We start from the raw sequence: 55,259 nt of genomic DNA on the forward strand, positions 1-55,259 counted from the left end.
ATGCCACCCGCCGAGCCCCACCCCGAGCCCCACCCCGAGCCGACCACCTACAGCGACGCCGACCGCGACGACATCGTGCGGCAGTTCTTCGCCGAAACCGACGCGAACGACGACCCGGATGCCCGGGAGTTGGCCCGCTACATCGTCGACCACGGCTGTGACGAGGACGCGGGCCGGCCGTTGCGGGTCGGCCCGCGGAAGTTCGCGATCATCGTCGGGGACATCGAGCACACACCGGATCTTCACGAGCTCATCGCGTCGCTGCCCGATGTGCTGACCCGGTGGGCCAGGTGGGCCGGGGCCAAATCCGGTCTGAGCGAGGCGGCCGTCGAGAGGCTTCTCGAAGCGGTCGAGGAAATCATCGAGGATCTCGACGAGCCCAGGTATGACGACTGGGATGACGACGAGTTCGACTTCGACGACGAGTTCGAGCCCCACGACGACGTTCCGATCGCGCTCCGCGGCAATGGGCCAAGATATGGCGGGTGACGGATCTTCGCAGGTATCTCCACTCGCTCGACGTCGAGACGCTGGCTGATCTTCTGCACGAACAGGCCGAGCGCGATCCCGAACTCCACACCAGACTCCTGCAGCGCGCGGGCGAAGCCGGCGGCGACCTGGCCGAGGTCAGCAGCCTTCTCGATGGAGCCGTCTCGGGCCGTTATCACGGAAGCTCCGGCGAAGCGGCGAAGATCGGCGCGGTGCTCGACACCCTGCAGCGCCTGCTCGATTCGGGCACCCAGGCGGACGTGGCGCCGCTGGCTCGCCGAGCCGTGGACCGGATCGGCAAGGCACTCGAGCACCTGGACGACTCGTCGGGCGTGGTCAGGGCCGAGTTGGGGCGGGCGGTCGTGCTCTACGCGCGTGCCTGCGCCGCCCACCCACCGCGACCCGAAGACCTCGCCGACTGGATACTCGGCGTCGAGTTCGGTGGAGGAGGATGGCCGAAGATCCCGCTCGCCGATTTCGCCGAGGCGCTCGGCACCGCCGGACTCGCCCGCATCCAGTCCAAAGTAGACGATGTGCTCGCGGAGACCCGGTCAGGTCTTCAGGCGCGCCGTACCGCCGAGCGGCTGAACGAGCAGTTGGCCGAGATCTCCGGGAACGTCGACGCGTTGCTGGAGATGCTTTCCGGGCAACTGCCACGGCTGGACGTGAGCCTCAAGATCGTGCGCGTGCTGCGTGCCGCCGGCCGGACCACCGAAGCGATCGCCCACGCCGCCAAGGCCCTCGCCCATGGCACGGGGCCAGCCCGCGGTCCGGTGGTCGACGCGCTGGCGGAAACCTTCGAGGAGACTGGTCAGCGTGACGAGCTACTCACCCTGCGCCGGGCCGAGTTCGAGCGCGCGCCGACCCTGCGGACCTACCTCGCGCTGCGCGAGGCCGCCGCTGATCCGGACCGGTGGGGCGCCGAGCGTGAGCAGGCGCTGGACGTGTTCCGCGAGCGCGCCGAAAACAACTCGTTCGCCGCCGATGAGCTGGCACGCGCTTTGCTTGCCGAGGAACAGCCGGAGGAAGCCTGGCAGGCAGCCGTACGGTACGCATGCTCGCTTCGGGTCCGGTTGGAACTCGCGGAGCTGCGGGAGGCAGGCCATCCGGAAGAAGCCATCAGCGTGTACCGGCGGCACATCGAAGAGCTGATCGAGCACAAGGACGCCGACCACTATCGCGAGGCGGCCAAGCGGCTGCGGAAGCTCAGGACGGTCTACCGGCGCGCGGGCCAGGCCGGCGAGTTCGGTGACTACCTGGCCGAGCTGGTGCGGACGCACAAACGCAAGGCGCGACTACTGGCCGAAATCCGCAATGCCCGGATAGCGCTGCCCAAGTCCTGACCAGGTCGTTCCGCCGAGCATGGTCCCGCGCGCACGGCTTCCTCGCACCGGTGCGAACATTGGCGCCATGACCGAGCTGCCGGAGCGGGTGTCCAGCGACCAGACCGAAACCGAGGCCGTGGACGGACTTCTCGAAGAGGTGCTGCGAGAGTTCGCCGAGCTGGGCACGGACGCCGATTCGCTGCGCGTCGAGCTCGTGACCTCCGAGATCCTGGGCGAGTGGTGGGACGCGGGCGACGACCTCGCCGCCGAGCTGATCGACTTCGCCGCCACCGCTCCCGCGCCGGGCCGTCTGGTGGCGCCGCTGGCCGCGCTGTGCGCGCTGGCCACCGGCGCCGATCAGCGTGAAGCCGCCCGTGTCGCGCTCGACAAGCTGGGGCTGGGCGAACCGGGCTGGGCCGCGAACCTCGGCAAGGTGACCGTCGGCGAGTGCTGGCGGACCGTCGACGTCTATGGCGACGAGAGCTCGGTGCTGTGCGTCTTCGACACGGGTGAATCCACGCATGGGCTGCTCGTGTCGGTCGATTACTCGGCGTTCGGCGGCTGGGCCGACGAAGCGGTGATCGTGGAGTCGCCCGACGAGGTCATCGCCGACATGCGGACGCAGGCCGCGGAAAGCGACAACCTGGTCGCCTGCGAGCAGATCACCCCCGGTCGCGCGCACCAGGTGCTCGCCGACGCGTTCGCCGCCACGGAGCGCCAGGACGATCCGGACGTCACCGACGACTACGTCCGCTTCCGGGCCCTCGCGCTGGCCCGCACCCGCGCGCTGCCGGAGCGGGAACAGTTGGCCCCGCCGCGCGAAATGTCGGCGGAAGAGCAGGCGCAGATCATCGACGATTTCTTCGCCAACGCCGAAGTCGAGGACACCGAGGCCGCCAGGGTCTGCGCTCTGCGACTCATCGAGTTCGGCCTTGAGCACGATCCGCGGCGGCCGCTGCGGGTCGGTCCGGGCAAGCTGGTGTGCTTTGTGGATGCCGCCGACGACGGCGAGGTCGAGCTGACCGACGAGCAGGACGAGGCGCTGGAAGCGGTGCTGCCGGCCTGGGCGCGGTGGGGAGCGCTCCGCGACGGCCTTTCGGAGGAAGCGATCGAGCCTCTGCTCGAAGCGGTCGAGGAGCGGTTCTACGACCGCGATCTGGACGAGTCCGGGTTCTACCTCGGCGATACCGACGAGCTCGACGAAGGCCAGATCGCGGATGTGCTGGCCCGCCGCCAGTTCGCGATCCCCTCGGTGCACACCGAAATCGGCGACGAAGAGGTCGAGCTGGACCCGTCCGAACCGGAACAGCGCCGCCTGCTGGTCCTCGGCGAGCACCCCGAGTTCCAGCACTCGCTGGGCGAAGGCGATATCGACGAGGAGACCTTCCTCGCCGTCGCCGCGTACACGGCCATCGCGGACCAGTTGTGGGACAACGAACCGCAAGAGGTCTGGCAGGCGGCTCAGCGGCTCACCGACAGCGGGCTGGAGCGTACCGAGGTGCTCGACACGCTGGCCCGGGTGCTGGAGGAGCGGCTCGAACCGGCAGAGGGCGAAGGCCTGGAGTTCGACGTCGACGACTACATCAGCGCCCTAGACGAGCTGGGCTAGCTTCTCCGCCGTCGGGCATCACCTCGCGGTGCTGCCTGGCCTGACGGTCGCTCTGCCGGTCGTGAAAATCGAGGACGAAGGCGCCGAACGCCATCGCCAGCAGTACCGCGATGCCCAGCACCGCCCCGATCCACGTGAGGACGATCTCGACCATCGGCGTGCCTCCTCCCTGGTGAGGACCTGTTTCCCAGTCACCAGGGTGCGGTTTACGGGGTCGTGACGGTATCGGCCAACCGGTTACTGCCCGAGCCTGCCCATCAGCCGTTCGGCTGACGCTGGCCTCTACAACTTGCGCAGCCGGACACGGTTGATCGAGTGATCGGCATCCTTTCGGAGGACCAGGGTGGCTCTGGGCCGGGTCGGCCGGATGTTCTCGACCAGGTTCTGTTGGTTGATGGTGCGCCACAGGTGCCGGGCCTCGGCGCGGGCCTCGTCGTCGGGGAGGCTGGCGAAGTGGTGGAAGTGCGAGGCCGGGTCGGCGAACGCGGTCTGCCGCAGCTTGAGGAACCGCTCGATGTACCAGCGCTCGATGTCCTCGGTGTGGGCGTCCACGTAGATGGAGAAGTCGAACAGGTCGGACACGGTCAGGCGCGGGCCCGGCTGCAGCACGTTCAGCCCCTCGATGATCAGGATGTCCGGCTGCCGGACGACCTGCTCCTGGCCGGGCACGATGTCGTAGGCCAGGTGCGAGTACACCGGGGCACTGACCTCTTCGGCGCCCGACTTGACCGCGGTGACGAACCGCAGCAGCGCGCGCCGGTCGTAGCTCTCCGGAAAACCCTTACGGTGCATGAGATTGCGGCGCACCAGTTCGTCCCTGGGGTAGAGGAACCCGTCGGTGGTCACCAGGTCGACCCGGGGATGGTCCGGCCAGCGGGCGAGCAGCGTGCGAAGCAGCCGGGCCGTGGTCGACTTGCCCACCGCGACGCTGCCGGCGATGCCGATGATGAACGGCACTTTCGTGCGGAGGCAGTCCTCGCCGAGGAAGGTGGTGGTCGCCTCGTAGAGCTGCTGCCTGGCGGCGACCTGCAGGTTGATCAGCCGGGAAAGCGGCAGGTAGACCTCGGCCACCTCGACCAGATCGACCTGCTCGCCGAGGCCACGCAGTTGAAGCAGTTCTTCCGCGGTGAGGGGCAACGGCGTGTTGCGCCGTAGTTCGCGCCATTGTTCTCGATACAGCTCGACGTAGGGGCTGACCTGGAGGACCCGTGGCATTCCCACTCTCCTTGCCCGTCGGCGGGCCGACGTCGATGTCTCCCTTAAACGGTAGGGCTTACCGGAGGTGAACGGGCTGTGACTTCCTACACTGCGCCATGGTGCGCGCCCGTCAGGTGTGTCTTCGCGTAACCGGTCGGAAGCTCCTCGACGTCGCCGGTGATCTTCACCAACTGCGCGGTCCTGCGAGGGGATCATGAGCTGGCGTGTCCTGGCCGCCGACCGGCGGACCACGGTTGAACTGCGTCTCAGGCAGGTGCCGAGCCATCCTGAGCCGCGCTTGGCGGGGTTCAGCGACCGGGCGGGCGGTCGAACACCTCGGTCCATGCCACCGCGACCTGGCGGGCGCAGGTTTCCGGGGCGACACTGCCCACTCCGGTCCCCAGTCCGGGCATCGCGATGGTGCCGATCACGCGCCGCAGTTCGACGCCGTGCTCGAGCCTGCCGTCTCGCCACAGCCGGAACACGGCGCGGGCCGCGAGGTAGGGGTGCACGGTGTCGGCGGGCAGGCGCTCGCCGGGTTCGCGCATGGTCGGCGCGCTGATCAGCCACACCGGGGACGGTTCTCCCGTGGGCACCACGAGCGCCTGGCCGATGGGCAGTTCCCCGCCGTGATAGGCGAGCACGGCGCTGCGCACGTTCTGCTCGACTCCCGGGAACGCTCGCGCGTACACCGCGTCGATCCCGCCGCGCATCCAGCCGTACGAATTCGCCGGGCTGACCACCGCGTCGGCGGCCACGTCGAGTACCGAACCGTGGTGAACCCGCAACGAGCCCTGCACGTTGTCCACTACGGACTGCCAGGCGCGGGCGAGCGGTTCGTCGACGGCGCACAACACCAGTACGGGGGAGTGCGGGAAGACCCGCCCCTCGGTTCCGTGACGGGCGAAGTGTGTGCCCGATTCGGCGGTCACGCCTACACCATGCCAAAAAAAGCCACCCGGCGTAACCGCTGTATCTACGCATTGCCTGAACAGAGCAGCGCCATTAAGTGAACAGCAGCGCGAAGCGCTTCCGTTGAGGGTGGTGGTGGGCTGGCGGGTGGGACCCGATCGTGTCCGACGAGCACGCGACGAACAGCGGCTAGGCTGGCCGGGTGTCACGGATCGCGTATTTCGGCCCCGAGGGGACCTTCACCGAGCAGGCCGCTCGCGCACTGGCGGGCGAGGACGAACTGAGTCCGGTTGAGACGATTCCCTTGGCTTTTTCGGCCGTGCGCAAGGGAGAAGCGGACGCCGCCTGCGTGCCGGTGGAGAACTCGGTGGAGGGCGCGGTGCCGGCGACCCTGGACGGGCTTGCCGAGCAGGAGCCGTTGGTGGCGGTCGCGGAGGCCCTGCTGCCGGTGCATTTCAGTGTGCTCACGCGGCCGGACACGGGTGAGATCCGGACGGTGGCGAGCCATCCCCACGCGCTGGCCCAGGTCCGACTCTGGCTCGAGACGAACCTGCCGGGCGCCCGCCCGGTCGCCACGTCGTCGACCGCGGCCGCGGCGGTGGCCGTGCGGGCGGGCGAGTTCGACGCGGCGGTGACCGCGCCGGTCGCCGTGGAGCACTACCCGTTGCGGGTGCTGGCCACGGAGGTGGCCGACGTTCGTGACGCGCGTACCCGCTTTCTGCTGGTCCGCAGGCCCGAACATCCGCTGCCCGAGCCGACCGGAGCGGACCGGACGTCGATCGTGGCGGCCGCCGCCAACCGCACCGGCGCACTCGCCGAGCTGCTGACCGAGTTGGCCGACCGGGGCATCAACCTGACCCGGCTGGACGCGCGTCCGGCCAGGGGCAACTTCGGTGAGTACCGGTTCTTCATCGACTTCGAGGGACATGTCGCCGAGCCGCGGATCGGTGACGCGCTGGCGGCCTTGCGCAGGCGGTGCCGGAACGTGCGGTTCCTTGGCTCGCATCCCCGTGCCGACGGCGTCCGCGCCACGATCGAGCCCTTCGCGGGCAACGACGATTTCGTCGAAGCCCAGGACTGGGTCGCGGATGTGCGTGCCGGCAGGACGGCATGAGGCTCTACCTGATCCGGCACGCCGAAAGCGAAGCGAACGTCCGCGGCATTCTGGACACCCGGCTGCCGGGACCGCCGCTGACCGAGTTGGGCCGGCAGCAGTCGCAAACGCTTGCGGAAGGACTTGGCCAGGAGTCGATCTCGGCCGTGTATGCCTCACATGCCACCCGCGCGCGGCAGACCGCGGAACCGCTCGCGGAGGCGTTGGCGGTGGACGTGCAGTCCCTCGAAGGTGTGCATGAGGTCAGCGTCGGGGTTCTCGAAGGTCGTGCCGACCAGGCTTCGGTCGAGGCGTACATGGGCGTTTTCCGGCAGTGGACGCGGGGGGACCTGAGCGTTCCGATGCCGGGCGGGGAGAGCGGCCAGCAGGTGCGGGCCCGCTACAGCACCGCCGTCGCCGAGCTGCGGGCCAAGCACGAGCCTGCCGATCCCGACGGCATCGTCGCGCTGGTCAGCCACGGTGGGGTGATCCGGTTGAGCGCCGAGTGGCTGGCCGGTAACGTCCGGCCCGAACTCGCCGACCGTGGCCTGATTCCCAACACCGGGATGGTCGTGCTGGAGACCTTGCCGGACGGCGGCTGGACCTGCCTGAGCTGGGCGGGCCTGCCGATGTGAAGGGGCCGCCCGCCGAAATTTCACCTGATCGCTTCGGGGCCGGTAACAAAATGGCGTAACCGCCACAACCACCGGTATGGGCCGCACGTCCTCCGGGTAGTGCTCAACCAGGAGGCGAAAATGATGGTGCGACAACGGATTTCCAAGATTGGACTGGCGTGCACCGCCGCGGCTCTCGTCGCCGTCGTGTCCGCCTGCGGGAGCGGCGCGAACAATGCCCAACCCCAGCCGAGCGGTTCGGCTACGCCGAGCGCGGCCGAGTCCGCGACGACCACGGCCCTTCCGCCTTCGATCGAGGCGCCCCCGCCTGCGGCCACCGGGAACGTCGTGCCGGCGGGCGACGGGCTCTGCAAGTCCTCCGATCTCAAGCTTTCCGTCGGCCGTGGCGACGCGGCCGCGGGCACGATGTACCGCCCGGTGGTCTTCACCAATACCAGCGACCACTCGTGCGTGATCCAGGGCTTCCCGGGGGTTTCCTACGTCGGCGGCGCGGACGGCCACCAGGTCGGTCCCGCCGCGTTCCGCGACGGCGGCAAGGGCGCCGCGATCACCCTCGCCAAGGGCGAGACCGCCTATGCCATGGTCGGGTTCGTCAACGTCGGCAACTACGACCCCGTGACCTGCCAGCCACAGCCCGTTCGCGGCCTGCGGGTCTACCCACCGCAGGAGACCGCGTCGCAGTTCGTCGACCTGCCGACCACCGGCTGCGGCAGCGACCAGATCCCCGGCAACCAGCTGACGGTCAAGACCATCGAGCGGGGCAGTGGCCAGTCCTAGGCCAGTCCCAGTCAGTCCCAGTCAGTCCCAGTCAGGCCCGGTCAGGCCCGGTCAGTCCCGGTCAGGCCCGGTCAGGCCCGGTCCCAGTCACGGCGCCGGTGCCGCCGCGAGGCTGAACCGGCGCAGTGCCACGATGGTGAACCCGGCCAGCGCCAGCTGCAGGATCCCGGACACCGCGAAGGTCGCCCCGGCGCCGCCGAAGGCGCGGGTGAGCGCGCCGCCGAGCACCGCGCCGACGGGGATCAAGCCCCAGGCCACGGTCCGTCGCGCGCCGAGCACGCGGCCGAGCAGCTCGCCGGGGACCAGCGCGTGCCGGGCGGTGGCGAGAACCACGCTCACCGCTACCGGATCTCCGTCGCCTGGAACTTGCTGTTGGCGCTTTCCAGCCGATCCGGCGCCGCGACGTCGGGGATCAGCGCGTTCGCCGCGTTCTCCGCGGCCGTTTCCGCGGTGCCGAGCAGGAGCGCCGCCACGTAACACCAGCCAGATCGACATGCCGCCGGTGTAGACGCCGGTCGCCGTCGAGAAGACCACCGCGGCCCGCCCGGCATTGGCCACGAGCATCGCCCGCCGCCGGTCGATCCGGTCCACAAGCGTCCCGGAGAACAGGCCGAACACCAGCCAGGGCACGAACTGGGTCGCCGACAGGGCCCCGATCTGGACCGGGTCACGGGTCAGCGTGGCGACCAGCAACGGGAACGCGGTCTTCGCGATCCCATCCACCAGGTTCGCGACCGCGCCGGCCGACAGCAGCCAGCCGAGCCGGTGGTCGTTGTGACCGAGCGCCCCCAAAAACGCACCCCATTGATAGCCCATGGTGATCTTTTCAAGACTAGGAGTGACAAGTTGAGGAAAATGGATGTGCCGAAAGGATTACGGGTGGCTACTCCACTCGGTCGCGAGTGGTCAGCCCCAGCCCAGTTCGTGGAGCCGCGCGTCGTCGATGCCGAAATGGTGTGCGATCTCGTGCACCACGGTGATCAGCACTTCCTCGACGACCTGCTCCTCGGTGTCGCAGAGGTTCAGGATGGGGCGCCGGTAGATGGAGATCCGGTCGGGCAGCACCCCGCCGTAGGACGACGTGCGCTCGGTCAGCGCGATGCCGTGGTACAGACCGAGAATTCGGGGTTCCTCGTCGTTCTGCTCCTCCACGAGCACCACGACGTTGTCCATCGCTTCGGCGAACTCGGCGGGCACCTCGTCGAGCGCTTCGGCGACGAGTTCCTCGAAGCGCGCCGTGGACATCTCCACGGGCATCGCTCAGCCACCCGGCTGAGTGGTGGGCTGGCCGCCTTCGGCCGGCGGCTGGCCACCCTGGGGCGGAGCGTCCTGTGCCGCCTGCTTGATGCTTCCGGTGATCGCCTGCAGCCCGCTGTCGTCCGGTAGTTTCGCGCCGACCATGCAGTTGACCAGGGTGGATCCGGCGTCCCAGCTCTCCTGCTCGCGGGTGTCCCAGGTCAGGATCAGCTTCTGGGCACCGAGATCGATGCCGCCGGCATAGGCCTGCACGTCGTTGTTGCATTCGGTGTCCAGCCAGGTCGACTGGTCCTTCTGGTTCGGGTAGCCGCCCTTGAACTGCTTCGTCAGGTCGACGGTCGCGACGATCTCGTAGGCATGCGGCTGGGCGCAGTCGATCGGGTTGCCGACCGTCTTCCCGGCCAGCGCGAGGCAGGTGCCCGTATCCCAGACCGCCGACTGGTTCTGGTCGGCGACCTTTCCCTTGATCGGCTGCAGCGCCCCGCCGGGGGCCGCCCACTGCAGGACGCACCGCATCTCCCGGTCGCCGGTCGCCCACTCGGAGTTCCCCGGCCGCAGCGCGCTGACGGTGAACCTGCCATAGGGATCCAACTGTTTGCCGAGGTACTTGTCGGTGTCGTTGGTGCAGCGCTCCAGGGCGATGTTGCGCCATTCTTCGACGCTCGGGAACGGCGCGCCCGGCGCGTACTTGTCGCCGATGTTCACCACGCCGGTCACCTCGTAGAGGTGCGGTTGATCGCAGGGCACGAGATGGATGTCCGAGACGTCCGGCTGCGCCCAGAACACGCAGTTGCCCTCCGCTGAGCGAAACGCCGTTTTCGCTTCGGATGACTCTTCGACCCGTCCGCCGCCGAGCACGCCGTCGCCCCACGAGAAAGCGACGGTCAGCGACAGGGCCAGGATGGCACCGGCGAAGGCACCCACCATGACCAGCCGGGTGCGCAGCGTGTTTCCTTCGACTTTGTCCACGAGCATCGGCACCAATAATGCCCGCGAACCCTCCGCATGACACCCCTCGGGTAGTTAGTGTTGGCGCTGATGGCAGAAGAACAACCGCCGGGGTTGCCGGCAGAGGAACCCAAGCGCGGCTCGATGCGGTTCCAGGACGCCGAGTCGACCGAGCCGCGCGAGCCCACGCTGGCCGAGCAGCGTGCCCGGCGCAAGGCGCTGGCGGACGAGGAAGAGCGCGAGAAGGCGCTGGCCGAGGCGGAGCGGAAGTCCGCTTCCCGGCGCAAGATCCTCATCGGCAGCGGGGTCACCGTCGGTCTGGTCGGGGTGGTCGCCGCCTGGTACCTGGTGGCCACGCCGAACGAGGTGGACGCGGTCTGCACGGATGACTCCGGCGTCGTCACGGCGGACGAGAACTGTGACGAAAACTTCGTTGCCAGCCACGGCGGCTACTACAACTCCGGCACCGGCTTCTGGATCCTGCCCTACCTGGGCGGCTACCGGCAGTACCGGTACAACTATGGCGGAACCGGTACGATCGGCACCCACGTCGCCGGCGGGACCTACACCGCGCCTTCGGCCCACACCACGGTCAAGACCAAGTCCGGCTCGACCGTGCAGCGCGGCGGGTTCGGCATCAGCGGCAAGAGCGGCAGCGGCGGCAAGAGCGGGGGATCCTGATCGGGCAGCGGGTGTCGAGGGTGGGCCGGAGGTCTGCCCGAGCGGCCGCTCAGGCGACGTTTCGGTCAATGGGCGGCTGTTGGGCCGCCCGATCGTGGAGGTGTGACTGACCAATGCGGCGCGGGACCAGCGAGCCCAGGCGGGACTGGCAGCGCATCGTCGAAGAACAGGGTTTGGTGTTCGGCACCCCGGCACGTTACGGATCCGGTCAGGACCGCCCGTACTGGGACGAGTCCGTGCACTACGTCCTGGAGATGGACGAAGTGCTCTCGCTCGAGGCCGACGTCGAACTGCTGCATTCGATGTGCCTGGAGGCGGTGGACAACGTCGTGCTGACCGAGCGGTACGCCGACTTCGGTATCCCGGAGTGGGTGTGGCCGCACATCGCCGAGTCGTGGAAACGCCGTGACCCGCACGTCTACGGCCGCTTCGACCTCCGGTACGACGGCAGTGGTCCAGCCAAGCTGCTGGAGTACAACGCGGACACCCCGACATCGCTGCTCGAGGCATCAGTGCTGCAGTGGCACTGGAAGACCACGGTGTTCCCCGACGACGACCAGTGGAACTCGGTCCACGAGAGGCTGGTCGAGCGGTGGCAGGAAATCCGCGGGATGCTTCCCGCGACCGAGGTGTACTTCACCTGGTCGAGTGCCGACCCGACCGGCGAGGACCACATCACCACGTCCTACCTCCAGGAGACCGCGGCGGAGGCCGGCCTGGACACGGTGGGGCTGGCGATCGAGGAAATCGGGTGGGATCCGCTGCTCAAGCGGTTCGTCGACCTCGAAGAGGCGCCGATGACCACCTTGGTCAAGCTCTACCCGTGGGAATGGGTGGTCGACGAGGAGTTCGGCCGCCATGCCGCCGAGTCGCTGCCTCGGACGCTGTGGATCGAACCACTGTGGAAGATGCTGCTGTCCAACAAGACGTTGCTGGCGGTCCTGTGGGAGAACTATCCCGGGCACCCGAACCTGCTGCCGGCGTTCGTGAACGAGCCCAGCGTGCTCACCGAATACGTGCGCAAGCCGAAGCTGGGCCGTGAGGGCGCGAACGTGCAGATCGTCGCGCCCGGCTACGAGACGGAGACGCCCGGGGTCTACGGCGCGGAGGGCTACGTCTACCAGGCTTTCGATCCGCTGCCCGAGTTCGATGGTTTCCGGCCCGCGCTGGGCGCGTGGATCGTCGGCGACAACGCGGCGGGGCTGGGCATCCGGGAGACCGCGGGGCTGGTCACGGACGACGGTGCGGCCTTCGTCCCACACCGCATTCCCCAATCGTGATAAACCACGCGCGGGAAAACCGCCCCACTAGCCACCGGGAGACCACGTGAGCACCATCGCGCTGTCCGACACCTTCGGCCACGATCTGCTGAGGGGGGTCGGCGCGATCCTGCTCTACGGCATCGTCGGGCTGTTGCTGATGTTCATCGGCTTCTACGCGATCGACTGGACGACGCCGGGCAAGCTGTCCAAACTCGTGCACGCCGGCCTGCCCAACGCGGTGATCATCACGGCGTCGGCGCTGCTGTCCATGGCGTTCATCGTCGTGGTGGCGATCTTCAACTCGGCCAGCGACCTCACCGAGGGGCTGATCACGTCCCTGGTCTACGGCCTGCTCGGGATCGTCGTCCAGGTGCTGGCGGTGCGGTTGCTGGAATGGGCCACCCGGATCGACGTCGGGCGGACCATCGAGCAGGAGGCGTTCCAGCCGGTCAGTGTGGTGGTCGCGGCCGCGCATCTCGCGCTGGGACTCGTCGTCGCGGTCGCGATCTCGTAGTGGCCGACGGGACGACGGTTCGCCGGCTGCCGCTCGTGTCGGCCGTCGCAGGTGTCGTGCTCGCGGTCGACCAGGGAACGAAGTTCTGGGCCGAGTCCGCGCTCACCGGTCGTGCGCCGATCCCGGTGCTGGGTGAGTTCCTCCAACTCCGGCTCCTGTACAACTCGGGCGCCGCGTTCTCCTTCGGCAGCCGCGCGACCTGGATCTTCACGCTCTTGGCCGCGGTGGCGGTGGTGGTGATCCTGCGCTTCGCCCGCGAGGCATCCTCCAGCGGCCGGGCGGTGGCGCTGGGGTTGCTGCTCGGCGGTGCGACGACCCATCTGCTCGACCGGTTGTTCCGTTCCCCCGGATTCGGGCGGGGGCAGGTCGTCGACTTCATCGACTACAACGGGTGGTTCGTCGGGAATGTCGCCGACATCGCGCTGACGGCCGGCGCCGCGCTGTTGATCATCTTGAGCCTTCTCGACGGGCGGCGTCGGGCCTAGGCTGGTCTCGTGCGGCTGCTCAGGACACCCGAAGACCGCTTCACCGGCCTGCCCGACTTCGACTTCCCCGTACACTACGCCGATCTCGACGACTCAGGGGGCGGCATCGTGCGTGTCGCCTATGTCGAGGCCGGTCCGCCCGACGGCCCGTTGGTGCTGCTCCTGCACGGCGAGCCGAGCTGGTCGTTTCTCTACCGCAAGCTGCTTCCCGTGCTCGCCGGCGCGGGGCTGCGCGCGATCGCGCCCGACCTGGTCGGCTTCGGCCGGTCCGACAAGCCCGTCGAGATCGCCGCCCACACCTACGCACGGCACGTCGAATGGATGCGCGCGCTCGCTTTCGATGCGCTGGACCTGCGCGAGGTCACCCTCGTCGGGCAGGACTGGGGCGGCCTGATCGGCTTGCGACTGGTCGCCGAGAACCCGGACCGGTTCGTCGGCGTAGTCGCCGCCAACACCGGCCTGCCGACCGGCGACGAGGGGATGCCGGCGGTCTGGTGGGCGTTCCACGACGCCGTGAGGAAGGCACAGGTGCTCGACATCGGGCGCTTCGTGCAGTCAGGCTGCCGGACCAGGCTGACCGACGAGGTCCGCGCCGCCTACGACGCGCCCTTCCCGAACGAGATGTACAAGGCGGGCCCGCGCGCCATGCCGGGCCTCGTGCCCGTCACCTCGGACGACCCGGCCACCGACGCGAACCGCCACGCCTGGGCCGTCTTGTCCGAACTGGACATACCGGCGCTGTGCGCGTTCTCCGACCGCGACCCGATCACCGGCCCGATGGCCGCGGTCCTGCAACGTTCCCTGCCGGGCGCCGCCGGACTGGCACACCCGACCATTGAAGGCGCGGGCCACTTCCTCCAGGAGGACGCGGGCGAAGAGCTGGGGAGGATCGTCGCCGGCTTCGTGCGCGGTTAGCTCGCGTCCCGCGTTCCCGTCCCGCGAATTCCCCATCCGTGTCGGTCTGGAGCTGGCATCTACGACGTGGTGCCGCCAGGGTTGATGACGGAGAAGCCGGTGTAGGTGACCAGGGCCTCGGGGATCCGGATCGAGCCGTCGGCCAGCTGGTTCTGCTCCAGGATCGCGACCAGGGTGCGGCCGATGGGGAGGCCGGAGGCGTTGAGCGCAGCGACCGCGCCGCGCCTGCCGTCCTTGGCCTTGCCGCGGATGCCGGCGCGCCGGGTCTGGAAGGTGCCGGTGTCCGAGGCACTGGAGATCTCGCGGTAGGTCCGCTGGCTCGGCATCCACACCTCGACGTCGTAGGTGATCTGCGCGGAGAAACCGATGTCGCCGGCCGGGAGCTTGATCACCCGGTAGGCGAGGCCGAGCTTCCGAAGCGGCGCTTCGGCGTGGGTCACGATCTCTTCCAGCGCTTCCCGGGAAGACCCGGCGTCCACGAACTGGACGAGTTCGACCTTCGAGAACTCGTGCTGCCGGATCAGGCCGCGGGTGTCCCGCCCGTACGAGCCGGCTTCCGAACGGAAACACGGCGTGTGGGCGGTGTAGCGCAGCGGCAACTCGTCGAGGTTCAGGATCTCCCCGGCGTGCAGGTTGACCAGCGGGACCTCGGCGGTCGGGATGAGGAACAGCTCGCGGTCGGCGACGCCGGTGCGGAACAGGTCCTCCTCGAACTTCGGCAGTTGGCCGGTGCCGGTCATGGTCTGCCGGGTCACCAGTGACGGCACCGCGAACTCGGTGTAACCGTGCTCGCGCGTGTGCACGTCGAGGAAGAACTGGGCAAGCGCCCGCTGCAGCCGTGCACCCGCGCCCTTGAACACCGCGAACCGCGGGCCGGACAGCTTGGTGGCGCGGGTCAGGTCGAGGATGCCGGCGCGCTCGCCGAGGTCCACGTGGTCCAGCGGCTCGAAGCCGAACTCGGGCGGTTCGCCCCAGGTGCGGACCTGCTCGGCGAACTCCTCGGTGGCGCCGTCGGGCAGCTCGTCGAGCGGCAGGTTCGGGATGCTCAGCAGCAGGTCGTTCAGCTCGGCCTCGACCTGGCGCTGCTCCTCCTCCAGCTCGCCGATGCGCGTCTTGAGCTGGCGAGCCTCCTCGCGCAGGCCGGTGATGTCCTCACCCCGGCGCGCGGCGGCCTGCACGTCGGCCGCGGTCTTCTTGGACCGCGCGCGTGCCTGGTCGCCCTCGCTGATGACCTCGGATCGCCTGCTGACCAGCTTGCCGAGGCGGTCGGTGTCCAGCACATACCCGCGTCGGCGCAGCTTTGCGGCGGCGTCGACCTCAGGGTCCAGCAACAGGCGAGGGTCATGCATATATCGAGGGTAGCCACCGGCTCCACGGGTTTTCCGACTGCCCGGGCGATTCCAGCGCGGCCCCAATGGTGCCCTGGTTGGTGTTCCGTCGAAAAAGCCGTCCGGGACACGCTAGGTTCGGCTTGCGAAAACAGCGGTCGCCTGGTGATACCGGGCGGAAAACCTGCGAGGGGTGCGTGTGAAGAGCCGATACGTCCTGGCGTTGGCCGCGGCGTCCCTGGTGGGCGGCTGCACCACGACCGTGACGGGCACCGCGCAGCCGGTGCCGGGCCGGTTCACCGTCGCGCCGGCCGCCGCGACGGACCCGTGCGCGCTGCTCACCGACGACGAGGCGGTGCGACTCGGGTTCGGCGCGCCGGGCACGCGAAAGGCGGCGCGGCCGGAGTCACTGATCCCGCCGAGCTGCACGTGGTCGACGCCGGATCCGAACGACTTCGACGATTCCCTCCAGGCGATCTACAGCACCGACCTGTCGATCGGGCGGTACTACTCGGCGCAGCCCACCGGCGAGGAGCAGTTCGGCGGGGTCACCTGGAAGAAGCATCCGAGCCCGATCGGGGACTTCATCTGCGATCTCGCGGTCGAGCTGTCCGCCAAGTCGTTCGTCGCCCTGTCGAGCCAGAACGTGGGGGACCCGTCGAAGGCGTGCGAACTCGCCGAGAAGGCCGCCCCGATCGTGGCTAGACACCTACCGAAGTAGCCACGTGCTTAGCGATCTTTAGGGCACTTGTCGCCGCCGGTGAGGGCGCGTTGAGCACGTGGACCTGGTTCGGTGCGGTCTCGATGAGGAAGTCGTCGACCAGGGACCCGTCCGGCCGCAACGCCTGTGCGCGGACGCCGGAGCCGTTCCGCACGATGTCGTCCGGGCCGACCGCGGGCACCAGGCGGGCGAGGCTGGCCGCGAACCGCCGCTTGGACAGTGATCGCAGGACCTCGTCGAGCCCGGTCGGGAAGGCGTACCGGCGGGCGAGCTTCCAGGTGCCGGGGAAGGCGGCCACCGCGGCCAGATCGGCGGGTGAAATGTCCCGCCACCGGTAGCCCTCGCGGCGCAGGGCGAGGACGGCGTTCGGCCCGGCATGCACGCTGCCGTCGAGCATCCTGGTCAGGTGCACGCCGAGAAAGGGCAGCGCGGGGTCGGGCACCGGGTAGATCAGGCCACGCACCAGGTGCCTGCGGTCGGACCGCAGCTCGTAGTACTCGCCCCGGAACGGCACGATCCGGGCGCGCGGCGAGATGCCGGCGAGCTGGGCGACGCGATCGGAGTGCAGTCCCGCGCAGTTCACCAGGGCGTCGGCACGCAGTACCTCGGTGCCGGTCGCGATCTCCACCCCGGTCTTCGCGCGGATGCCCAGCGCGGGAGTCCCGAGCCGCAGGTCCGCGCCCTTGTCGGTGAGCAGGCCGACCAGCGCCCGGCATACCCCGGGGAAGTCGATGACGCCGGTGGACTCCACGCGCAACGCGCGCACGCACGACACCTCGGGCTCGTACTCCCGCGCATCCTCACGGCTGATCAGCTTTGCCGGGACACCGTTGGCCTCGGCCCGCCGCGCCAGCTCGCCCAGCGCGGGCAGTTCGCTGTCCTCGGTCGCGACGACCAGCTTCCCGCACACCTCGACGCCGACGCCGTGCTCCCTGGCGAAGTCCACAATGGACCGGTTACCGGCCACGGACATGCGTGCCTTCGCCGAACCGGGCTTGTAGTAAAGCCCGGCGTGCACGACGTTGGAGTTGTGCCCGGTCTGGTGCGCGGCCCAGCGGTCCTCCTTTTCCAGCACGGTAACCGCGGCGCCACGCCTGGTCAGCTCCCAGGCGACGGCGAGACCGAGGATTCCGCCTCCGACAACGACAACTCGCTTCACATCACATCACCCTGCCACGGATGTCGTCCGGACCGCGCGAAACGTTGCGGTCGTTCGGCAACCTGTGAAACAGGGCCGTGGTGGGGGGAGCGAGTCGGACACGGTGAAGCACTTCTCGAAGATTCGCGCGGCTGAGCTCCAAACGAGAGGTTTAGCCCGGTTTCATCCGGTTTAGCCCACGGCGATCCGGATCAAGGGATCCGCCCGCGCCGGGTTGCCGACGACAACCACTCGTTCGGGCCGGTATCCCACCCGATGGGCCGCTGGACGGGCCTCCGCCGTCTTGTTTGTACTTTGGACAGGTGTTGGAACGAGGCGAAAGGACCGATCGTGCACGGTTGCGATGACGCGGCCGTCGTGCTGGGCGAGGGCGCCCGGCTGGTCGACGCGCTCAGCGGCCGGATCCTTGAAGGCAACGGCCTGGGCGCCGAGATCTCGCGCGAGGCCGAGGTACTCGCGGCGCTGCCACCGGGCGTGGTGTTCGCGCGCACCGGCCTGGACCTACCCAGCGTCCTGCGCTATCTCGGTGCGTTCCGGTCCGCCCGGCCGGTCGCGCTGATCGATCCGGCGATGCCGGTCTCGGCGCTGATTCGCCTGGTCGAGTGGCTCCGGCCGGCCGCGGTCACGCCCGCGCCCGACGGCGAGCCCCCGTTCGGTTACGTCGCGAAGGACGGCCACTGGGTGCGCACCGGCGGTGACGCGGCCGAAGTGCATCCCGATCTCGCCGTCCTGCTGCCCACCAGCGGCTCCAGCGGCAGGCCGCGGCTGGTCCGGCTGTCGCGGACCGCCATTCTGAGCAACGCGCGGGCGATCGCCGAGGTGTTGGGCGTTTCGTCCGGCGATGTCGCGCCGACCAGCCTGCCGTTGCACTACAGCTACGGGTTCTCCGTGCTCAACTCGCACCTCGTTCGCGGCGCGACCGTGGTCGTCGAGCCGTCGAGCGTGCTCGGCCACGGATTCTGGCGCACTGTCGCCGAATACGGCTGCACGAGCTTGGCCGCGGTGCCATACCACTACGAGGTGCTGGTCAGGCTCGAGTTCGACCCGTCCCGGTATCCGCGCCTGCGCACGCTGACGCAAGCCGGCGGAAAGTTGCGCCCCGAACTGGTTACGGAGTTGGACCGGACGATGCGCACGGCCGGCGGACGGCTGTATGTCATGTACGGGCAGACCGAGGCCGCGCCACGGATGGCGACCATTCCCGCGGAGCGGCTCGCCGAGAAGCCCGGTTCGGTCGGGCCCGCGTTGCCCGGCGGCAGGTTCAGCATCCGCCACAACGACGGCTCGGAGACCACCCATCCGAAGATCACCGGCGAAGTGATCTACCGCGGGCCGAACGTGATGATGGGTTACGCCGAGGATGCCGCGTCGCTGGCCCTGGGTGACGAAACCGGCGGCGTGCTGTCCACCGGCGATCTCGGCTACCTCGACGAAGAGGGCTTCCTGTTCATCACTGGGCGGCTCAAGCGGATCGGCCGCGTGTTCGGCAACCGGATCAGCCTCGACGACCTCGAGCAGGCGGTCCGGTCCACCGGGCTGGGGATCGACCTCGTCGCCGCCGTCCCCGCCGACGACAAGGTGGTGCTGTTCGCCGAGGGAGCGGCCAAGGGTGTCTGCACGGCGGCCTCGCGCGCGCTGGCCGACCGGCTGCACCTGCACGCGTCCGGTTTCGACGTCCGTCCCATCGCCGCGATTCCCGTGCTGGCCAGCGGAAAGATCGACTACCAAACCCTCGCCGAGCAGGTGTGAGCCATTTTGCCGCCGTGCGGGAAACGATTTCCGCGCGGAAACGATATTTCCCGTAAGGGACATGCGGCCTGGAGGAGAGGGCGGGCGCGAGGTGGCGGCTGGGGACAAAGTCTTGCTTCTGCTCGTGCTGTTGTTCGCCCTGATCGAGCAACTCCTGTTCGGCATGGTCCCGGATGACGCGTTCGTCACCTTCCGGTACGCCGACAACATCGCCGCCGGGCATGGCGCGGTGTTCAACGTCGGCGACGGTTTCGAGGGGCCGCCGAACTTTTTGTGGCTGATCCTGGTCACCCTGCCCAAGGCGCTGTTCGGGCTGGATGTCGCGAGGAGCGCGACGGTGCTCAGCGTGCTCTGCGTGCTCGGCTGCGTGGTGCTCGCGTACCGGCTCGGCGGCCGGTTCGGGCTGCCCGCCGCGGTGCTCACGTCAGGCGCTAGCGGCCTCGCGGCGTACGGGCTCGCGGGCACCGAGACGGCCTTGTTCGTGCTGCTTCTGCTGGCCGTCGTCGGCGCGCTGGCCACCGGCCACGCGGTGGTCGCCGGGGTGCTCGCCGCGCTGGCCATGATGACCCGCCCGGAGGGCGTCGTTCCCGCGGTGCTCGCGGTGATCTGGCTGATCGTCGGGGCCGCGCGACGACGGTGGAGCTGGTGGACGCCGCTGGCCGACCTGCTCGGCCTGCTGGTGTTCGTCGTGCCGTGGCTCGTCTGGCGGGCCACCTACTACGACGAGCCGCTGACCGGTCGGTCACTCATGCCGTTCACGCCGTTCTCGTACGGATTTCTGGCGGTCACCCTGGCGGCGGTGGGAATCGCTCGGGTCTGCCAGCGGCGTGCAAGGCCGTCCCCGAGCCCGCGGCGCGGGCCGCTCGCCGTGTCCGCGGTCGCGCTCTCAGTGTGCGCGGTGAGCCTTCCGATCTCGGCCGCCACGTGGCCCGATGTCGCGGAACGGCGGGCGTTGGTCGCGGAGACCGAGGAAATCGGGGCGTGGCTGGCCGACCGGGTGCAACCTGGTTCAGTGATCGCCACCGGCCGCGCCGCGCTGGCGTACACCATCGGCACGCGACTCGTCGCGGTCGGCGAGTCGCTGGCCGCGGTGCGCTGGCCCGACATGGTCGCCTACTCGGCCACACGGGACTGCGCCGGCTATGCGGGCTTCTACGAGTCGGCGACCTTCCAGCGTGTGGGCACCGGTGCCTGGGTGACGGTCTATCCCCGCCAGGACCAGTTCGGCAAGCTTGTCGAACGCCTGTCCGCCGACCCGCGCATGACCTACGTCCCCTGCCCCTAGCCCGCCGTCGCGCGAGTCCCCCTTTCCCGTCGCGCGAGTCCCGCTTTCAACGCGTCCGAGTTCGACCTTCGCGTCGTCGCACGCACAGGCGGCACATCCCGAACCAGCTTCATGGCTGTCGATCAGACCTCGATGACCTGAAGAACACGCTCCAAGCCGACGAAATCCTTGCCATTGCTGGTTACGAGGGGAAGCGAGTTCGCGGCGGCGGTCGCCGCGATCTGGAGGTCCAGCCGTCGTGGTCTGGGGTCGCGGCCCGCCTGACGAACGAGCGCAGCCATCGTGCCGTACAGCTTTGCCGCGGACGTGTCGAAGGGCAGCACGTCGAATCGGTTCAAGGTCTCGTAGTAGCGCTCGCTCCGCACGGCACGTTCGACGGGATCGTTGGTGTCCAGCCCATAGCCGAGTTCGCCCATGGTCACCGCGCTGACCAGGGCAGTCGCATTGGCGACCTGGCTCAAATCGATTTGTTCCAGATCGATGAGGACGCAGGTGTCCAGCAGCACCGACTCAGGTGCGCTCACGCCCGCTCCCAGGGATCTTCCAGGGGGTCGTCGGCGCCGAAGATCTCGTCGTCCGCGGCTCGCTCTCGGCGCCATTTTTCAACGTCCATCGGTGGTAAGCGCCGGAAGGCGGCTTGCACCTCAGCCAATGTCTGTCGGGGCCGGTGTTCATTCGCAGCCCGGTGCGGTACCAAGTCGGCTATGGGTTTGCCGTTACGGGTGACTGTGAAGCTTTCGCCCTGCTCAACGCGGCGCATGATCTCCGCGTTCTCGTTGCGGAGTTCACGCTGGCCGATCCTGCGTGCCATAGCACCAATGTAGCTCATCTGACTGATTGTGCTACTTGAGTGCTACGGTCAGAACCAGCGTTCCAGGACCTGGGCGACCCCGTCCTCGGTGTTGGGGCCGGTGACCTCGTCGGCCGCGGCCAGCACCGCCGGGTGCGCGTTCGCCATCGCGACGCCGTGCCCGGCCCAACGCAGCATCTCCAGGTCGTTGGGCATGTCGCCGAACGCGATCGTCCGCTCGGCGGGCACGCTGAGCCGTTCGGCGACCTCGGCGAGCCCGAGCGCCTTGGTGATCCCGCGGGCGGCCACCTCGATCAGCCCGAACCCGGCGGAGAAGGTGACGTCCACCGACGAGTCCAGCACCGCGCGGGCGGCGACGGACATCTCGTCCGAGCTCATCCCGTCATGGCTGACCAGCAGTTTTATCGCCGGGTGTCCGATCACCTCGGCCCGTGCGGACTCGATGCCCTCGCCGTCGCCCCAGGGGTTGTGGTAGCCCCGTTCCACAACCAGGTTCCGCACCCGCGAGTCGATCGCGCTGCTGCCGACTCGCTCGGCGGCGAACCCGCAGCCGGGAATGGCCTTCTCCAGATCCGCCACGACGCTGGCCAGCACCATCGGCTCGAGCAGGCCGTTGACGTCGACGATCCGGTCGGCCCCGATGTCGTAGAGCACCGCACCGTTCGCGCAGACCGCGTACCCGGTGAGTCCCGCGGCCTGGGCGACCGAGGGGATCCACCGCGGTGGGCGGCCGCTCGCCAGCACGACCGGTACCCCGCTCTCCGCGGCGCGCCGCACCACGGCGACCGTGCGCTCGGTCATCCGCTCGAAGGTGTCGAGCAGGGTGCCGTCCACGTCGGAGGCGATCAACTGGGGTTTCTCCACCTGGCCATTGTCCCAGAGCACGCCAGGCAGGACGGCGACGTTGCTCTAGTAGCGTGACCGGGTGCGCGTTGGCATCGTGATCCTGCCCGAAGACCGCTGGTGGGCGGCCGAACCCAAGTGGCGGGCAGCCGAGGAATACGGCTTCGACCACGCCTGGACCTACGACCATCTCGGCTGGCGGTCCCTGGTCGACGGGCCGTGGTTCAGCGCCGTGCCCACGCTCACCGCCGCCGCGATGATCACCTCGACGATCCGTCTCGGCACCTTCGTCGTTTCACCGGTTTTCCGCCATCCGGTGCCGTTCGCCCGTGAACTGATCACTTTGGACGACGTGTCCGACGGGCGGCTCATCCTCGGCATGGGTGCGGGTGTGGGATCGCCGGACTATGACGCGGTGGTGCTGGAGCAGCCCGAACTGACCGCCAAGCAGCGTGCGGACCGTTTCGTCGAGTTCACCGAAGCCCTGCACGGCCTGCTGACCACGGACCACTTCGACTACCGGGGCACCTACTACTCGGCTCGGGACGCGCGGAACCTGCCTGGCCCGGTGCAGCGCCCGCGCATGCCGTTCGTGATCGCCGCCAACTCTTCCCGCACGATGCGCCTGGCCGCCCGCTTCGGCACCGGCTGGGCCACCACGGGCCAGGCCCGGGAGACCGTCGATGCCTGGTGGAGGTCGGTCGCCGAGCTGTCCGCCCGATTCGACGACGCCCTCGAACAGACCGGGCGCGATCGCGCCAACGTGGCCCGCTACCTGCAACTCGACGCCGGCCCGCTGTTCTCCCTGTCCAGCGTGGCGGCCTTCACCGACGCCGCGGGCCGCGCGGCCGAACTCGGGTTCACCGACATCGTCACGCACTGGCCGCGCTCCGAAGGACCTTACGAAGGCCACGAATCCGTGCTGGAGCAGGTCGCCGAGGAAGTCCTTCCGGGCTTGACAGGCCGCGGGTGAGCTGAGCCGATACCTGGCCCACGCTCGAGCCGCTGACGTCAACGCCGCGTGGGGCAGCGGATCGGTGCGCGGCAGGTACTCCCAACATGCGCCAGATTGCGACGGCGAACGCGGTGAGCTCGGTTTCGGATGCTTCCCGCCAGGTCGCCAGCACATCGGCCCACTTCCGGCGGAATCCGGCGTATGTCCAGCGTGGATGAGCCGGATGACGATCAGTGCCGCGTCGGTCGCCGCGTCACCCTTGCAGGACCATGCCGAGTCCACGATCCGTGCGCGACCCTGTCCCCGTCGGCTCCTTGGATTCCCTGTGACTCGCGACGAGCTGATCGAGCCGCTCACGTCCCCAGCTATCCCAGGTCCTCCGGGTTGGTGGCCAGCCTCCGACACTCGAGACCTACGGGGTTTCAAGGCCGACGATTCGCGAGAATGTATACCTGCTGAAGTCCGAGGGCATCGTTACCGCCGAACACGGTCGAGGGGTATTCGTGAAGCCGCCTGCCGGCATCCAGCGCCTGTCCCGTTCCCGGCTGTCCAGGGAAGCTCGGGCACGGAACCAAGGGGCATAAGGGGCATTCCTTGCCGACGCGGCGGCACAGGGCTTCACCCCGTCCTCGACGGTCGAGGTCCACTTCGAACTCGCAGACGATCGCGCCGCTGGATATCCGGCAATCGAGCGGGGCACCGAAGTCACCGTGCGGGACCGGGTCATGCGAGCCGACGGAGTCGTTGTACAGCTGGCCGTTTCGAGGCTGCCCCGCCAGTTCACAACCGGAACCGCCATCGAACAAACCGACACCGGCCCTGGCGGAACCTACGCGCGCCTGGAGGAGACCGGTCACTTCATCGGCAGCTACACCGAGCACGTGGGCGCCCGCATGCCGACACCGGAGGAGACCTCGGCACTCCAACTTGGCCCTGGCGTGCCGGTCGTCACGCTGACCCGCGTGGCCTACCGAGAGGACGGCGAACCGCTCGAGATGAACGACATGGTGCTGCCCGCGGACCGCTACGAACTGTCCTATGAACGGCCAGCTGATCAGCGTACCCGGCATCCGGTGAGGTTGCGCTCGGTAGCGTAGGTACGCTCGACGGCCGTGAGCGAGCACACCAACAAGACAGACTTCACTGAAGCCGATTTCACCGGTTTCGACCTGATCGTGGTCGGTTCCGGGTTCTTCGGGCTGACCGTGGCCGAGCGCGCCGCCACGCAGCTCGGCAAGCGGGTGCTCGTCCTCGAACGGCGCGCCCACCTCGGTGGCAACGCCTACTCCGAGCCGGAGCCGGAGACCGGCATCGAGGTGCACCGCTACGGCGCGCACCTGTTCCACACGTCGAACAAGCGGGTGTGGGACTACGTGAACCAGTTCACCGACTTCACCGGATACCAGCACCGGGTGTTCGCCAGGCACCGTGGGCAGGTCTACAGCCTCCCGATGAACCTGGGTCTGATCAACCAGTTTTTCGGCAAGTCCCACACGCCGGGCGAGGCGCGTGCGCTGATCGACGAACAGGCCAGCGAGATCGACACCAAGGACGCGAAGAACCTCGAGGAGAAGGCGATCTCCCTGATCGGGCGGCCGCTCTACGAGGCGTTCATCCGCGGGTACACGGCCAAGCAGTGGCAGACCGACCCGAAGGAGCTCGCGCCTTCGATCATCACCCGGCTGCCGGTCCGCTACACCTTCGACAACCGCTACTTCAACGACACCTATGAGGGCCTGCCGGTCGGCGGCTATACGGCGTGGCTGGAGAAGATGGCCGACCAGCCGGGCATCGAGGTGCGGCTGAACGTCGACTACTTCGACGTGCGTGACCTGATCCCGGCGGGCGCCCCGACCGTCTACACCGGCCCCCTGGACCGCTACTTCGACTACTCGGCGGGCCGGCTGGGCTGGCGCACGCTCGACTTCGAGCAGGAGGTCGTCCCGACCGGGGACTACCAGGGCACCTCGGTGATGAACTACAGCGACGAGGACATCCCGTTCACCCGGATTCACGAATTCCGGCACTTCCACCCGGAACGGGACTACTACCCGGCCGACAAGACCGTCATCGTTCGGGAGTACTCGCGTTCCGCCAAGGAAGACGACGAGCCCTACTACCCGATCAACACGCCGGACAACCGGGCGAAACTGGAGCGTTACCGCGAGTTGGCCAAGCGTGAGGCCGCCGAACGTAACGTGCTGTTCGGCGGGCGGCTGGGTACCTACAAGTACCTCGACATGCACATGGCGATCGGTTCCGCGCTGTCCGTGTTCGACAACAAGATCGCGCCTCACCTGACCGACGGCGCGCCGCTCGACGGGAGTTTGGATGCTTGAGAAGGGGCGGCCGCCCGCTGAGATCAAGGTGCTCGCCACCGCGCAACGGACGCTCAAACGGCCCTCGACGGTGAAGGCCGCGCGCGGGCTGTCGCACTTCGGCGAGCACAGCATCGGCTGGTTCGCCGCGGGGCTTCTCGGTGCCGCGGTGGACCGTAAGCGCCGTAAGGACTGGCTGCTGGCGGCGGCCGGCGTGGTCGGTGCACACGCCGCGTCGATCGCGGTCAAGCGGGTGGTCCGCCGGCCCCGCCCGGAACACGAAAGTGTCGAGGTTCTGGTCGGCACGCCGAGCAAGCTGAGCTTCCCGTCTTCGCACGCCACGTCCACAACGGCGGCGGCGGTGCTCTACTCGGGATTGACGGGGCGTAATCTGGTCCCCGCTCTCGTCCCGCCGATGCTGGCCTCACGGCTGGTGCTCGGCGTGCACTACCCGACGGACGTGCTGGCGGGCGCGGCGCTCGGCGGCGTGGTCGGTGGTCTGCTGCGCAGGAAGATCCGCAAAAGGGGAAGCCGCTCGTGACCAAATCAATCAACGATGCTGCCACGGAAGACACCGAGGTCGAACCGGCTGTGATCACGGAAGTCACCGTCAAGCGCGGCCCGGTCCGGATGGCGCTCGGCGTGCTCAAGACGGCACGCCCGCGCCAGTGGGCCAAGAACGTGCTGGTGTTCGTCGCGCCGTTCACCGGCGCGAAGATCACCAACGGGCCGGTGCTGCTCGACGCGCTGATCGCGTTCGTCGCGTTCTCGCTGGTCGCGTCGTCGGTCTACCTGATCAACGACGCGATCGACGTCGAGGCCGACCGCGCCCACCCCACCAAGCGCAACCGGCCGGTCGCGGCCGGGATCGTGCCGGTGCCGGTGGCCTACGCGGCCGCGGTGGCGTTCTTCGGGGTGGGGCTCGGGTTCGCCTTCCTGGCGAGCCCGCAGCTGGCGATCGTGCTCGGCGTGTACGAGGCTGTCCAGCTCGGTTACTGCTTCGGCCTCAAGCATCAACCGGTGATCGATCTCGCCATCGTCGGTTCGGGCTTCCTGATGCGGGCCATCGCCGGTGGTGTGGCGGCGAGCATCGCGCTGTCGCAGTGGTTCCTGCTGGTCACCGCGTTCGGCTCGCTGTTCATGGTGGCCGGGAAGCGGTACGCCGAGATCATGCTGTTCGAGCGCACCGGCGCGAAGATCCGTTCCTCGCTGAAGAAGTACACGGCGAGCTACCTGCGGTTCGTGTGGGCGACCGCCGCGGCGATCCTGATCATGTCCTACGCGCTGTGGGCATTCGACCTGCGGCTGCGGGCCGAGGGCTCGATCTGGCCGGTGATCTCCATGGTGCCGTTCGTGATCGCGGTGCTCCGGTACGCCGTGGACGTCGACGGTGGCACGGCCGGTGAGCCCGAGGAGATCGTGCTCAAGGACCGTGTGCTGCAGGTCCTCGGCGTGCTGTGGGTGGCCAGCCTCGGGATCACCTTCTACCTGTGAGCCCGATGGAGCTCGGCACGCGTGAGCGCGCGGAGTCGCCGAAAGCCGAGGATGACCTCCCGCCCGGCGAACCGCCGCTCACCCGGCTGGGGCCCGGCCGCACCTTCGCGGAACTGGGGCTCGGCGCGGTCTTCGCGGTGCTGTTCAGCCTCGCGCTCCAGGTCGCGGCGAGCCGGCTGCGCATCGACCCTGGCACGTATGTGCCCGAGGCCTTGGCCAATCTGGCTGTCGCGGGCATCGTGGTGGTGCTGTTCGGCCTGATCGGTTTCGGCGCGGCAAGGCGCTGGCCGCTGTCGGTGAAACTCGGCGGCGCGTGGGCAGCGCTGACCGCGTTCAGCACGCTTGTCCTCGCGATTCCGCTCCAGGCCACGAGGTTCTTCCTCGGCGGGTCGTCGGTGGACAACACCTTCCGCCTCCAGTACATGGAGCGGATGGCCGCCGGCGGGGGCCTGGCCGACATGAACTACCACGACCTCGCTCCTTACTACCCTGGCGGCTGGTTCTGGCTCGGCGGACGCTTCGCGAATCTCCTCGGCTGGGACGGCTGGGCCGCCTACAAGCCCTACGCGATCACCTGGATCGCGTTGTCCACGGTCGCCGCGTTCGTGCTGTGGAGCCTGGTGGTCAACCGCCGGCTCGCGCTGCTGCTCACGCTGTCGACCGTGCTGGCCGGGTTCATCTCCGTGGCCGTGGACGAGCCCTACGCGTGGCCGACCTCGGCCTGCCTGCCGCCGATCGCCGTGCTGGCCTGGCAGGTCTTCCGTCGCCGTGAGCGCGTGCCCGCGTGGACGATCGTGTTGATCGGCGGCTACCTCGGGTTCTGCGGCATCACCTACACCCTGCACCTGGTGTTCGGGGTGTTCCTCGTCGTGGTGCTGGCCGCCATCGCCGGTTTCCTGGCCGTCCGGGCGGGTGAGCGGGTGGGTGTCGTCGCCCGCCGGTCGCTGCTCCGGCTGACCGGGATGGGTGCGCTGACGGGTGTGCTCTCGCTGATCACCTGGGGACCGTTCATCCTCGCCGGCGGTCTGGGCGAGCCGAACGTCGCCGCGCACTTCCTGCCCGAGTCCAGCGCGATGTTCCCCATGCCGTTCCTGCCCGAGAGCGTGTTCGGTGTGCTGTGCCTGGCCGGGTTGATCTGGACGGTGGTCAGGGCGCGGCGGAATCCGGTCGCGTTCGTGCTGCTCACCATCACCGTCCTCGTGTACGTGTGGTTCGCGCTGTCGACGCTCGCGCTCCTGGCGCACACAACGCTGTTGGCGTTCCGGTTCGTCGCCACGGTCGACATCGCGCTCTCGGTGGCCGGCGTGCTGGCCGGGGTCGAACTGATCCGGGCACTGGGCCGCCATGTCCGGCCGGTCGCGGCGGCCGGGTTCGTGCTCGCCGTCGCGGCCGCGCTCTCGCTGGCGCAGACCGGTATTTCCTCGTCGATGAAGGACGAGATCGACACCGCCGAGTCCGACTACTACGCGACCGGTTTCAACGCCTGGGGGCAGCACGAGCCCGGCCAGGACGGCGCGTGGACCGGTGAGCTGATCAGCACGATCGACTCGCTGTCCGGACGCCCGCCGACCGGCGACATCGTCCTGTCCGCGTACGACCGGCTGCTCTCGTTTCGGCCGTACTGGGGATTCCAGCAGACCACTCCGCATTACGCGAACCCACTCGCCGAATATGTCCAGCGAAACGGGGAGATCAAGCAGTGGGCCGCGTCGGCGAATTCGACGGAACTCCTCGCGCGGCTGGCGGCCAGCCCCTATGAGGCGCCGAACGTGTTCGTGCTCCGCCGGGATGGCGATTCCCTGATCATGCCGGTTGCCTCCGACGTGTTCCCGCGGGCCGTCCCGCTGCATGTGGACGCCGTGCGATTCGACCCGACCCTGTTCGACTCGCCGCGTTTCACGCAACGCCAGGTCGGCCCGTTTACGGTTGTCGTCGCGCGGTAGACGCACGGCCGGGAACGCTGGCGGTGAGATCGAGCTGGTGGGTCCCGATGACGGCCGCCATGCTGTCCGGGCTCACGTTTCTGCTTGCCAAGAACAGTCTCATCGATGACGTCTACATCACGCTGGACTACGCGAAAACCTTGCCGTGCGCGGTGAGTGGGCGCTCATCCCCGGCCATCCGGCGAACACGGCAACCTCTCCGCTGTATGTCGCGCTGCTCGGGTTCGTCACGTTCCTGACCCGGATTTCCGGCTCGGCACATCCGGTTTTCGCGCTGGGGGTGGTGTACGTGCTTGCCGGGGCCGTGTTCGGCTGGGGGTGGGCACGGCTGCGGCTTCCTGTGTCCCGTGGGGCATGGCCCCCGGGGCAAGCCCACGGATCCCCTCTGTCGGGATCGTGCTGGTGCTGCTGAATCCGCTCGTGTTGTCCGCCATCGGCCTGGAGATCCCGCTGATTCCGGCGGCGCTGGTGCTGCTGGTCGTGTTCGCGACCGAGCGCAGACCGGTCACGTTCGGTTTCGCCGCGGGCCTTGCCGTCCTGACCCGGCTTGACCTGGCGATCTTCGTGCTGATCGCCGGTGCGACGCTGGGCCGGGGCGCGGCCCGGGCCGTGGGCCCAGGGCTGCTGGTCACGCTGCCGTGGCATGTCTTCAACTGGCTGGTGTTCGGCTCGGCGGTGCCGGACACGCTGGTGATCAAGCAGTTGCAGCGGAGCTTCGGCGGCGCCGGTTACTTCATGACCGGGTTCGACCAGATGTGGGGGAGCGACCCGAGGACCGTGCTCACGTTCCTGCCCGCCGGACTCGGCCTGGTGGCCCTGTTCGGGTGGCAGTTGTCCGGCGGATTCGGGCCGATCGGTGCACTCGGTGTCGGTGGAATCCTTTATTACGTCGTGTATTCCCTGCTCGGCGTTCCGCCCTACCACTGGTATTACGCGCCTCCACTGGTGGCGCTCACCATCTCCGGAACGGAGATCTTCGCGCGTTTTGCCGAAGATTGGCGAGGCGTGCGCGTTCCCGCTCTCGTGCTCGTTCCACTGCTGGTAATCGGTTATTTTCCGCATTCGTGGGACGCGGCATGCCGTGGACTTCGCCGCCGTTTTTCGGCAACTGGGCCAGCGCCGCCGACTACGCCAGAGTCGGCCGGGAGCTCGCCGCGAGAATCGGTGCCGCCCCGGTCGGCGCACCCGGCGAGATCGGCACGCTCGCGTACTTCTGCGACTGCACCATCGTCGACGGATTCTCCGACCCCGGGCTACTGGGCCGGCAGATCGACGAGCGAATCGAGCAGGCCGGGCCGGTCACCGGCGCTCTGCTCCGCCTCAATTACGCCCGTTTTGACCGATTGCGCCCACCCATCAAGATCGCCTACCAGCTCCGTTACGGGTCCGGTCCCGGGGAATGGACGGTCCACTCCGCGGCAAAAGGTGTCGGTCATTTCACACCGGAACCGGTGCGCTAAGGTCTGCTCGCTCGCGAGAGCAGGAGAATCCGGATCCGAGTTGTTCCTTCGGAATGCCGTGTTCGGAATCTGGCCGGCTAACGTCGATGTCGTAGAGTGTGGTCGTCTGGTCGAGGTGACGACGGTAGCCGAGTACAACGGGCACACCTGCCCGGGGCTTTCACTCGAACGGCTGAACCGATCTCGGTTTGCGGAACGTGTCGGCGGGGGTCATGATATCGCGCAGGAGGGCCCGCGATGAGTTACCCCCTGTACAGACGCGGCGCGTTCGCGCTGCTGGACGGCTCGTCCTACCCGATTTCGTACACGGTCGGTGAGGACTACGTCTACTTCTCCGACGGGGAGCCGAGGTCGGTCGACAAGTGCGAGCGCGTCTTCTCGGTGCAGGTCTACGCCACCTACCGGGACCACAAGGTGCTCGTGGACGACGTCGACATCACCGGCATGGCCCGGGTCATGGAAGCCGAGTGGGACGCCGGCTGGGCTACCGAAAACGGGTTCGTGCACGAGAGCGCCAACGAGTACTTCAAGACCGTCGACCTACGTGACCTGCGGAACTATTACGAGAAGCAGAACGACCTGCTCTTCGCCCGCTGGCGGGCCACCCATTTCGTCCGCTTTGTCGAGGAACACCCGGGCGAGAGCGACTGGATCGACAGCGCGTCCGCTGTCTTCGACGGGCGACCCCGATCGGGTGTTCTGTCGACCGAGGACGGCCGGATGGCCGCGGTGACCACGCGTGCCGAGTACCTCGGATATCCGTGCGAGATCGCGGGAATCGCGGCCGACGGCTCGGTCGGCATCTACTCGCTGGGCGCTGACGAGTCCCGGGCGGAGGCTGACGGTTTCACCCTCGCCAAGAACGGCCGATGGATGAAGGCGGTGCACATCTACGACCTGGCCCGCTACCACGAGCACCACGCCGACCTGCTGTTCGACCAGTGGCGCGAATCAACCGTCTACTGACGGGTAGTGGCCCGAACCACGCGCAGATTGGCGAGCGGGTCGCGCAGCAGTAACGACGAGCCGTCGGCGAAGTCGACTCGGATGACCTGTTCGGGTGGAATACTCCGGCCCACGTAGGGCGCCGAGTAGCCCCGGACCCGGCCGATGTCGAGTTCGGAGAACGTCATGAAGAGCGGTTCGCCTGGGCCTGGGGGGTGGAACAGCTTGGTCGTGTAGATGACGGCGGCCCGCCGGTTGGTCAAGGCCAGTCGCGCCTCACCGCGGCTGTGCGCGAAATGGTCGCCGAAGGCGACGGCGTGCTGGCTCGCGTGTTGTGCGAGCACGAAAAATGCCACGGTGGGGTCGTCGGCCCAGTCCTCGTCTCCGACCCCGTCGGCGGGCAGCGGCCACCGGCACGGACCACTGTCCAGTGCCGGCACCTTACCGATCGGCTCGTGTGGCAGTCTGGTTTCGGATCCGATCCGCGCTCGCACGTATCCACGGATCGGCGCACAACCGAAGAGCAGCCGCTCGCCCGGCCGCACCCAGTGCCGCGGCAATTCCCTTTCGACGATCTCGTCATCCTGCTCGGCAACGCTGATCGCCATCAGTCACCTCCGTGACTCAGCGTCGCCATTCGCTGGAATACCGCAGGGTCGTCCGTCCGCAACACGAAGTCCAGTCCAGAACCGTCCACGAACGACATTCGAAAGCACGGGCGGGAGCGTAGCTTCGCGCGCCGCTCGGCGACCGCGGCACCGGCGATCTCCGCGCGCGAGAATCGCAGCCGGATCTGCCTGTCGGGCCTGGCGACGGGTTGCCCTTCGAGGTTCGGGCCGTAGGTCCTGGAGCGGTCGGTGGCGATATTGACAACCCCCTTTCCGAACTCCAGGGCAGCCTTGAGCAAACCGGTCTTCTCTGATTTGTGGCTTGCCGCGGCCGCCGCCAGGCGAGGACCGAGTACGGCCAGCCGATTTGAGCTGAGCGCCCACAGCCATTGTCCCGGTTTGCCGGCCGACCCCAGCGTCTTGATGCGTTCGTGTGCGAGGCATCCGGACGCCTGGCCGAACACGATGACGTCAGCTGGTGGTGGTTTGTCCGGCGAACTGTCGTCGCCTCCGACGAGCGCTTCGAAGAGGAAATCTCCCGCGAAGCCACCGACCGCCCGGAGCCCACGGTTGAGCATGCCCCTGCTCGGCTCGCCGAGCGCGTCAAGCCCCTCGATGTCGTAGTAGAACACTCCACCGGAAGCTGCCCACAACAAATGCTCACCAGGCTCGGCAAGCAGGGGACGGACGACCGCCGCCGGCCCAAGGTAACCGGAGAAGTTCATTCGAGAGTGAACCCTCGCTGCTCCGTCTCACGGCGTTCCTCTTCCGAGGACGGGTCCTGCGCCTCGTTGTAGCCGTATTTGATGCCTTGTTCCATCGCCAGCCCTGGCGCGTTCTCCATGATGCCCTTGGTGGCTGCTGTCGGGACGTGCGAGGTGCCGCTCATCCCAGCCAGCCGCAGGCCCGCCTCGGTGAGGTTCGTGGTGAGTGCGGGCGCGCCTTCGCCGTCGACACCGAACCGCTTGGCGAACCGGTTGCCGGTCTTGGACGCCATGGTCTCCGGGTCGGCTTTGGTGAGGATCTTGGCCAGTGGGTTCCCGTCGATCTTTCGGCCGAGCCATTTCTGGGCCATGTTGCCGTCGCGCAGGCCCTCCATCCGCTCGACTGCCTGCTTGAGGGGACCCTGCCGCAGCTTGACCAGAAACTTTTCCAGCTCCTCGATCAACGGCTTGAGCTTGCCGAGCAACTGCTTGACCTTCAGACCCAGCCGACCGCCGGTGACGGCGACCTCCCCTGTGGTCGCGGCGCCGGCCGCGCCCACGGACGCTCCGGCCGTGATCCACGAAGCGGCCAGTGCGGCCAGCCATTCGATGATCAGGCCCATCACGAGTTCCTGGATGATGTCGACGCAGATCTCCACGAACGCGTCGAACAGGTCGGCCGCGACTTCCAGGATCTGCTGCACACCGCGGATGTCGTTCGCCAGGGCGCCCGAGCCGTCGGCGAACTCGGTCATCTGCCTGCGGAACGCGTCACCGCCCTGGCCCTGCCACGGCTCCTTGGTGGCCTCGGCACGGCCTTTCTCGTGCTCGGCGACGCCGTCGAGCCACTTGGCGACCTGCTGCCAGCCCTGCGCGGTGCTGCGCATCTGCTCCGGGTCGCCGATCGCCGGCTCGAGCACGAACTCGACCAGCGGGCTGATCACGATGCTGATCAGGAAGCCGAGACCGTTGTCCAGGAACGACTGGCCGGGGCTGGTGAGCAACTGGAGCTGTTCCATCCGGGCGTTGACGGCGGCGATGGCGACGTCCGGTGGGCTGCTTGCCCGGCTCACGTCGCCGGCGGTGCTGACCCACGAACTGCCGTAGCCGGCGTTCTGCTCGAAGTCGCCCTTCCGCTGGGAATCACCCGCGCTGTTGAGGTCGGTCAGACTGCCGGGACCGCCACCCGCCGCGTCGGCGAGGTCCTGGAACTTGCCCAGCGCGTCGGCGGTCTGCGTCTCGTGCTCGCCGTACAGCCGCGCGGCCGTGGCGGTCTTCTCGGCGATCTGCTCCAGGAAGTCCTTGGCCTGGCTGGCCAGGTTCTGGCATTCCTCGAGCCCCTCGAAGTACTTGAAGGCCATCAGCTCGCCGATGGGGCCGAAGCAGTCGTCGCTCACCCTGGCCTGTTCCAGCAGGTTCGCGAGGCTGCCGAAGTGCCCGGCCGTCTGCTCGGAACCCTGGCTGTGCGCCACCAGCGCACCGGTCTGGACCTGGTACCCGGTCATCCCCTCACCTCAAGATCGGTCCGCCGAAGTCGTCGTCTTCGACTTCTCCCGAGGGTGTCCGGTTCCGTGATGTTCTGACCGGAATGGGTGAGTTGGGCGGTGGGGTGCCGGTCGATGGCTCGGCCGGCCCGACTTGCGGAACGTGCGCCTCGAAGGCGTCCCTGAACTGCTTGGCGCGGTCACCGAGCAGCGGCTGGACGGTCTCCTGCAGGGCCGCCGCCGCCTGCTGCGTGGCCTGCCGGATGGCGCCCAGGATGTCCTGCTGGAGCTGCGTGTGCGAACGGCGCATCGCCGCGGGCGTGAGCTGGAGTCCGAGCACCGCGCCCGACGGGGCCACCGTCACGGTGACCGAACCGTCCGCGCTGCTGCCCTGGCCGCGCAGCTCGCCGATCTTGTCCTTGAGCTCCGCGGCCTTGGCCGCCTGCTGCTGAAAGGCCCGCATGGCCTGTTCGAGCCGTGCTTCGTGCGCCGCCACGGAAACCTCCCCCTTGGGTCAAGCGGATGCCAAGGGAGAGTAAAGCATGGGGGTGCGACAGGTTGGGGTCAGATGGGCAGTTTGCGGAAGATCGGCCGGGGCACGTGCCGCAGGATCGACATGACCACGCGGAACGGGGCGGGCGCCCACACCAGTTCCCTGCCCTTGCGCACCGCGTCCACCGCGATTCCGGCGACCTGCTCGGCGGTCTGCTCCAGCGGTGCCTTGCCCATGCCCTCGGTCATCTTGGTCCGGACCTGACCGGGCCGCACCACGGTGACCTTGACCCCGTGCGGACGCAGCGCTTCGCCGAGGCCCAGGTAGAAGCCGTCGAATCCGGCCTTGGTCGAGCCGTAGACGAAGTTCGAGCGGCGGACCCGCTCGCCGGCCACCGAAGACAACGCGATCACCGCGCCGTGTGCCTGCTTCTTGAGCTTCTCCGCCAGCGCCACGCCGACCGAAACCGCGGCCGTGTAGTTCACCGTCGCCAGCTCGACGGCCTTGCCGTGGTCCTGCCAGGCTTCCTCGGCGTCACCGAGCAAGCCGAACGCGACCACCGTGACGTCGATGTCGCCACCGGAGAACGCGCGCTCGATCACCGCCGGATGCGACTCCGTGTCCCGGGCATCGAAGTCCATTTCGGACACTTCGGCGCCCGCCGCGCGCAGCCGCTCCGCCGACAGCTTCCGGCGCTCCGACGGCCGGGCCGCCAGCACGACCTTGACCGGGCGCTCGGCCAGGTACTTCTCGGCGATCGCCAGCGCGATGTCCGAGGTGCCGCCGAGTAGCAGCAGCGACTGGGGGTTTCCTACCGCGTCGATCACAGCTCGAGCCTCCGGCTCATGTCTGAGGCGAAAACGCCTTCGGGGTCAACGGAGTGGCGGATCTTGCGCCATTCGTCCAGGCGCGAGTACATCTTCGCGAACTGTTCGGCGTCGGTGCGCGAGTCCTTGGCCGTGTACAGCCGGCCGCCCATCTCCAACACCCTCGCGTCCAGCTCCCGGCAGAACCTGCCGAGACCGTTCTTGATCGGGAAATCGACGCAGATGTTCCAGCCCGGCATCGGGAAGGAAAGCGGCGCACGATTGCCCTCGCCGAACTTCTTGATCACGTTCAGGAAGGACACATGCCCTGATTCCGCGATGTGCCGGACGATGCGCCGGAACTCGTCCTCGGCAGCGAGCGGCACGATGAACTGGTACTGCAGGAATCCCTTCGAGCCGTAGGCGCGGTTCCATTCACCGAACAGATCCAGCGGGTGATAGAACTGCGTCAGGTTCTGGATCTTGCCGTGCGCCTGTTTGGGCGTCTTGCGGTAGTACAGCTCGCCGATCATTCCGAAGGTCAGCTTGTTCGCCAGCCCGTTCGGGAAGACGTCCGGCAGGGTCGCGAGTTGCGGTGCGTCGAACCTGAGCGGGTTCGCCCGGAGTCTTGGCGGCAGTTGCTCGAGTGTGGCCAGCGATCCGCGGCCGAAGGCGGCCCGGCCGAGCTTCGGCCCGGTGGAGATCGAGTCGAACCACGCCGACGAGTAGGTGTACTTCTCGTCGGAGCCGTTGCTGAACAGTTCGATCGTCTCGTCCAGGTTCTCGGTCCGGTCGAGGTCGGCGATGAAGTACGCGGTTTCGGTCCTGGTCATCCGGATCGTCGCGCGCAGGATGATGCCGGTGAGGCCGATGCCGCCGACGGTCGCCCAGAACAGGTCCGACTCGGGCCCGTCCGGGGTAAGCGTGCGAACCTGACCGTCCGCGGTGAGCAGGTCCATCGACACCACATGGTTGCCGAAGCTGCCCTCGCTGTGGTGATTCTTGCCATGAATGTCGTTGGCGATGGCGCCACCCACCGTGACCTGGCGCGTACCGGGCAGGACCGGGACCCACAAACCGTGCGGCAGGGCCGCCTTCATCAGGTGGTCCAGGTCGACGCCGGCGTCCAGGGCGACGAGCCCGCTGTCCGGGTCGATCGAGCGGATCTTGTTCAGCGCGGTCATGTCGATCACCAGGCCGCCCGCGTTCTGCGCGGGGTCGCCGTAGGACCGGCCGAGCCCGCGCGCGATCACGCCGCGTTCGCCGGCCTGGGCCACCGCCCTGGCGATGGTTTCCACGTCGGGAGTGCTCAGCACGTCTGCGATGGTCGGGGCGGTCCGGCCCCAACCGGCCAGTGTCCGCCGCTCGGTATGCGGTGTCGCGTTCACCCGAACCAGGGTAACCATGCCCGCGCGGACGCCGATGCCGGTCTCTTCTAGACTTTCCCGGTCCGCGAATTCCCGGCCGGTGAGGTAGTTCAAGTGGTGTCTACGGAACCGCAGGAGTCGAAGCAGGCCGCTGTCGCAGCGCCGGGCCTGATCGGTCAGCTGCTGCGTTTCGCGCTGATCGGTGGCTTCTGCGCGTTGCTCGATTACGGCACGTATACCGGCGAGCGGGCGTTGGGCATGGATTCCTCGCCCTGGGTGAACGTCGCGCGAGCGATCAGTTTCATCGTGGGGACGACGACCGCCTATTTTCTTAACCGGAGATTCACATTCTCCGCTGGAGTCAAGCAGGGCAAGGGCCAGATCGGCGGTTTCGTGCTGCTCTACACCGTGACCTTCTTCGTCGCGGTCGGCATGAACGCGCTGATGCTGCAGGTGCTGCCGCAGGCGGGCTGGCAGCCGACCGGGGCCTGGGTGATCTCGCAGGGCACCGCGACGGCCATCAACTTCGTGATGTTGAAATGGGTCGTGTTCCGCGAGCCGAAGCTGGAGGAGAAGACACCATAATGGCCGGACGGGCGACGAGCACCAGGGCGAAGACCACTGCCGCGAAGAAGGAGCAGACGACGTTCTCCGAACACACTCCGCACGGCAGGCTGACCGCGCAGCGGGGCCTCTTCGCCGGCCCGTCGCCGGTGGTGCCGAAGGACCTCTACGCGGAAGTCCTCGACGGTGTCGTCACCCGTAAGCGGGACACCGTCGTCCTGGAGCAGTCCGCGAAGGTGTCCGGTAACACCTATTTCGGCCGGTTCCCGGCAAGCTACTGGCAGCGGTGGACCACGGCGCGTGAAGTCAGGCTGGAACTGGTGGTCTCCGGTTCCGGGCTGCTCGCGCTGCGCGCATCCGATGTCGAGGGCGAGCCCCGCACGGTCGCCGCCCAGGAGGTCGAGGGCGCCGAACTGGCCGTCGTGGCGCTGGATGCCAAGATCGACAAGTTCTTCGACGGCGGCGCGCTGTGGCTGGACCTCGAGACCGAGGCGGACCAGCGGCTGACCGTGGAACAGGTGCGGTGGACCGTCGAGCCGCCGGAGAAGATCCGCCCGACGGCGGTCACCATCTGCACCATGAACCGCGCCGACGACTGCCTCGGCAACCTCCGCGCGCTGGCCGCCGACCTGCCGTCGCTGGACACCCTGGACGCGATCTACGTCGCCGACCAGGGCACCGACCTGGTCTCCTCGCGTGACGGCTTCCCGCAGGTGGCCAAGGAACTCGGCGACAAGCTGCACTACGTCACCCAGCCGAACCTCGGCGGGGCCGGCGGCTTCACCCGTGGCCTCTACGAGGTGGCCGGGCACACCCAGACCGAGCACGCCAACGTTTTGTTCATGGACGACGACGTGCTCCTCGAACCCGACCTGATCATCCGGCTGACCGCGTTCGCCAACCGCGCTGCCAACCCGATCATCGTCGGCGGCCAGATGCTCAACCTGCTGCACCCGCACCAGTTGCACGTCGGCGCGGAGTACGCGCGGTTGAACTCGCTGGAGCCCGGCCTGCCGGTGGAGCACAGCCTGAAGACCGCGGACCTGCTGGGTGTGGACGAGGAGACCGGCAAGCCGAACCGCCAGGAGCGGCGCCTCGACGCCGGGTACAACGGCTGGTGGTCGTGCCTGATCCCGTACGAGGTGGTCAAGGCCGTCGGCTACCCGCTCCCGTTCTTCTTCCAGTGGGACGACGCCGAGTACAGCTACCGCGCGCGCGGCCAGGGGTTCCCCACCGTCACGCTTCCGGGCGCCGGCGTGTGGCACGCCGACTTCTTCTGGAAGGACTGGGACGAGTGGCACCGGTACTTCAACCTGCGCAACTCGATCATCACCGCGGCCCTGCACAGTGACTTCAACCTCAACCTGCTGTGCCGGGTGCTGACCGCCCAGCTGGTGCGGTACCTGCTCGGCATGCAGTACGGCCTGTCGCACACGCTGATCAAGGCGATCGAGGACTTTCTCGAGGGCCCGGAGGTCCTGCGCGACGGCGGGGTCGCGGCGATGAAGGAGATTCGCGAACTCCGCTCGCGGTACCCGGAGACCAAGAAGCACGACGCCACGGACGTGCCGGGTATCGCCTCGAACGACATCGGCATCATCAACACCGCGCCACGGCCGCTCTTCCAGCGTGTCGTCCTGCTCAAGCGGGTCGTCGACCGGCTGCGCGGCCGGTCGCGGTTCGCCCTCGGCGCGATCCCGCTCGACGAGGCGCACTGGTGGCACGTCGGCCTGTTCTCCACCGCCGTGGTCACCGACGCCAACCAGGAGGGCGTGCGGGTGCGCAAGTACGACCGTGACCGCATGTTCAAGCTCGGCAAGCACGGTCTGCGCGTGATCAACCGGCTCCGCAAGGAAGGCCGCGCCGTCCAGGCCCAGTACCGCCGAGCCCTGCCGGAACTCACCAGCCGCGAGAACTGGAAGCGTCTCTACGAACTCTGACCCGCCAGCGCGCGAGTCCCACATTCCCGTCGTGTGAGTTCCGCATTCGTAACCGCGAGTGCGGGACTCACACGCGTCTTGCCGAAACCGGCCGCGGTGTCCGCCGGCGCTGGTTAGACTCGCGGCGAGGCACGTTTTCCGACCGGGGTGGGGGCAGGTAGATGAGGGGCTAGCGCAGCCCGAACACCTTGCCCCGGCGTTGCAGGTCCTCGACGTAGGCCGCGGCGACATGGGCGAAGTTGATGACGACCTTGGTGTCCTCTTTGGTCTGTACGGCTTCGACGGAGCCGTGTTCGAGCAGCAGGTGTAGTTTCTTCGCGAGCTCGTCGGCTTCTTCGTCACCCAGGGTGAACACCAGGGGTTCGCCACCGGTGGCGAGGTGGAGGACGAGGGCTGGTTTGGTTTCGGACATGGTTCCAGCACACCAGGGCACGATCTTGCCCGGCAAGCGGGTTCGCTGAAAGCAGAGGAGGGGGAGACGCCGGTGGGATACTCGTTCTCGGTGTCGTTGACGGCGGTGGACGTGCTGTTCGAACACCTGAAACTGGGCCGCACGCCGACGCCGTTCGAGGTGCCGCACATCGGTACTACCTTCGAACAGCGGGCACAGGTGCGGGAGGCGGTGTTCCGGGATCTCGAGGGGCGTCGCCTGATCAACCGCGGCCGCCTCGACGCCGACGCCGAACTGGCTCTGCGGACCTTCGCCGATTCGCCGGTCGCCGTCACCGCGGTCGCCCAGCTCGACGACGGCAGGCCGTTGTTCGCGCGGGTGGCGTCGAACGGGCAGTACGCGGTCGTGGTCCGCCAGGACGAGAACATGCTGGTCTTCAACGATGTCCGGCCGACCTCGATCGTGCCGAGCATCGTCGATCTGCTTCCCTCGACACCTCCGGCGGCGGGCCAGTCGGTGACGGTGTCCAAGCCGGCGCCGCGGAGTCGTCAGCCCCGCGGCGACGACTCGTACGACCCGTTCGCGACCGTCTCGCGGCCCCGGTCCACCGCACCGGCACAGTTGCGCATGGTGGAACGGATCTTCCAGAAACCGAAGTTGCGCATCGGCCAGTTCAGCGTGTTCGTCGGCGGCCGTCCGCTCACCCCGACGGTCTGGTTCGACACACCCGACGGCCGCTACTTCGTCACGTCACGGGAGGCCGAGGACGGGCAGAGTTGGCTTACCTACGCACCCGCGGACAATGCCCGCATCACCCAGCACCTGTTCGGCCAGCTCCAGAGCTACGCGAGGTAACGGGATTCAAAAGGGCCTGGGTCGTGATCATTTCACCGGCACGAGCGAGTCGTACCCATTCCCGATCCAACTGGGGCCGGTAGCCGGCCAGTACGGGCCGGTGGCGGGCGGTTCTTTCGTGTAAACGACGGCGTATTCCACCTTCGTCGGCTCGATGTTCTTGTCGAGGAACAGGAAGTTGAGGTCGAGCAGCGCGCGGGTGATCGCGCCGGAGCGCTGTTCCTGCTGTTTGAGGATGGAAACGGCGATACCTCGGTCGGACAGTTCGTCGAGGAGTTCACACTCACAGAAGTAGGCGATTGTCCCGACTTCTCCCGGCGAGCGCACCGGATGGCCACCTACCAGCGGCCGTATGCCGATGCCTACGGCCGCATATTCGGCCGGAAGGGCGGCATTGCCGTTGTAGGCCGCTTGCTTCCAGGGAATACCGTGATGGAGGTCGTAGCCCGCTTGCCCGACCACCAGCACGGCCACGATGGCCACGACGACCTGCCCAGGCAACCAACGGTTCTTGGCCAGGTCATGAGCGTGCGCGGCGAACAGGCCAACGGAAAGCGAGAGAAGGTACGTCAGCGAAATGATGGTCCAGCTGTAGTACCAATGGAAAAGGGGAGCCTTCAATACCGAGTACATGGCGTAGTGCAGGACGCCGGCCAGCCCGAGTAGGACCACTGGCCGAAAACCGGGCCGAGACGCCACTACGGTTCGGTTGCGGAACCAGGCCGCGAAGCAGCAGACAAGTGCCACGACGCCCAAGACAGCGGGCACAAAAGACAGGATGGCCAGGGCAGGAAAGCCGCGGAACATGTTGAACGGGCCCTTGGCGAAGGCCCAGTCGGGGTTGCCGGCGCTCAGACTCGCCTTGATCAGCAGAGTGTCCGGAACGGCGGAGCCGAGCACCACCCAACTCCAGGTGAACCACGGCAGTGCGACCGCGATCGAGGCGAGCACGATTTTCCACCACGCGTGCCGCAGCCGGCTGAATCCGAGGAACAACACGATGGCGAAGATGACGAGGTCGACCCGGGTGAGCACGAGCAGTCCGGCGAAGGCACCGAACAGGACGGGCCGGGCCTCGACCGTGGCCATCAGGAGTATCGCCAGTACCGCGCCGCTGAGCGCGATTTCCAGCCCAACGGCAGAGTTCAGCAGGGGATTGAAAACCACGAGCGCGCTACCGAGCAGTGCGCTCCAGGCCGGTAGCCGGAGTATCCGGGTAACCCGTAACAGGCCGAACGCCATTGTCATGTGCGACAGGATGAACAGCACACCGAGCGCCACGACCGGCTGCCTGGTCACCGTTGTGAGCAAACCTTGCACCAACACGTTGAGCGGCGACGTGGCGGTGTTCGCGGTATGCCCCGGCGTCAATCCCCAGTGCAGATGGAGGCCGAAGTTCCGCGCATAGCTCAGCGTGATGTAGGCATCGTCGACGATGCTGGTCCGGATCAACAGGAACATACAGGTGGCGCCGAGACCGACGACGCCGACGAGCAGGTGACTTCCATGGCGCCGGGAAGAACTGGAAACAGCCGATCGAGTGGAAGCCGCGATACTCACAGAACCGACCGGGGAAATTCCGGTTGTGGATCGAACCGCACGCCGCGGAGCAACGCCTTGATCGCGCGCAGGCGTAGCCGCCGCGACACGTGACCTTCGCTCATCATCCGGAGCAGCCGGCGGCCGAACGCGAGAAACGCGACGAACCCCTCGTGGTGCAGGCGGTAGGACGCCTCGTTACGGATACCGTATTCGTATTTCCACAAATTGTCGGCGTTGATCTGCCCGAAGTTGACGCCGCGGTTGGCGGCAAGGTCGTGGACGACCGTGCTGTCGAGCACTTGCACGCCCGGCCCGGCGCCGCTGATCCGCAACGTGTACTCCATGTCGTCGAACCAGATGAAGTACTCCTTGAGCGGCAACCCGAAACGGGTTATCGCCCACCGGGGGATCAGCACGGACACGAAGGAGCAATGATTTACGAGCACCATCTGGTGGCCGCGGGCGAGCAGCCTGCCCCAGTCCCACGCCGTGCCGGGGTTGTTCATCTCACAGATGCCACCGTCGGTCCAGAGCACCACCGAGCACGCGAACGAGGGTGGAAAGCCCATTTGGTTCTCTGCCGTGTTCAGGCCCCTGACAAGCGCTTGCAGTGCCTCGGCGTCGGGGTAGCAGTCGTCGTCCATGATCCAGACGAAGTCCGCGCCCAGTTCGTATGCCTTGGTCATGCCGGCCGAGAACCCACCCGCGCCACCGCTGTTTTCCGGCAGCCGCAGGACCTCCACGGAACCGTCGGCCACGAACGGGTTCAGCAGCTCGGGGGTGTTGTCCGTGGACGCGTTGTCCACCACGATCACCCAGTCCGGGCGTCGAGCCTGCGCGAGCACGTGCTTGATGACGGTTGCCAGCTTGGCTGCGCGGTTGTAGGTCACGATGACCGCGGCGACGCTGTTCACGACCGGCCCCAATCGCGGTAGGTCTTCTGGGCCCACGCCTTCGCATGGGGCAGTTGCTTGAGTGCGCCGGCCTTCGCGGCCTGCTCGTCGAACCAGCCCTTGTACTGCGCGGGTGAATCAGCCATCTCACGGATGCGGCTTGCGGCGGCAGCGACGAACTTGTACGGGTGGCGTGGGCAGAGCAGGTCGTCCGCGACGATCGAGGCCTGGGACCCGACGTCTGTCGAAACGACCGGGATGCCGGCCGCCGTCGCCTCGAAGGAGGTGAGCGAGAGGCCTTCGTTCTCCGAGGTGATCACGAGGACATCGGACTCGGCGAGGGTGGCCCGGACCGGCCGGTCCGGCCCGCGCAGGTCGAGCACGCCGGACAACCCGTACCTGGTGCGCAGCGCCTGAACTTCGCCGGCGAGCTCGCCGTCGCCGTGCATGACAAAGCGCATCCGGCCGGCGGTGGCCTTGTGCAGTTCCGTCGCAAGTTTCAAGAAGAGGTATGGCCGTTTTTGCTGGTGGAATCGTCCGACATAGCACACCGTGAACGAACCGGATGCCCGCCGCTCACCCGCGCTCACGCTACGGGGAAGACTTTCCGTGGTGAGGTTGGCCAACGTTGCCAGCGTTACCTTCGCGCTGGAAATCCCGTGCTTGCCGGTGAGGTAGTCCCTCAGCGCGGGAGAGATGACATGGTGCTCGTCGATCAGGTCCGACATGCACACGGCGTGGTCGACGAATCCGCCGGTGCGCCATTCCAGGATGTGCAGCGAGTCGACGACGGGAACGTCGGGCCGGACCGACTTGATCCACGGCAGCCGGTCGTACAGCCACGTGTTGTGGTGTACGTGAATGCCGCGCACGTCATAGGCGGCGAACACCCCGGACAGGAAGGCGCCGTCGTGCCCGAGCGTGATCGGGTGAGTCATCGGCACGATCACGGCGCCGTCGAACTCCGGACGGGTAATCCACGGGTGCGGGGAGGCGCGATCGGTCACCACGATGGGGACGAGCCCGGCGTCCTTGGCCAACTGGATGCAGTCCAGCGCCCACCGTTCGGCACCACCCAGTTCAAGCCAGTGCAGGCCGAACAGGACGGCAGGCACGGAGCCGGTTGTCGGCGCGGCGATCGGCCGGGTGAGATCGACTGGTCTTCGCCGTGGCAGTGGCTTCGACTTCGATCTGCGTTCCTCGACGTCCGTCCGAGTCTGCCGCAGGAAGTCGTATTCGATCGGCCGCAGGAATCGTGCGGCACGACGCACCGTGCCGAGTGGACCGTCGAGCTGTGCCCACTTGTCAATCGGCTCAGCGCCCCCGCCGATGTCGATGACCAAATCCATCACCCCGCCGGGGGCCGGGTCGCTGGCTCCCGGCACGGCACTGCGGACAATCAGGGTGGCGACGGCGTTGCGGTCCGGCAGCCAGCCGATGTGACGGCAGTGGTCCGCGGTGAGCGAAGGGTAGCTGTTGGCCGGACCCCGCACCACGGTCAAGCGGATTGTGCGGCCCGGGTAGACGAACGAGTAGTAGTTGGCAGAGCCGATGACGAGCCTGCGCTCGCGCTCATCGAGGTTGCCGTCGCCATCGATGCCGACGTCGACGTCGTCAAGCAGCTCGAATGGACCGGCCATGAGCCGAGAAACCAATCCAGTCACCTCATCCCCACGAGGACCATGCCGACCCGCCACGTGCGGGGGCAAGACGCATCGACGGTGAACAAAAAGTAGCAGGTGCGCCGGGGACATCTGTCAGGGATGTGAGGTTCAGCCACAAGCACCGAGGTCATCTCCTGTTGATCTCGTTTCAGTTTTGCCGATGCAGGGCGCCGCGACCACCCACGGATGGGGTGACCCTCAGATCCGGAAGAACCTCTCCTTGCGGCCCTGCTGGACCAGTCGCAGCCACTGGAGGAACGCCTTCGGATCGCGCTTGACGGCGAGGAAGTACAGCCCGAAACGGGCGACCTCCAGCGCGCCGATCTTGCGCATGCCTGGCTGTGACAGCAGGTACCCGCGGTTGCGGTAGGTGTAGTACCGCTTCACCTCGTTTTCCGGGTCCTGCGCGTGGAACCGTCCGCCCAGCATCGGTTTGAACTCGTCCGAGCCGTCCGGGTGCAGGTAGGCGACCTTCAGCGAGGTGCCGAACGGCAGGCCCGAGCGCACCAGCCGGCGGTGCAACTCGACCTCGTCGCCGCGGACGAACAGTCGCAGGTCCGGCACGCCGACCACGTCCAAAGTGGAGGCACGGAACAGTGCCCCGTTGAACAGTGAGGCGATTCCGGGCAGGAAGTCGGTACCCAGTTCGGCCGCCGAGCGCTTCCAGGTCAGGCCGCGCCGCAGCGGGAAGGCGAGTTTCGCGGGGCTGTCGATGTTGGTCACCATCGGGGAGATCTCGGCCAGTCCGCGCTTTTCGGCCTCTTCCAGCAGGACGGCCAGCACGTTCTCGTCCGCGGGCCGTCCGTCGTCGTCGGCGAGCCACACCCAGCCCGCGCCCAGGGTCAGCGCGTGCAGCATGCCCAGGGCGAAGCCGCCCGCGCCACCCAGGTTGTGGTGGGACGGCAGGTACGTGTACGGCAACGCGACGGACTCGACGACGTCGCGGGCAGGCTGGTCCGGTCCGTTGTCGACCACGATGAGGTGGTCGACCGGTCGGGACTGGGCCGCGATGACCTTGAGCGATTCCGCGAGCAGCTCACGCCGGTGCCGCGTGACCACCACGGCGGCGACGGCACCCGGACCCAGCGGCGCCTGCTCCGGAAGGGTCGTCATGTCACTCCCCGTTGACCGCGACCGCAGGCTCGGCCCCGAGTCGCTTGGCGGTTTCCGCGCTCATGTTCTCGTATGGGTCCCGGCCCTTGTACGCGGTCAGGACTTCACGCAGCGAACCGTTCATCTTCATCCGGCCCTCGTCCATCCAGATGGCCGTCGTGCACAGCTCCATGAGGAGGTCGTCGGCGTGCGAGGCGAAGACCAGCATGCCGGAGCGGTTCACCAGGTCGACCAGCCGGTCGCGAGCCTTGTTCAGAAACGCCGCGTCCACCGCGCCGATGCCCTCGTCCAGGATCAGGATCTCCGGGTCGATGGTGGTGACCACGCCGAGCGCGAGGCGCACCCGCATACCGGTCGAGTAGGTCCTCAGCGGCATCGACAGGTAGTCGCCGAGCTCGGTGAAGTCCGCGATGTCGTCGACCCGCCTCTCCATCTGCTTGCGGGTCATGCCGAGGAACAGGCCACGGATCATGATGTTCTCGTAGCCGGAGATCTCCGGGTCCATGCCGATCCCGAGGTCGAAGACCGGCGCCACCTTGCCGATGACACGGGCGGAGCCGCGAGTCGGTTCGTAGATGCCGGACAGCAGGCGCAGCAGGGTCGACTTGCCGGCGCCGTTGTGTCCGACCAGGCCGACCCGGTCACCGTCGGAGAGCGACAGCGACACGTCCTGTAGCGCCTCGATGATCGGCACCTTGCTGTCCGTGCCGATCTTGCCGCCGACCTTGCCGAGCACGCGCTTCTTCAACGACCTGGTCTTCGCGTCGAAGATCGGGAAGTCGACGTAGGCGTTGCTTACCTCAATGCTGACCATTTGCTCAATCACACCCAGTAGGAGACGCGGGCCCGGTAGTTGCGCATCACGACGAGCGCGAGCAGCCAGCCGACGACCGTGATTCCGCCGACGACCACCCAACTGCCGATGCTCACCGCCTGCCCGATCAAGGGCGCGCGCAGGATCTGCACGAAGTGGTAGAAGGGGTTGAGGTGCAGGATCGGCACCACCCACCTGGCCAGCTCGGCGCGTGCCCCGTGCCCGTACAGTTGGTCGATCGGCCAGACGATCGGGGTCATGTAGAACAGCAACTGGATCAGCGAGTTGATCAGCTGTGGCAGGTCCCGGTAGCGGGTGGAGATGACGCCCAGCAGCATGGTCACCCAGCACGCGTTGACCGCGAGCAGAAAGAACGCCGGGATGGCGCTCAGCGAGTACCAGCCCAGGCCGGGGTGGCAGATGATCGTCTCGCTCCCGCACGTCACGTTGTTGAGGTCATAGTGGTGGCTCAGGCTGGGGGAGAAGATCGCGACGATGAGCACCACGACGATGATGTTGTGGCCGAACATGATCGTCTGCCGCCACACCGTGCGCAGCACGTACACCGTCAACGGAGCCCGGATCTGCTTGATCAGACCCTCGTTCGCGATGAACGTCTCCATACCCTCGGACAGGCAGCCCGCGATGAAACCCCAGACGATGAAACCGGTCGCGATATAGGGCAGGAACGTCGAGATGTGCAGGCCGAAGAGCGTCGAGTACAGCACGCCCAGCCCGAGTGAGATGACGCCCTGGCTGATGGTGATCCAGAACGGTCCGATCACCGAGCGGCGGTACCGCTGCTTGATGTCCTGCCAACCCAGGTGGCCCCACAGCTCCTGCTGCCGGAAGCCATCCTTGATGTCCGCGACGGCGCGCGTGAAGCTGCGGCTGTTCGGCGACGGTGGGTTCGGCATCGCTTCTGGGGCGAGGTCGGTGTTCTCGACCGTGCTCGTGGCTTGCACCTGCTCAGGGTAGCGACCGTGAACTTTCGGTGGTGCCCAGGGCTTGACCATGCCGGATCGGGTGTACTCGGGACTGACGAGGTGACCAGCGAGAACAGGGCGGATAGCCTCATCCGCAGTTCATTCGCGGTGATCACCGCTGGTTTCCTCAAGCGTGGAAGCAGGTGCGGACAGGCATCGCCGAAAGACGCGAGTTCGGTGCCGGGCTGCTCGCGCAGAGGACCTTTGTTCCGCGCGCGGTCCTTTCTCGCCCCGGAAGGGATGTATGCCCGGCCCCAAGGCGGGCGCGGCGGTTGAGGAACGCGACCGTATCGTCGTCGAGCCCCATGCTTTCGTCACGACCAACACCTGTTTCGGGCGGTTCCCCGCGAGCTACTGGCAGCGCTGGACGGAGATCGGCGAGGTCACGATCGAGGCCGTGGTCACGGGTTCCGGAAAGCTGCTTGTGGGCGCTTCGGACAGCTTGGGCGACCAGCGGGTGGTGGCCAGCGAGACCACGTGCGGCGCCGTTGGGCGGACCTTCACCGCCCCATCGACCGGTTCGTCGACGGTGGAGCGCTCTGGCTGGACATCGAGACCGCCGAGCACCAGTTGACCGTCGAACGGGTGCGCTGGCTGGTGAACACCAAGGCGATCAAGGACTTCCTGCGCGGCCCGGAGGTCCTGGCCGACGGCGGCGCCCAAGTGGTGCCCGCGGTGCGCAAGGTGCGTGCGGAGTACCCGGAGACGCACGTCGTCCCGGCCGCGATCGCCGGGGTGCCCGCGGATCAGGTACCGATCGTGCGCCCCGCCGCCACCCCGTCCGTGCCACGGCTGGTGCTGATCAAGCGGTTGCTCAACCAGCTGCGGAATGCCACGGGCGATGGTGCGGCGATCCGCGCGGGCAGTGAGCACTGGTGGCACGTTTCGCCGTTCCGGACCGCGATGATCACCGACCCGTCGCGGACCGGGGTTCGGGTGCGCAAGCGGGACAGAGACCTGCTGTGCCGGCTCGGCAAGGACGGCGCGAAGGGTTCTGTGGCGGCGGTTCCGTGACGGTGACGAGGTGGTGCGCCGCTGGCAGGCCGCCGAGCCGAAGCTGACCAGCAAGGAGAACCGGGAACGCCTCTTCGGCACCCGGTGACCGCGGGTTCGGCCCGAGACCACCTCGGCCCGAGACCACCCCGGGCCGAACCCGCGGACACGTCAGAGGTACTGACCGGTCCCGCTGATTCCCGGGGCGTGGTGGTCCGCACCTTGGCCGGCCGAAGTGCCCGGCGGAAGCCCGCGGCGCATCTGCTCCAGCTGCACGCGCGCGGCCATCTGCTGCGCGAACAACGCGGTCTGGATGCCGTGGAACAGTCCCTCCAGCCAGCCGACCAGTTGAGCCTGCGCGATCCGCAGTTCGGCGTCGGACGGTGTGGAGTCTTCGGTGAACGGCCGGACCAGGCGCTCCAGCTCATCCTGTAACTCGGGCGCCAGCGCCTGCTCCAGCTCCTTGACCGAGGTCTCGTGAATCTCGCGTAAGCGGTTCCGGCTCGCGTCGTCGAGCGGTGCGGTGCGAACCTCCTCGAGCAGTTGCTTGATCATGGTGCCGATCCGCATCACCTTCGCCGGCTCTTCGACGAGGTCGCCGACCGACTCCTTCGACTCCTCCTCACTAGGCGAGATCCGCGCAGTGCCTACCGGCGATCCGTCCGGGCCGACCACCACCATGTGGTGGGCTTGCTCATCCGGACGGCGGTTGTCATTGCTGGGCTCGGTCATGCCGCCAGCCTAGCGGCCCCGGCTCGGCGGGGTTTCGTGTCCGAAGCAACTTCTGCCCGAGTTCAGCCGAACCCCGAAAACGCAGCACAACGGCCGCTCCGTACGGTGTGCCCATGGCGTTCGACGTCGCTCGAATTCGTGGGTTGTTCCCCGCGCTGGGTGACGGCTGGATCCACTTCGACGGCCCTACCGGAATGCTGGTGCCCGAGCAGGTGGCCTCGGCCGTGTCGACGGCGATGCGGGCCCCGGTTTCGGCACCCGGTGGCGCGTTTCCGGCTTCGCAGCGCGCGGAGAGCATAGTGACCGCGGCTCGGCGGGCGGTGGCCGATCTCGTCGGCACGGACCCGGCCGGTGTCGTGCTGGGACCGAACGCCGCGGTGCTGTTGCAACGGCTCGCCGACGCGATGGCAGACGGCTGGACCCTGGGGGACGAGGTCGTGGTGTCGCGGCTCGACGAGCAGGCGAACCTGGCGCCGTGGCAGCGCGCCGCCAAGCGGGTCGGGGCGGTGCTCCGCTGGGGTGAAATCGACATCGAGACCTGCGAGCTGCCCGCCTGGCAGTACGAGAGCCTGGTCAACCATCACACGAAGGTGGTCGCGGTGACCGCGGCGTCCGGCTCGGTCGGCACCCGGCCGGACGTGCCGACGATCGTGGAACTCGCCAAGCGGGTCGGCGCGGCGGTGGTGGTGGACGCCAGCTACGCCGCTCCGTTCGTGCCGCTGGACCTGCGGGAGCTCGGCGCGGACGTGCTCGTCGTTTCGGCACAGGCGTGGGGTGGGCCTTCGGTCGGCGCGCTGGCCTTCCGGGACCCGGAGATGCTGGAGCGGCTGCTCTCGGCGTCGCTGGAGCTGGGCGTGCGGGGGCCGGCGCGGCTGGAGCTCGGGCCGCACCCGTACCCACTGCTGGCCGGGCTCGTGGCGTCGATCGACTACCTGGCCGGTCTCGACGACGCCGCGACCGGGTCCCGGCGCGAGCGGCTGGTCACCTCGCTGGGCTCGGCCAAGTCCTACCACGCCGGGTTGCTGGCGCAGTTGAGCACCGAGCTCCGGTCTCTGCCGCACATCATGGTGATCGGTGACGCGATGCGCCGGATCCCGGCCGTCGCCTTCACCGTGACCGCCAAGAAGGCGTCCGAAGTCGCGGAATACCTCGCCTCCCAGGGCCTGTGCGCGTTCGCGGACGAGGGCACCGGCGGTGTGTTCGCCGCGCTCGGGGTGGGCGAGGTCGGCGGCGCGGTACGCATCGGCCTCGCCCACTACTCGAACATCTTCGAGGTCAACCAGCTCGTGCGAGTCCTGGAGGAACTCAGGTAGCGGAGCGCGTTGTCAGCAGGACCTTGCCGAACACGCCGCCTTCCTCGAGTGCGCGGTGCGCGTTGGCCGCCTCGGCGAGCGGGACGACCTGGCCGATGATCGGCCGCACCGAACCGTCCTCGACCAGCGGCCACAGGCCCGCACGCACGGCCGCGACGATCCGGCCCTTGTCCTCGACCGGGCGAGCGCGCAGGGTGGTCGCGGAGATGCGGCCTCGTTTGCCGATCAGCTTGCCGATGTTCAGCTCGCCCTTGATACCGCCCTGCATGCCGATGATCGCCAGCCGCCCGCCGGTGGCCAGCGCGGACACGTTGCGGTCCAAATAGGACGCTCCCATGTTGTCGAGGATGACGTCCGCGCCCTGGGTCTGTTTCTTCAGCTCGGCGACGAAGTCCTGCTCGCGGTAGTTGATCGCGATGTCCGCGCCGAGCTGGCGGCACCGTTCGAGCCGATCTTCCGAGCCCGCGGTGACCGCGACGGTCGCACCGAGCGCCTTGCCGACCTGGATCGCGTGGGTGCCGATGCCGCCCGCACCGCCGTGTACCAGCAGCACCTCGCCCTCGCTCAGGCCCGCGTCCAGCACGACGTTGGACCACACCGTGCAAGCGACCTCGGGCAGCGCGGCGGACGTGATCACGTCGATCTCACCGGGCACCGGGAGCAGTTGCACCGCAGGGACCACGACCTTTTCCGCGTAGCCGCCGCCCGAGAGCAGAGCGCACACCTCGTCGCCGACCTGCCAGCCTTCGACACCCTCGCCGACCTCGGTGATCGTGCCGGAACACTCCAGGCCGAGAATCTCGCTGGCGCCGGGCGGTGGCGGGTAGTGGCCCTGACGTTGCAGCAGATCGGCCCGGTTGACCGTGCTGGCCGTGGTCTCGACGAGCACTTCGCCGGGGCCGGGGACCGGATCGGGGACCTCGGTCCAGTCAAGGACCTCCGGGGCGCCCGGTTGGCTGATCTTGATCGCGTGCATGGGCAGACCCTATCGCGGTACGACGAACGGCCCTTGTGCTCGATGTCGGTATTCCGAAGTATTTGCGAACATGTCAACTTGGGGAAGAAGATCCGGTTTGGTGTTTTCACTCGCGGCCGCGCTGGCGTCGGTTTCCATACCGGCCCTCGCGGCCGATTCGCTTCCGGGCCAACTGGTCCAGAAGGTGAACGTGACGAGCGTCAACCGGCATCTGGTCGCATTGCAACGAATCGCCGACAACTCGTTGGGCACGCGGGCCGCCAGCACCGTCGGCCACGCCAAGTCCGCGGAGTACATCGCCGGGAAGCTGGAGGCCGCCGGGTTCGACGTGACCAGGCAGGAGTTCCCGTTCACCTACACCCAGACCATCGCCCAGAAGGCGACCGTGGACGGCACCGACGTACCGGTCATTGCGATGACCTACAGCCCGAACACGCCCGAGGGCGGCATTACCGCGCCGCTGGCCGTCATCCCCGCCGACGACACACCCGGCTGCGAGGCGACCGACTACGCCGACGTGACCGGCAAGATCGTGCTGGTCCAGCGGGGCGCGTGCACCTTCGCGCAGAAGCAGCAGGTGGCGGCCAAGGCGGGCGCGGTCGGGGCGCTGATCTACAACAACACCGACGGGAACCTCAACGGAACGCTCGGCGACCCGGCCAGCGGCAAGATTCCGACCGGCGGCATCACGAAGGCCGCGGGCGAGAAGTACTCCACCAGCTACAACGGGGTTCCGGTGACGCTGGACCTCCGGCAGCTTCAGGAAGAGCGGACCACGTACAACGTGATCGCCGAGACCAGAACCGGCCGCAAGGACAACGTCGTGATGGCCGGCGCCCACCTCGACAGCGTGCCGGACGGGCCGGGCATCAATGACAACGGCACCGGGTCGGCCACGCTGCTGGAAGTCGCGTTGCGGCTCGGCAGCGCCCCGAAGATCAACAACGCGGTCCGGTTCGGGTGGTGGAGCGCGGAGGAGTTCGGGCTCATCGGGTCGACGTACTACGTGGATTCGCTGAGCTTCGAGCAGCAGCTCGACCTCGCGCTGTACCTGAACTTCGACATGATCGGCTCGCCGAACGCCGCCTACTTCGCCTATGACGGGGACAACTCCGACAGCGTCGGGGCGGGCCCTGGCCCGTTCGGTTCGGCGCAGATCGAAAAGACGCTGACGGACTACCTCACGTCGCGCGGTATCGCGACCGAGGGCACCGATTTCGACGGCCGGTCCGACTACGGCGAGTTCATCTCCGTCGGCATTCCCGCCGGCGGTCTGTACACCGGCGCCGAGAAGATCAAGACCGACGCACAGGTGGCGAAATGGGGCGGCACGGCAGGCGTCGCGTACGACGCCTGCTACCACCAGGCCTGTGACAACCTCGGCAACATCGACCGGGTGGCCCTGGACAACAACGCCGACGCGGTCGCCTTCGCCATCGGCACCTATGCGGTGAGCACCCAGACGGTCAACGGGGTGACGCCCACCAGCGCCACCGCCAAGAAGCCGGCCAGACTGCACACGCTCAAGGCCGCCTCGACGGAGGCGCCCGCCGCGTAACCGGCCGATCCGGGTAGGGCGTCTCTCTGCACCGGGGGGCGCCCTACCCGAGGTCCTTGGCGCCGAAGGTGTCGCAGCGGGCCGGGTCGCCGGTCGAGTAGCCGGTGTTGAACCACTTCTCCCGTTGGGCCGAGGTGCCGTGGGTGAACTGGGAAGTGTCCACCCTGCCGTTGCCGAGGTTTTTCTGGATGTAGTCGTCACCGATGCGCGAAGCGGTGTCCAGCGCGCGGTTGACGTCGTCCTGGGTGACGTTGGTGATCAGCGGTTTGCCGCTGGACGCGGGGGTGGTAGTGGCGTGCTTGCCCCACACCCCGGCGTAGCAGTCGGCCTGGAGCTCGAGGCGCACCGATCCGGAGGTCGGGCCGGTGCCGTTGCCGACCCGGGAGGACGCGCCGAGCAGGTTCTGCACGTGGTGGCCGTACTCATGGGCGAGCACGTAGGCCTCGGCGAAGGTCCCGCCCTGCGCGCCGAAGCGTGTGCGCAGCTCGGAGAAGAAGGAGAGGTCGATGTAAACCTCGGAGTCGGCGGGGCAGTAGAACGGTCCGGTGTCGGAGGTGGCGCTCCCGCAGCCGGTGCGCACGCCGCCGTTGAAGAAGTTCGTGGTCGCCTTGCGGTAGGTCTTGCCGGAGCGGGCGAACTGGTCACTCCAGTAGTCCTGGATCGAGTTGATGATCGCGACCACCGCGCAGTCGTGGTTGCGGTTGGCGTCGGCGCCGGTGCGGCACTCCTGCGAGAGCGAGCTGTTGTCCACCTGCTGCCCGGAGCCGAGGCCGGTCAGCCCGGCACTTCCGCTGGTGTGCACGCCGCCGAACTGGCTCAGCAGGAAGTAGATGACGACACCCACCACCCCCAGCCCACCACCCCCGAGCGCGACCCGTCCGCCGATGCCCCCACCGCCGCCGCGCAGGTCGGACACCTCGGAAGTGTCGAGCCCGGCGTCTTCGTCGAACCTCATGCCGGATGACTCCCTCGTACACGAGCCTGGGTGCGGCACCTGCGGGAGCCGCACCCAGGATTACCGAGGTTGTCATTGTAGTTGGCGGTTGACTGCCCTCCCGGGTCGGCGAGACACGCCGCCGATACGGGCACGGAGACCGCATCGATGCCGACGTCAGACTGTCGCCGCTATGCGCGAGAGGTTGTCGAGCGCATGGTGTTGACACCCGTGCTGCTCACAGTCGCGGCCGGATCGCGCTTATCGCACCCCGACCGTGGGTACACAGCCGACAGTCAACCGCGGGGGACCATCGCCATTGAACCACCTTCCCTTTCCCGGCGGACCGACCCGCCCGGGTAGTCCTGCCGATAGCAATCATGGTCCGCTTTTCTCGCCGAACTCTCAACCAATTCGTTATCCCTCTTCCGGGGATATTTCCTGGCCACGGATAGGGTGCGGTCATGGGCGAAGTGCGGTGGCTGAGTGAGCCGGAGATGGGTGCGTGGCGTTCCTACATCGTCGCCACCCTGCGCCTCCGCCAGCGCCTGCACCGCGAACTGGCCGAGGCGCACGACGTGTCGCTGAGTGACTACGAGGTGCTGGTGTGCCTGAACGCCACCGACGACAACCGGATCCGGATGTCGGAACTGGCGGTCATGCTCGGCTCGACCAAGAGCCGCCTGTCCCACCAGATCGGCCGGATGGAGGCGGAGGGGTTCGTGCGGCGCGTCCCGGACCCCGAGGACCGGCGCGGCGTGGTGGCCGAACTGACCGCGACCGGCAAGCAGCTCCTCGAGGACGCCGCCCCCACCCACGTCGAAGGCGTGCGGAGTCACCTGATCGACCACCTCTCCACCGAGGAGCAGGCCGTGCTGGCGACCGCGTTCTCCCGGGTCCTGGACCATCTGACCGAGGTGGGCGAGTAACCTGTCGGCCACGGGAAGCGTGGCAGAGCGGCCGAATGCACTCGCCTTGAAAGCGAGCGTGGGGCAACCCACCGGGGGTTCAAATCCCTCCGCTTCCGCTCCCTGACCAGGGGATATGCCGGGTAAGGAATTGTCACTCACCCCGGCATATCCCCGGCAGGGTTGCAATTCGGGTTGCAGTCGTACCCGTCAGACGGGCACCGGTTGGGCCGCCGGACCGTCTTCGCCGTCGTCGTCTTCGGCCTGGTCAGCCCAGAAGAGGTCCCCGATTTGATCGGCGATCGACGTCATGAGTTCGGTCGTCATGTGCTGGTATCGCGACGTCATGCTGACGTGGCTCCACCCCATGACTTCCATGACGGCCCGGCCGGGCACACCCAACACGAGCAGCATGGTTGCGGCCGTGTGCCGGGCATCGTGTAGCCGAGCATCCCGCACTCCTGCGGCCTTCAGCAGCGCTTTCCACTCCTCGTGGTCGGTGCGCGGGTGC

The 55,259-nt window shown here is 67.9% G+C and carries 57 protein-coding genes, 1 tRNA gene and 2 pseudogenes (1 of these 60 cut by a window edge); 32 read left to right on the forward strand and 28 right to left on the reverse strand.

The window, feature by feature from the left end:
* The 3 genes from VJT49_RS23965 to VJT49_RS23975 all read left to right on the forward strand — a co-directional run.
* On the forward strand, positions 1-489 hold the 3' portion of the coding sequence (locus VJT49_RS23965; RefSeq protein ID WP_324167146.1) for a hypothetical protein. Its footprint begins 699 nt before the window's first position; 489 of the gene's 1,188 nt are visible here — the last part of the coding sequence; its start codon lies off the left edge, out of view; its stop codon occupies positions 487-489.
* On the forward strand, positions 486-1,832 hold the full coding sequence (locus VJT49_RS23970) for a DUF6880 family protein (protein ID WP_324167147.1): 1,347 nt from the start codon (positions 486-488) through the stop codon (positions 1,830-1,832). The genes VJT49_RS23965 and VJT49_RS23970 overlap by 4 nt, the downstream gene beginning before the upstream one ends.
* 67 nt (positions 1,833-1,899) lie before the next feature.
* Positions 1,900-3,423, forward strand: coding sequence for a hypothetical protein (locus tag VJT49_RS23975; RefSeq protein ID WP_324167148.1), 1,524 nt, complete (start codon positions 1,900-1,902; stop codon positions 3,421-3,423).
* On the opposite strand, the gene VJT49_RS23980 is transcribed toward VJT49_RS23975, so the two are convergent.
* The 3 genes from VJT49_RS23980 to VJT49_RS23990 form a co-directional block, all read right to left on the reverse strand.
* Complete coding sequence (locus tag VJT49_RS23980) at positions 3,398-3,577, reverse strand: hypothetical protein (RefSeq protein WP_324167149.1); 180 nt, start codon at positions 3,575-3,577, stop codon at positions 3,398-3,400. The genes VJT49_RS23975 and VJT49_RS23980 overlap by 26 nt on opposite strands.
* A gap of 128 nt (positions 3,578-3,705) precedes the next feature.
* Entirely contained in the window at positions 3,706-4,638 is a 933-nt protein-coding gene (gene coaA / locus VJT49_RS23985; RefSeq protein ID WP_324167150.1) for a type I pantothenate kinase, read from the reverse strand.
* Positions 4,639-4,928: 290 nt separating this feature from the next.
* Entirely contained in the window at positions 4,929-5,552 is a 624-nt protein-coding gene (locus VJT49_RS23990) for a macro domain-containing protein (RefSeq protein ID WP_324167151.1), read from the reverse strand.
* 182 nt (positions 5,553-5,734) lie between these two features.
* On the opposite strand from VJT49_RS23990, the gene pheA reads away from it, so the two are divergent.
* From pheA to VJT49_RS24005, 3 genes are all read left to right on the forward strand, one after another.
* Positions 5,735-6,646, forward strand: coding sequence for a prephenate dehydratase (pheA, locus tag VJT49_RS23995; protein ID WP_324167152.1), 912 nt, complete (start codon positions 5,735-5,737; stop codon positions 6,644-6,646).
* Complete coding sequence (locus VJT49_RS24000; RefSeq protein ID WP_324167153.1) at positions 6,643-7,260, forward strand: histidine phosphatase family protein; 618 nt, start codon at positions 6,643-6,645, stop codon at positions 7,258-7,260. The genes pheA and VJT49_RS24000 overlap by 4 nt, the downstream gene beginning before the upstream one ends.
* A gap of 123 nt (positions 7,261-7,383) precedes the next feature.
* The gene (locus VJT49_RS24005) at positions 7,384-8,037 is read left to right on the forward strand and encodes a DUF4232 domain-containing protein (RefSeq protein WP_324167208.1); all 654 of its coding nucleotides are present in this window, start codon (positions 7,384-7,386) and stop codon (positions 8,035-8,037) included.
* Positions 8,038-8,124: 87 nt separating this feature from the next.
* Here the strand turns inward: VJT49_RS24005 and VJT49_RS24010 are convergent.
* The 3 genes and pseudogenes from VJT49_RS24010 to VJT49_RS24020 form a co-directional block, all read right to left on the reverse strand.
* A pseudogene (locus VJT49_RS24010) lies at positions 8,125-8,853 on the reverse strand (MFS transporter).
* 90 nt (positions 8,854-8,943) lie between these two features.
* Entirely contained in the window at positions 8,944-9,294 is a 351-nt protein-coding gene (locus VJT49_RS24015; protein WP_324167154.1) for a metallopeptidase family protein, read from the reverse strand.
* A 3-nt stretch (positions 9,295-9,297) separates the two neighbouring features.
* Positions 9,298-10,269 (reverse strand): septum formation family protein, encoded by a 972-nt coding sequence (locus VJT49_RS24020; RefSeq protein ID WP_324167155.1) that lies wholly within the window; start codon positions 10,267-10,269, stop codon positions 9,298-9,300.
* 63 nt (positions 10,270-10,332) lie between these two features.
* Between VJT49_RS24020 and VJT49_RS24025 the strand changes: the two genes are divergently transcribed.
* From VJT49_RS24025 to VJT49_RS24045, 5 genes are all read left to right on the forward strand, one after another.
* Positions 10,333-10,923, forward strand: a complete 591-nt coding sequence (locus VJT49_RS24025; protein ID WP_324167156.1) for a hypothetical protein — start codon at positions 10,333-10,335, stop codon at positions 10,921-10,923.
* Between the two features lie 113 nt (positions 10,924-11,036).
* Positions 11,037-12,203 (forward strand): glutathionylspermidine synthase family protein, encoded by a 1,167-nt coding sequence (locus VJT49_RS24030; protein WP_324167157.1) that lies wholly within the window; start codon positions 11,037-11,039, stop codon positions 12,201-12,203.
* A 46-nt stretch (positions 12,204-12,249) separates the two neighbouring features.
* The gene (locus VJT49_RS24035) at positions 12,250-12,699 is read left to right on the forward strand and encodes a DUF350 domain-containing protein (RefSeq protein WP_324167158.1); all 450 of its coding nucleotides are present in this window, start codon (positions 12,250-12,252) and stop codon (positions 12,697-12,699) included.
* Complete coding sequence (locus VJT49_RS24040; RefSeq protein WP_324167159.1) at positions 12,699-13,184, forward strand: signal peptidase II; 486 nt, start codon at positions 12,699-12,701, stop codon at positions 13,182-13,184. Before VJT49_RS24035 ends, VJT49_RS24040 begins: the two co-directional genes overlap by 1 nt.
* Positions 13,185-13,193: 9 nt before the next feature.
* Complete coding sequence (locus VJT49_RS24045; protein WP_324167160.1) at positions 13,194-14,099, forward strand: haloalkane dehalogenase; 906 nt, start codon at positions 13,194-13,196, stop codon at positions 14,097-14,099.
* Between the two features lie 59 nt (positions 14,100-14,158).
* On the opposite strand, the gene serS is transcribed toward VJT49_RS24045, so the two are convergent.
* Complete coding sequence (serS, locus tag VJT49_RS24050; RefSeq protein WP_324167161.1) at positions 14,159-15,448, reverse strand: serine--tRNA ligase; 1,290 nt, start codon at positions 15,446-15,448, stop codon at positions 14,159-14,161.
* Between the two features lie 178 nt (positions 15,449-15,626).
* Here serS and VJT49_RS24055 point away from each other — a divergent pair, with 178 nt between their 5' ends.
* Positions 15,627-16,148: a DUF3558 family protein gene (locus tag VJT49_RS24055; protein WP_324167162.1), complete on the forward strand. Its 522-nt coding sequence runs from the start codon at positions 15,627-15,629 to the stop codon at positions 16,146-16,148.
* On the opposite strand, the gene lhgO is transcribed toward VJT49_RS24055, so the two are convergent.
* Positions 16,129-17,307 carry an L-2-hydroxyglutarate oxidase gene (lhgO, locus tag VJT49_RS24060; RefSeq protein ID WP_324167163.1) on the reverse strand — a complete coding sequence of 393 codons (1,179 nt, stop codon included), beginning with the start codon at positions 17,305-17,307 and terminating at the stop codon, positions 16,129-16,131. The genes VJT49_RS24055 and lhgO overlap by 20 nt on opposite strands.
* A gap of 330 nt (positions 17,308-17,637) precedes the next feature.
* On the opposite strand from lhgO, the gene VJT49_RS24065 reads away from it, so the two are divergent.
* Together VJT49_RS24065 and VJT49_RS24070 are read left to right on the forward strand one after the other, a co-directional pair.
* The gene (locus VJT49_RS24065) at positions 17,638-19,056 is read left to right on the forward strand and encodes an AMP-binding protein (RefSeq protein ID WP_324167164.1); all 1,419 of its coding nucleotides are present in this window, start codon (positions 17,638-17,640) and stop codon (positions 19,054-19,056) included.
* Positions 19,057-19,168: 112 nt separating this feature from the next.
* Positions 19,169-20,341: a hypothetical protein gene (locus VJT49_RS24070; protein WP_324167165.1), complete on the forward strand. Its 1,173-nt coding sequence runs from the start codon at positions 19,169-19,171 to the stop codon at positions 20,339-20,341.
* A 122-nt stretch (positions 20,342-20,463) separates the two neighbouring features.
* Here the strand turns inward: VJT49_RS24070 and VJT49_RS24075 are convergent, their stop codons facing one another.
* The 3 genes from VJT49_RS24075 to VJT49_RS24085 are packed head-to-tail and all read right to left on the reverse strand — an operon-like array spanning position 20,464 to position 22,016.
* Positions 20,464-20,847, reverse strand: a complete 384-nt coding sequence (locus VJT49_RS24075) for a type II toxin-antitoxin system VapC family toxin (protein WP_324167166.1) — start codon at positions 20,845-20,847, stop codon at positions 20,464-20,466.
* Positions 20,848-20,861: 14 nt separating this feature from the next.
* Complete coding sequence (locus VJT49_RS24080; protein WP_324167167.1) at positions 20,862-21,170, reverse strand: type II toxin-antitoxin system prevent-host-death family antitoxin; 309 nt, start codon at positions 21,168-21,170, stop codon at positions 20,862-20,864.
* Between the two features lie 30 nt (positions 21,171-21,200).
* Positions 21,201-22,016 (reverse strand): HAD family hydrolase, encoded by an 816-nt coding sequence (locus VJT49_RS24085; protein WP_324167168.1) that lies wholly within the window; start codon positions 22,014-22,016, stop codon positions 21,201-21,203.
* 61 nt (positions 22,017-22,077) lie between these two features.
* Between VJT49_RS24085 and VJT49_RS24090 the strand changes: the two genes are divergently transcribed.
* The 9 genes and pseudogenes from VJT49_RS24090 to VJT49_RS24130 all read left to right on the forward strand — a co-directional run bounded on the left by VJT49_RS24090 (position 22,078) and on the right by VJT49_RS24130 (position 31,131).
* A complete protein-coding gene (locus VJT49_RS24090) occupies positions 22,078-22,968 on the forward strand; it encodes an LLM class flavin-dependent oxidoreductase (RefSeq protein WP_324167169.1) in 891 nt (296 codons plus the stop codon).
* Positions 22,969-23,354: 386 nt separating this feature from the next.
* Positions 23,355-24,047, forward strand: a pseudogene (locus VJT49_RS24095) (GntR family transcriptional regulator); the annotation flags it as partial.
* 15 nt (positions 24,048-24,062) lie between these two features.
* A complete protein-coding gene (gene glf / locus VJT49_RS24100; protein ID WP_324167170.1) occupies positions 24,063-25,289 on the forward strand; it encodes a UDP-galactopyranose mutase in 1,227 nt (408 codons plus the stop codon).
* Positions 25,282-25,809, forward strand: a complete 528-nt coding sequence (locus VJT49_RS24105) for a phosphatase PAP2 family protein (RefSeq protein WP_324167171.1) — start codon at positions 25,282-25,284, stop codon at positions 25,807-25,809. Before glf ends, VJT49_RS24105 begins: the two co-directional genes overlap by 8 nt.
* Complete coding sequence (locus VJT49_RS24110; RefSeq protein WP_414636081.1) at positions 25,806-26,762, forward strand: decaprenyl-phosphate phosphoribosyltransferase; 957 nt, start codon at positions 25,806-25,808, stop codon at positions 26,760-26,762. Before VJT49_RS24105 ends, VJT49_RS24110 begins: the two co-directional genes overlap by 4 nt.
* A 5-nt stretch (positions 26,763-26,767) precedes the next feature.
* A complete protein-coding gene (locus VJT49_RS24115) occupies positions 26,768-28,705 on the forward strand; it encodes an arabinofuranosyltransferase (protein WP_324167210.1) in 1,938 nt (645 codons plus the stop codon).
* A 145-nt stretch (positions 28,706-28,850) separates the two neighbouring features.
* Positions 28,851-29,117 carry a hypothetical protein gene (locus VJT49_RS24120; RefSeq protein ID WP_324167172.1) on the forward strand — a complete coding sequence of 89 codons (267 nt, stop codon included), beginning with the start codon at positions 28,851-28,853 and terminating at the stop codon, positions 29,115-29,117.
* A gap of 652 nt (positions 29,118-29,769) precedes the next feature.
* Positions 29,770-30,165: a hypothetical protein gene (locus VJT49_RS24125; protein WP_324167173.1), complete on the forward strand. Its 396-nt coding sequence runs from the start codon at positions 29,770-29,772 to the stop codon at positions 30,163-30,165.
* Between the two features lie 237 nt (positions 30,166-30,402).
* A complete protein-coding gene (locus VJT49_RS24130) occupies positions 30,403-31,131 on the forward strand; it encodes a hypothetical protein (protein ID WP_324167174.1) in 729 nt (242 codons plus the stop codon).
* Here VJT49_RS24130 and VJT49_RS24135 read toward each other — a convergent pair.
* The 6 genes from VJT49_RS24135 to VJT49_RS24160 all read right to left on the reverse strand — a co-directional run bounded on the left by VJT49_RS24135 (position 31,125) and on the right by VJT49_RS24160 (position 36,611).
* Positions 31,125-31,718: a hypothetical protein gene (locus tag VJT49_RS24135; protein WP_324167175.1), complete on the reverse strand. Its 594-nt coding sequence runs from the start codon at positions 31,716-31,718 to the stop codon at positions 31,125-31,127. The two genes, VJT49_RS24130 and VJT49_RS24135, sit on opposite strands and share 7 nt — an antisense overlap.
* A complete protein-coding gene (locus VJT49_RS24140; RefSeq protein ID WP_324167176.1) occupies positions 31,718-32,443 on the reverse strand; it encodes a hypothetical protein in 726 nt (241 codons plus the stop codon). Before VJT49_RS24140 ends, VJT49_RS24135 begins: the two co-directional genes overlap by 1 nt.
* Positions 32,440-33,927, reverse strand: coding sequence for a WXG100 family type VII secretion target (locus VJT49_RS24145; protein ID WP_324167177.1), 1,488 nt, complete (start codon positions 33,925-33,927; stop codon positions 32,440-32,442). Before VJT49_RS24145 ends, VJT49_RS24140 begins: the two co-directional genes overlap by 4 nt.
* 4 nt (positions 33,928-33,931) lie before the next feature.
* On the reverse strand, positions 33,932-34,402 hold the full coding sequence (locus VJT49_RS24150; protein ID WP_324167178.1) for a YbaB/EbfC family nucleoid-associated protein: 471 nt from the start codon (positions 34,400-34,402) through the stop codon (positions 33,932-33,934).
* A 68-nt stretch (positions 34,403-34,470) separates the two neighbouring features.
* Positions 34,471-35,226 (reverse strand): decaprenylphospho-beta-D-erythro-pentofuranosid-2-ulose 2-reductase, encoded by a 756-nt coding sequence (locus VJT49_RS24155; protein ID WP_324167179.1) that lies wholly within the window; start codon positions 35,224-35,226, stop codon positions 34,471-34,473.
* Positions 35,223-36,611, reverse strand: coding sequence for an FAD-binding oxidoreductase (locus VJT49_RS24160; RefSeq protein ID WP_324167211.1), 1,389 nt, complete (start codon positions 36,609-36,611; stop codon positions 35,223-35,225). The genes VJT49_RS24155 and VJT49_RS24160 overlap by 4 nt, the downstream gene beginning before the upstream one ends.
* Before the next feature lie 75 nt (positions 36,612-36,686).
* Here VJT49_RS24160 and VJT49_RS24165 point away from each other — a divergent pair, with 75 nt between their 5' ends.
* Entirely contained in the window at positions 36,687-37,157 is a 471-nt protein-coding gene (locus VJT49_RS24165) for a GtrA family protein (RefSeq protein WP_324167180.1), read from the forward strand.
* On the forward strand, positions 37,157-39,076 hold the full coding sequence (locus tag VJT49_RS24170; protein WP_324167181.1) for a glycosyltransferase: 1,920 nt from the start codon (positions 37,157-37,159) through the stop codon (positions 39,074-39,076). Before VJT49_RS24165 ends, VJT49_RS24170 begins: the two co-directional genes overlap by 1 nt.
* A 169-nt stretch (positions 39,077-39,245) precedes the next feature.
* Here the strand turns inward: VJT49_RS24170 and VJT49_RS24175 are convergent, their stop codons facing one another.
* Positions 39,246-39,488 carry a hypothetical protein gene (locus tag VJT49_RS24175; RefSeq protein WP_324167182.1) on the reverse strand — a complete coding sequence of 81 codons (243 nt, stop codon included), beginning with the start codon at positions 39,486-39,488 and terminating at the stop codon, positions 39,246-39,248.
* Positions 39,489-39,560: 72 nt separating this feature from the next.
* Here VJT49_RS24175 and VJT49_RS24180 point away from each other — a divergent pair, with 72 nt between their 5' ends.
* Entirely contained in the window at positions 39,561-40,322 is a 762-nt protein-coding gene (locus VJT49_RS24180) for an ESX secretion-associated protein EspG (protein ID WP_324167183.1), read from the forward strand.
* Positions 40,323-40,349: 27 nt separating this feature from the next.
* Here the strand turns inward: VJT49_RS24180 and VJT49_RS24185 are convergent, their stop codons facing one another.
* The 6 genes from VJT49_RS24185 to VJT49_RS24210 all read right to left on the reverse strand — a co-directional run bounded on the left by VJT49_RS24185 (position 40,350) and on the right by VJT49_RS24210 (position 47,313).
* On the reverse strand, positions 40,350-41,882 hold the full coding sequence (locus tag VJT49_RS24185) for a hypothetical protein (RefSeq protein WP_324167184.1): 1,533 nt from the start codon (positions 41,880-41,882) through the stop codon (positions 40,350-40,352).
* Entirely contained in the window at positions 41,879-42,778 is a 900-nt protein-coding gene (locus VJT49_RS24190; protein ID WP_324167185.1) for a glycosyltransferase family 2 protein, read from the reverse strand. Before VJT49_RS24190 ends, VJT49_RS24185 begins: the two co-directional genes overlap by 4 nt.
* Positions 42,775-44,397, reverse strand: coding sequence for a glycosyltransferase (locus tag VJT49_RS24195; RefSeq protein ID WP_324167186.1), 1,623 nt, complete (start codon positions 44,395-44,397; stop codon positions 42,775-42,777). The genes VJT49_RS24190 and VJT49_RS24195 overlap by 4 nt, the downstream gene beginning before the upstream one ends.
* A gap of 222 nt (positions 44,398-44,619) precedes the next feature.
* Positions 44,620-45,534 carry a glycosyltransferase family 2 protein gene (locus VJT49_RS24200; RefSeq protein ID WP_324167188.1) on the reverse strand — a complete coding sequence of 305 codons (915 nt, stop codon included), beginning with the start codon at positions 45,532-45,534 and terminating at the stop codon, positions 44,620-44,622.
* Position 45,535: 1 nt separating this feature from the next.
* Positions 45,536-46,348, reverse strand: a complete 813-nt coding sequence (locus VJT49_RS24205; RefSeq protein WP_324167189.1) for an ABC transporter ATP-binding protein — start codon at positions 46,346-46,348, stop codon at positions 45,536-45,538.
* An 8-nt stretch (positions 46,349-46,356) separates the two neighbouring features.
* Complete coding sequence (locus VJT49_RS24210) at positions 46,357-47,313, reverse strand: ABC transporter permease (RefSeq protein WP_324167190.1); 957 nt, start codon at positions 47,311-47,313, stop codon at positions 46,357-46,359.
* 265 nt (positions 47,314-47,578) lie between these two features.
* Here VJT49_RS24210 and VJT49_RS35420 point away from each other — a divergent pair, with 265 nt between their 5' ends.
* Both VJT49_RS35420 and VJT49_RS24215 read left to right on the forward strand, forming a co-directional pair.
* Positions 47,579-47,908 carry a hypothetical protein gene (locus tag VJT49_RS35420; RefSeq protein WP_414636083.1) on the forward strand — a complete coding sequence of 110 codons (330 nt, stop codon included), beginning with the start codon at positions 47,579-47,581 and terminating at the stop codon, positions 47,906-47,908.
* On the forward strand, positions 47,812-48,348 hold the full coding sequence (locus tag VJT49_RS24215) for a hypothetical protein (protein ID WP_324167191.1): 537 nt from the start codon (positions 47,812-47,814) through the stop codon (positions 48,346-48,348). The genes VJT49_RS35420 and VJT49_RS24215 overlap by 97 nt, the downstream gene beginning before the upstream one ends.
* A 150-nt stretch (positions 48,349-48,498) precedes the next feature.
* Here the strand turns inward: VJT49_RS24215 and VJT49_RS24220 are convergent, their stop codons facing one another.
* Positions 48,499-49,059, reverse strand: a complete 561-nt coding sequence (locus tag VJT49_RS24220) for a bacterial proteasome activator family protein (RefSeq protein WP_324167192.1) — start codon at positions 49,057-49,059, stop codon at positions 48,499-48,501.
* 113 nt (positions 49,060-49,172) lie between these two features.
* Between VJT49_RS24220 and VJT49_RS24225 the strand changes: the two genes are divergently transcribed.
* Positions 49,173-50,372 (forward strand): cysteine desulfurase-like protein, encoded by a 1,200-nt coding sequence (locus tag VJT49_RS24225; protein WP_324167193.1) that lies wholly within the window; start codon positions 49,173-49,175, stop codon positions 50,370-50,372.
* Here the strand turns inward: VJT49_RS24225 and VJT49_RS24230 are convergent.
* Positions 50,365-51,348: an NAD(P)H-quinone oxidoreductase gene (locus VJT49_RS24230; protein ID WP_324167194.1), complete on the reverse strand. Its 984-nt coding sequence runs from the start codon at positions 51,346-51,348 to the stop codon at positions 50,365-50,367. The genes VJT49_RS24225 and VJT49_RS24230 overlap by 8 nt on opposite strands.
* A gap of 70 nt (positions 51,349-51,418) precedes the next feature.
* On the opposite strand from VJT49_RS24230, the gene VJT49_RS24235 reads away from it, so the two are divergent.
* Positions 51,419-52,906: a M28 family metallopeptidase gene (locus VJT49_RS24235; RefSeq protein ID WP_414636084.1), complete on the forward strand. Its 1,488-nt coding sequence runs from the start codon at positions 51,419-51,421 to the stop codon at positions 52,904-52,906.
* Positions 52,907-52,949: 43 nt separating this feature from the next.
* Here the strand turns inward: VJT49_RS24235 and ypfJ are convergent, their stop codons facing one another.
* On the reverse strand, positions 52,950-53,861 hold the full coding sequence (gene ypfJ / locus VJT49_RS24240; protein WP_324167195.1) for a neutral zinc metallopeptidase: 912 nt from the start codon (positions 53,859-53,861) through the stop codon (positions 52,950-52,952).
* Positions 53,862-54,304: 443 nt separating this feature from the next.
* Here ypfJ and VJT49_RS24245 point away from each other — a divergent pair, with 443 nt between their 5' ends.
* Entirely contained in the window at positions 54,305-54,769 is a 465-nt protein-coding gene (locus VJT49_RS24245; protein ID WP_324167196.1) for a MarR family winged helix-turn-helix transcriptional regulator, read from the forward strand.
* A 13-nt stretch (positions 54,770-54,782) separates the two neighbouring features.
* Positions 54,783-54,867: transfer RNA gene (locus tag VJT49_RS24250), tRNA-Ser, on the forward strand.
* 91 nt (positions 54,868-54,958) lie between these two features.
* On the opposite strand, the gene VJT49_RS24255 is transcribed toward VJT49_RS24250, so the two are convergent.
* Positions 54,959-55,259: tyrosine-type recombinase/integrase (locus tag VJT49_RS24255; protein WP_324167197.1), on the reverse strand; the 301-nt coding region annotated here is incomplete at its 5' end.

This window comes from Amycolatopsis sp., from assembly GCF_035276945.1.
GTDB lineage: Bacteria > Actinomycetota > Actinomycetes > Mycobacteriales > Pseudonocardiaceae > Amycolatopsis_E.

Coding starts and splice junctions, on each gene's coding strand:
- VJT49_RS23975 (WP_324167148.1), top strand. CDS start 1,900: ATGACCGAGCTGCCGGAGCGGGTGTCCAGCGACCAGACCGAAACCGAG.
- VJT49_RS23980 (WP_324167149.1), bottom strand. CDS start 3,577: ATGGTCGAGATCGTCCTCACGTGGATCGGGGCGGTGCTGGGCATCGCG.
- coaA (WP_324167150.1), bottom strand. CDS start 4,638: ATGCCACGGGTCCTCCAGGTCAGCCCCTACGTCGAGCTGTATCGAGAA.
- VJT49_RS24000 (WP_324167153.1), top strand. CDS start 6,643: ATGAGGCTCTACCTGATCCGGCACGCCGAAAGCGAAGCGAACGTCCGC.
- VJT49_RS24005 (WP_324167208.1), top strand. CDS start 7,384: ATGGTGCGACAACGGATTTCCAAGATTGGACTGGCGTGCACCGCCGCG.
- VJT49_RS24015 (WP_324167154.1), bottom strand. CDS start 9,294: ATGCCCGTGGAGATGTCCACGGCGCGCTTCGAGGAACTCGTCGCCGAA.
- VJT49_RS24020 (WP_324167155.1), bottom strand. CDS start 10,269: ATGCTCGTGGACAAAGTCGAAGGAAACACGCTGCGCACCCGGCTGGTC.
- VJT49_RS24025 (WP_324167156.1), top strand. CDS start 10,333: ATGGCAGAAGAACAACCGCCGGGGTTGCCGGCAGAGGAACCCAAGCGC.
- VJT49_RS24030 (WP_324167157.1), top strand. CDS start 11,037: ATGCGGCGCGGGACCAGCGAGCCCAGGCGGGACTGGCAGCGCATCGTC.
- serS (WP_324167161.1), bottom strand. CDS start 15,448: ATGCATGACCCTCGCCTGTTGCTGGACCCTGAGGTCGACGCCGCCGCA.
- VJT49_RS24080 (WP_324167167.1), bottom strand. CDS start 21,170: ATGAGCTACATTGGTGCTATGGCACGCAGGATCGGCCAGCGTGAACTC.
- VJT49_RS24105 (WP_324167171.1), top strand. CDS start 25,282: ATGCTTGAGAAGGGGCGGCCGCCCGCTGAGATCAAGGTGCTCGCCACC.
- VJT49_RS24115 (WP_324167210.1), top strand. CDS start 26,768: ATGGAGCTCGGCACGCGTGAGCGCGCGGAGTCGCCGAAAGCCGAGGAT.
- VJT49_RS24130 (WP_324167174.1), top strand. CDS start 30,403: ATGAGTTACCCCCTGTACAGACGCGGCGCGTTCGCGCTGCTGGACGGC.
- VJT49_RS24135 (WP_324167175.1), bottom strand. CDS start 31,718: ATGGCGATCAGCGTTGCCGAGCAGGATGACGAGATCGTCGAAAGGGAA.
- VJT49_RS24140 (WP_324167176.1), bottom strand. CDS start 32,443: ATGAACTTCTCCGGTTACCTTGGGCCGGCGGCGGTCGTCCGTCCCCTG.
- VJT49_RS24145 (WP_324167177.1), bottom strand. CDS start 33,927: ATGACCGGGTACCAGGTCCAGACCGGTGCGCTGGTGGCGCACAGCCAG.
- VJT49_RS24160 (WP_324167211.1), bottom strand. CDS start 36,611: ATGGTTACCCTGGTTCGGGTGAACGCGACACCGCATACCGAGCGGCGG.
- VJT49_RS24170 (WP_324167181.1), top strand. CDS start 37,157: ATGGCCGGACGGGCGACGAGCACCAGGGCGAAGACCACTGCCGCGAAG.
- VJT49_RS24175 (WP_324167182.1), bottom strand. CDS start 39,488: ATGTCCGAAACCAAACCAGCCCTCGTCCTCCACCTCGCCACCGGTGGC.
- VJT49_RS24195 (WP_324167186.1), bottom strand. CDS start 44,397: ATGGCCGGTCCATTCGAGCTGCTTGACGACGTCGACGTCGGCATCGAT.
- VJT49_RS24200 (WP_324167188.1), bottom strand. CDS start 45,534: ATGACGACCCTTCCGGAGCAGGCGCCGCTGGGTCCGGGTGCCGTCGCC.
- VJT49_RS24205 (WP_324167189.1), bottom strand. CDS start 46,348: ATGGTCAGCATTGAGGTAAGCAACGCCTACGTCGACTTCCCGATCTTC.
- VJT49_RS35420 (WP_414636083.1), top strand. CDS start 47,579: ATGCCCGGCCCCAAGGCGGGCGCGGCGGTTGAGGAACGCGACCGTATC.
- VJT49_RS24220 (WP_324167192.1), bottom strand. CDS start 49,059: ATGACCGAGCCCAGCAATGACAACCGCCGTCCGGATGAGCAAGCCCAC.
- VJT49_RS24225 (WP_324167193.1), top strand. CDS start 49,173: ATGGCGTTCGACGTCGCTCGAATTCGTGGGTTGTTCCCCGCGCTGGGT.
- VJT49_RS24230 (WP_324167194.1), bottom strand. CDS start 51,348: ATGCACGCGATCAAGATCAGCCAACCGGGCGCCCCGGAGGTCCTTGAC.
- VJT49_RS24235 (WP_414636084.1), top strand. CDS start 51,419: ATGTCAACTTGGGGAAGAAGATCCGGTTTGGTGTTTTCACTCGCGGCC.
- ypfJ (WP_324167195.1), bottom strand. CDS start 53,861: ATGAGGTTCGACGAAGACGCCGGGCTCGACACTTCCGAGGTGTCCGAC.
- VJT49_RS24245 (WP_324167196.1), top strand. CDS start 54,305: ATGGGCGAAGTGCGGTGGCTGAGTGAGCCGGAGATGGGTGCGTGGCGT.